The 57,671-nt window shown below is 44.4% G+C and carries 58 protein-coding genes and 1 other annotated feature (1 of these 59 running past the window's edge); of the genes, 3 read left to right on the forward strand and 55 right to left on the reverse strand.

Annotated features, from left to right (window positions below):
* The 13 genes from DFR60_RS31445 to DFR60_RS10560 form a co-directional block, all read right to left on the reverse strand.
* On the reverse strand, positions 1–281 hold a 281-nt coding region (locus DFR60_RS31445), incomplete at its 3' end, for a transposase (protein ID WP_146218592.1).
* Positions 282–432: 151 nt separating this feature from the next.
* On the reverse strand, positions 433–1,509 hold the full coding sequence (gene prfA / locus DFR60_RS10500) for a peptide chain release factor 1 (protein ID WP_110322870.1): 1,077 nt from the start codon (positions 1,507–1,509) through the stop codon (positions 433–435).
* Between the two features lie 172 nt (positions 1,510–1,681).
* Positions 1,682–2,662 (reverse strand): N5-glutamine methyltransferase family protein, encoded by a 981-nt coding sequence (locus DFR60_RS10505; protein ID WP_110322871.1) that lies wholly within the window; start codon positions 2,660–2,662, stop codon positions 1,682–1,684.
* Complete coding sequence (locus tag DFR60_RS10510) at positions 2,659–3,603, reverse strand: DUF1385 domain-containing protein (protein WP_110322872.1); 945 nt, start codon at positions 3,601–3,603, stop codon at positions 2,659–2,661. Before DFR60_RS10510 ends, DFR60_RS10505 begins: the two co-directional genes overlap by 4 nt.
* Positions 3,604–3,682: 79 nt before the next feature.
* Positions 3,683–3,892 (reverse strand): 50S ribosomal protein L31, encoded by a 210-nt coding sequence (rpmE, locus tag DFR60_RS10515; protein ID WP_002601704.1) that lies wholly within the window; start codon positions 3,890–3,892, stop codon positions 3,683–3,685.
* Positions 3,893–4,131: 239 nt separating this feature from the next.
* Positions 4,132–5,778: a transcription termination factor Rho gene (rho, locus tag DFR60_RS10520; RefSeq protein WP_110322873.1), complete on the reverse strand. Its 1,647-nt coding sequence runs from the start codon at positions 5,776–5,778 to the stop codon at positions 4,132–4,134.
* A 240-nt stretch (positions 5,779–6,018) separates the two neighbouring features.
* On the reverse strand, positions 6,019–7,320 hold the full coding sequence (locus DFR60_RS10525; RefSeq protein WP_110322874.1) for an alkaline phosphatase family protein: 1,302 nt from the start codon (positions 7,318–7,320) through the stop codon (positions 6,019–6,021).
* Positions 7,321–7,342: 22 nt separating this feature from the next.
* Positions 7,343–8,674: a replication-associated recombination protein A gene (locus DFR60_RS10530; protein ID WP_110322875.1), complete on the reverse strand. Its 1,332-nt coding sequence runs from the start codon at positions 8,672–8,674 to the stop codon at positions 7,343–7,345.
* Positions 8,675–8,911: 237 nt separating this feature from the next.
* Complete coding sequence (gene ucpA, locus DFR60_RS10540; RefSeq protein ID WP_110322877.1) at positions 8,912–9,709, reverse strand: SDR family oxidoreductase UcpA; 798 nt, start codon at positions 9,707–9,709, stop codon at positions 8,912–8,914.
* A 67-nt stretch (positions 9,710–9,776) separates the two neighbouring features.
* On the reverse strand, positions 9,777–11,183 hold the full coding sequence (locus DFR60_RS10545) for an APC family permease (RefSeq protein ID WP_110322878.1): 1,407 nt from the start codon (positions 11,181–11,183) through the stop codon (positions 9,777–9,779).
* Positions 11,184–11,424: 241 nt separating this feature from the next.
* Positions 11,425–12,846, reverse strand: coding sequence for a sensor histidine kinase (locus DFR60_RS10550; protein ID WP_110322879.1), 1,422 nt, complete (start codon positions 12,844–12,846; stop codon positions 11,425–11,427).
* 57 nt (positions 12,847–12,903) lie between these two features.
* The gene (locus DFR60_RS10555; protein ID WP_110322880.1) at positions 12,904–13,479 is read right to left on the reverse strand and encodes an ANTAR domain-containing response regulator; all 576 of its coding nucleotides are present in this window, start codon (positions 13,477–13,479) and stop codon (positions 12,904–12,906) included.
* A 96-nt stretch (positions 13,480–13,575) separates the two neighbouring features.
* The gene (locus DFR60_RS10560; protein WP_110322881.1) at positions 13,576–14,295 is read right to left on the reverse strand and encodes a polysaccharide deacetylase family protein; all 720 of its coding nucleotides are present in this window, start codon (positions 14,293–14,295) and stop codon (positions 13,576–13,578) included.
* Between the two features lie 183 nt (positions 14,296–14,478).
* On the opposite strand from DFR60_RS10560, the gene DFR60_RS10565 reads away from it, so the two are divergent.
* Positions 14,479–15,084 (forward strand): cytidylate kinase-like family protein, encoded by a 606-nt coding sequence (locus DFR60_RS10565; RefSeq protein WP_002601715.1) that lies wholly within the window; start codon positions 14,479–14,481, stop codon positions 15,082–15,084.
* 103 nt (positions 15,085–15,187) lie between these two features.
* Here DFR60_RS10565 and DFR60_RS10570 read toward each other — a convergent pair whose 3' ends face one another.
* A complete protein-coding gene (locus DFR60_RS10570) occupies positions 15,188–15,382 on the reverse strand; it encodes a hypothetical protein (protein WP_110322882.1) in 195 nt (64 codons plus the stop codon).
* Positions 15,383–15,542: 160 nt separating this feature from the next.
* Here DFR60_RS10570 and DFR60_RS10575 point away from each other — a divergent pair, with 160 nt between their 5' ends.
* The gene (locus tag DFR60_RS10575) at positions 15,543–16,739 is read left to right on the forward strand and encodes an acyltransferase (protein WP_110322883.1); all 1,197 of its coding nucleotides are present in this window, start codon (positions 15,543–15,545) and stop codon (positions 16,737–16,739) included.
* A 10-nt stretch (positions 16,740–16,749) separates the two neighbouring features.
* On the opposite strand, the gene DFR60_RS10580 is transcribed toward DFR60_RS10575, so the two are convergent.
* The 17 genes from DFR60_RS10580 to DFR60_RS10665 all read right to left on the reverse strand — a co-directional run bounded on the left by DFR60_RS10580 (position 16,750) and on the right by DFR60_RS10665 (position 31,628).
* Positions 16,750–17,436, reverse strand: a complete 687-nt coding sequence (locus tag DFR60_RS10580) for a response regulator (RefSeq protein WP_110322884.1) — start codon at positions 17,434–17,436, stop codon at positions 16,750–16,752.
* Entirely contained in the window at positions 17,429–18,919 is a 1,491-nt protein-coding gene (locus tag DFR60_RS10585) for a sensor histidine kinase (RefSeq protein WP_110322885.1), read from the reverse strand. Before DFR60_RS10585 ends, DFR60_RS10580 begins: the two co-directional genes overlap by 8 nt.
* Positions 18,916–20,490, reverse strand: coding sequence for a TrkH family potassium uptake protein (locus DFR60_RS10590; RefSeq protein ID WP_110322886.1), 1,575 nt, complete (start codon positions 20,488–20,490; stop codon positions 18,916–18,918). Before DFR60_RS10590 ends, DFR60_RS10585 begins: the two co-directional genes overlap by 4 nt.
* On the reverse strand, positions 20,480–21,157 hold the full coding sequence (locus DFR60_RS10595) for a potassium channel family protein (protein WP_110322887.1): 678 nt from the start codon (positions 21,155–21,157) through the stop codon (positions 20,480–20,482). Before DFR60_RS10595 ends, DFR60_RS10590 begins: the two co-directional genes overlap by 11 nt.
* Complete coding sequence (locus tag DFR60_RS10600; RefSeq protein WP_002601722.1) at positions 21,154–21,594, reverse strand: potassium channel family protein; 441 nt, start codon at positions 21,592–21,594, stop codon at positions 21,154–21,156. Before DFR60_RS10600 ends, DFR60_RS10595 begins: the two co-directional genes overlap by 4 nt.
* Before the next feature lie 381 nt (positions 21,595–21,975).
* Positions 21,976–22,179: a cold-shock protein gene (locus DFR60_RS10610; protein WP_002601723.1), complete on the reverse strand. Its 204-nt coding sequence runs from the start codon at positions 22,177–22,179 to the stop codon at positions 21,976–21,978.
* A 242-nt stretch (positions 22,180–22,421) separates the two neighbouring features.
* Positions 22,422–22,796 (reverse strand): 50S ribosomal protein L7/L12, encoded by a 375-nt coding sequence (rplL, locus tag DFR60_RS10615; RefSeq protein WP_002601724.1) that lies wholly within the window; start codon positions 22,794–22,796, stop codon positions 22,422–22,424.
* Between the two features lie 120 nt (positions 22,797–22,916).
* The gene (gene rplJ / locus DFR60_RS10620) at positions 22,917–23,420 is read right to left on the reverse strand and encodes a 50S ribosomal protein L10 (RefSeq protein WP_006773123.1); all 504 of its coding nucleotides are present in this window, start codon (positions 23,418–23,420) and stop codon (positions 22,917–22,919) included.
* Positions 23,421–23,539: 119 nt separating this feature from the next.
* Positions 23,540–23,682 (reverse strand) — a sequence feature (ribosomal protein L10 leader region).
* A gap of 41 nt (positions 23,683–23,723) precedes the next feature.
* A complete protein-coding gene (gene rplA / locus DFR60_RS10625; protein ID WP_002601726.1) occupies positions 23,724–24,419 on the reverse strand; it encodes a 50S ribosomal protein L1 in 696 nt (231 codons plus the stop codon).
* Positions 24,420–24,605: 186 nt separating this feature from the next.
* A complete protein-coding gene (gene rplK / locus DFR60_RS10630; RefSeq protein ID WP_002601727.1) occupies positions 24,606–25,031 on the reverse strand; it encodes a 50S ribosomal protein L11 in 426 nt (141 codons plus the stop codon).
* Positions 25,032–25,115: 84 nt separating this feature from the next.
* A complete protein-coding gene (gene nusG / locus DFR60_RS10635; RefSeq protein WP_110322889.1) occupies positions 25,116–25,631 on the reverse strand; it encodes a transcription termination/antitermination protein NusG in 516 nt (171 codons plus the stop codon).
* 23 nt (positions 25,632–25,654) lie between these two features.
* Positions 25,655–25,858 carry a preprotein translocase subunit SecE gene (gene secE / locus DFR60_RS10640; RefSeq protein WP_002601729.1) on the reverse strand — a complete coding sequence of 68 codons (204 nt, stop codon included), beginning with the start codon at positions 25,856–25,858 and terminating at the stop codon, positions 25,655–25,657.
* Between the two features lie 27 nt (positions 25,859–25,885).
* On the reverse strand, positions 25,886–26,035 hold the full coding sequence (gene rpmG, locus DFR60_RS10645) for a 50S ribosomal protein L33 (protein ID WP_080552267.1): 150 nt from the start codon (positions 26,033–26,035) through the stop codon (positions 25,886–25,888).
* Positions 26,036–26,380: 345 nt separating this feature from the next.
* Positions 26,381–28,279 (reverse strand): DUF5107 domain-containing protein, encoded by a 1,899-nt coding sequence (locus DFR60_RS10650; protein WP_243005040.1) that lies wholly within the window; start codon positions 28,277–28,279, stop codon positions 26,381–26,383.
* A gap of 69 nt (positions 28,280–28,348) precedes the next feature.
* Positions 28,349–29,218, reverse strand: a complete 870-nt coding sequence (locus tag DFR60_RS10655) for a carbohydrate ABC transporter permease (protein WP_002601731.1) — start codon at positions 29,216–29,218, stop codon at positions 28,349–28,351.
* A 13-nt stretch (positions 29,219–29,231) separates the two neighbouring features.
* Positions 29,232–30,176: a carbohydrate ABC transporter permease gene (locus DFR60_RS10660; RefSeq protein ID WP_207659521.1), complete on the reverse strand. Its 945-nt coding sequence runs from the start codon at positions 30,174–30,176 to the stop codon at positions 29,232–29,234.
* 108 nt (positions 30,177–30,284) lie between these two features.
* Positions 30,285–31,628: an ABC transporter substrate-binding protein gene (locus DFR60_RS10665; protein WP_110322891.1), complete on the reverse strand. Its 1,344-nt coding sequence runs from the start codon at positions 31,626–31,628 to the stop codon at positions 30,285–30,287.
* Positions 31,629–31,900: 272 nt separating this feature from the next.
* Between DFR60_RS10665 and DFR60_RS30370 the strand changes: the two genes are divergently transcribed.
* Entirely contained in the window at positions 31,901–32,071 is a 171-nt protein-coding gene (locus DFR60_RS30370) for a hypothetical protein (protein WP_167437573.1), read from the forward strand.
* Between the two features lie 15 nt (positions 32,072–32,086).
* Here DFR60_RS30370 and DFR60_RS10670 read toward each other — a convergent pair whose 3' ends face one another.
* From DFR60_RS10670 to DFR60_RS10785, 24 genes are all read right to left on the reverse strand, one after another.
* Entirely contained in the window at positions 32,087–32,428 is a 342-nt protein-coding gene (locus tag DFR60_RS10670; RefSeq protein ID WP_110322892.1) for a helix-turn-helix domain-containing protein, read from the reverse strand.
* A 120-nt stretch (positions 32,429–32,548) separates the two neighbouring features.
* The gene (gene glmM, locus DFR60_RS10675) at positions 32,549–33,904 is read right to left on the reverse strand and encodes a phosphoglucosamine mutase (protein ID WP_110322893.1); all 1,356 of its coding nucleotides are present in this window, start codon (positions 33,902–33,904) and stop codon (positions 32,549–32,551) included.
* 46 nt (positions 33,905–33,950) lie between these two features.
* Entirely contained in the window at positions 33,951–36,206 is a 2,256-nt protein-coding gene (locus DFR60_RS10680) for an N-acetylmuramoyl-L-alanine amidase family protein (RefSeq protein ID WP_110322894.1), read from the reverse strand.
* Positions 36,207–36,233: 27 nt separating this feature from the next.
* Positions 36,234–37,475 carry a nucleotide sugar dehydrogenase gene (locus DFR60_RS10685; protein WP_432764109.1) on the reverse strand — a complete coding sequence of 414 codons (1,242 nt, stop codon included), beginning with the start codon at positions 37,473–37,475 and terminating at the stop codon, positions 36,234–36,236.
* A 46-nt stretch (positions 37,476–37,521) separates the two neighbouring features.
* Positions 37,522–38,607, reverse strand: a complete 1,086-nt coding sequence (locus tag DFR60_RS10690) for an NAD-dependent epimerase/dehydratase family protein (protein ID WP_110322895.1) — start codon at positions 38,605–38,607, stop codon at positions 37,522–37,524.
* Between the two features lie 14 nt (positions 38,608–38,621).
* Positions 38,622–39,665 (reverse strand): glycosyltransferase family 2 protein, encoded by a 1,044-nt coding sequence (locus DFR60_RS10695; RefSeq protein ID WP_110322896.1) that lies wholly within the window; start codon positions 39,663–39,665, stop codon positions 38,622–38,624.
* Positions 39,666–39,681: 16 nt separating this feature from the next.
* On the reverse strand, positions 39,682–40,221 hold the full coding sequence (locus tag DFR60_RS10700; protein WP_002601741.1) for a serine O-acetyltransferase: 540 nt from the start codon (positions 40,219–40,221) through the stop codon (positions 39,682–39,684).
* Positions 40,222–40,228: 7 nt separating this feature from the next.
* Complete coding sequence (locus tag DFR60_RS10705) at positions 40,229–41,266, reverse strand: acyltransferase family protein (RefSeq protein WP_167437574.1); 1,038 nt, start codon at positions 41,264–41,266, stop codon at positions 40,229–40,231.
* Between the two features lie 8 nt (positions 41,267–41,274).
* Entirely contained in the window at positions 41,275–42,243 is a 969-nt protein-coding gene (locus tag DFR60_RS10710; RefSeq protein ID WP_110322898.1) for a WaaS/CpsH family glycosyltransferase, read from the reverse strand.
* Between the two features lies 1 nt (position 42,244).
* Positions 42,245–43,768, reverse strand: coding sequence for a lipopolysaccharide biosynthesis protein (locus DFR60_RS10715; protein WP_110322899.1), 1,524 nt, complete (start codon positions 43,766–43,768; stop codon positions 42,245–42,247).
* 9 nt (positions 43,769–43,777) lie between these two features.
* Positions 43,778–44,671 (reverse strand): ATP-grasp fold amidoligase family protein, encoded by an 894-nt coding sequence (locus tag DFR60_RS10720; RefSeq protein WP_110322900.1) that lies wholly within the window; start codon positions 44,669–44,671, stop codon positions 43,778–43,780.
* 16 nt (positions 44,672–44,687) lie between these two features.
* Positions 44,688–45,815: an EpsG family protein gene (locus DFR60_RS10725; RefSeq protein WP_167437575.1), complete on the reverse strand. Its 1,128-nt coding sequence runs from the start codon at positions 45,813–45,815 to the stop codon at positions 44,688–44,690.
* Positions 45,816–45,865: 50 nt separating this feature from the next.
* A complete protein-coding gene (locus DFR60_RS10730; RefSeq protein WP_110322902.1) occupies positions 45,866–47,038 on the reverse strand; it encodes a glycosyltransferase family 4 protein in 1,173 nt (390 codons plus the stop codon).
* Positions 47,039–47,061: 23 nt separating this feature from the next.
* On the reverse strand, positions 47,062–48,210 hold the full coding sequence (locus DFR60_RS10735) for a glycosyltransferase (RefSeq protein ID WP_110322903.1): 1,149 nt from the start codon (positions 48,208–48,210) through the stop codon (positions 47,062–47,064).
* Positions 48,207–48,812 (reverse strand): acetyltransferase, encoded by a 606-nt coding sequence (locus DFR60_RS10740; protein ID WP_110322904.1) that lies wholly within the window; start codon positions 48,810–48,812, stop codon positions 48,207–48,209. The genes DFR60_RS10735 and DFR60_RS10740 overlap by 4 nt, the downstream gene beginning before the upstream one ends.
* Entirely contained in the window at positions 48,809–49,459 is a 651-nt protein-coding gene (locus DFR60_RS10745) for a sugar transferase (RefSeq protein WP_110322905.1), read from the reverse strand. The genes DFR60_RS10740 and DFR60_RS10745 overlap by 4 nt, the downstream gene beginning before the upstream one ends.
* A 27-nt stretch (positions 49,460–49,486) precedes the next feature.
* The gene (locus DFR60_RS10750; protein WP_243005041.1) at positions 49,487–50,773 is read right to left on the reverse strand and encodes a DegT/DnrJ/EryC1/StrS family aminotransferase; all 1,287 of its coding nucleotides are present in this window, start codon (positions 50,771–50,773) and stop codon (positions 49,487–49,489) included.
* 30 nt (positions 50,774–50,803) lie between these two features.
* On the reverse strand, positions 50,804–51,328 hold the full coding sequence (loaP, locus tag DFR60_RS10755) for an antiterminator LoaP (RefSeq protein ID WP_110322906.1): 525 nt from the start codon (positions 51,326–51,328) through the stop codon (positions 50,804–50,806).
* A gap of 221 nt (positions 51,329–51,549) precedes the next feature.
* On the reverse strand, positions 51,550–53,469 hold the full coding sequence (locus tag DFR60_RS10760; RefSeq protein ID WP_110322907.1) for a nucleoside-diphosphate sugar epimerase/dehydratase: 1,920 nt from the start codon (positions 53,467–53,469) through the stop codon (positions 51,550–51,552).
* Positions 53,470–53,486: 17 nt separating this feature from the next.
* Positions 53,487–54,287 carry a CpsD/CapB family tyrosine-protein kinase gene (locus DFR60_RS10765; protein WP_110322908.1) on the reverse strand — a complete coding sequence of 267 codons (801 nt, stop codon included), beginning with the start codon at positions 54,285–54,287 and terminating at the stop codon, positions 53,487–53,489.
* Complete coding sequence (locus DFR60_RS10770; protein WP_110322909.1) at positions 54,288–55,022, reverse strand: YveK family protein; 735 nt, start codon at positions 55,020–55,022, stop codon at positions 54,288–54,290. It abuts the gene before it with no gap.
* A 19-nt stretch (positions 55,023–55,041) separates the two neighbouring features.
* Positions 55,042–55,773, reverse strand: coding sequence for a CpsB/CapC family capsule biosynthesis tyrosine phosphatase (locus tag DFR60_RS10775; protein ID WP_110323164.1), 732 nt, complete (start codon positions 55,771–55,773; stop codon positions 55,042–55,044).
* Between the two features lie 91 nt (positions 55,774–55,864).
* Complete coding sequence (locus tag DFR60_RS10780) at positions 55,865–57,409, reverse strand: hypothetical protein (protein WP_110322910.1); 1,545 nt, start codon at positions 57,407–57,409, stop codon at positions 55,865–55,867.
* Positions 57,410–57,425: 16 nt separating this feature from the next.
* Positions 57,426–57,671 carry the 3' end of a PspC-like choline-binding domain-containing protein gene (locus DFR60_RS10785; protein WP_110322911.1) on the reverse strand. It continues 696 nt past the right edge of the window, so 246 of the gene's 942 nt are visible here — the last part of the coding sequence; its start codon lies beyond the right edge, outside the window; it ends in the stop codon at positions 57,426–57,428.

Raw genomic sequence — 57,671 nt, forward strand, 5'->3', positions numbered from 1 at the left:
ATGTAACGAATGTTAACTTTACATCGGTCTTCCAATTCCCGAAGGGAAGCGTATCCAGTGTCCATAAAGCCGGACAGGACTGTCTTTAGCATGTTGACTCGATTATATCCGGGCCGGCCCATCTTGTGTAAGGGCTCCGGCTTAAGATACTTTTCAATTCCAATCTCCTCCATGATTTTGTCAAATGCTAATACCGGATCACAGATATCCAGACAATCTGAAAGAAACAGTGGTAATCTTCCCTGTTTTAGGCTATAATATTTCTCGGTAATGTTATTCATGGTAGCTTAATTTTACCACAAAAAGAAGAACGCCTCCAGGTTTCATACCTGAAAGCGTTCTTTTTTTGGACTTTTTTCACAGCCCCGCCATTCTCTATTTATTTCCTATCTCAACCTGAAACAGTAAAAAACATAATATCAAACAATCCGTTTACACGTTCTCATTCACCTTCGCCAGCTTCGCCGCCTGATCAGCCGCAATCAGACTGTCCAGCAGCTCCGTGATATCTCCGTTCATAATTGAATCAATCTTATAAAGTGTAAGCTTAATTCGATGATCGGTCACACGTCCCTGGGGGAAATTGTACGTACGGATCTTCTCGGAACGGTCTCCCGTACCGATCTGGCTCCGGCGCTCTTCCGCCTCAGAATTCTGTCTTTTCTCCAGCTCCATGTCATACAGCTTGGAACGGAGCAGGCGGAACGCCTTTTCCTTGTTCTGAAGCTGGGATTTCTCGGTCTGGCTGTAGATAACAATACCTGTCGGAATATGGGTCAGACGAACCGCGGAGTCCGTCGTATTGACACACTGGCCTCCGTTACCGGAAGCACGCATGACATCGATCCTGCAGTCCTTATCCTCAATTACAACGTCCACATCCTCCGCCTCTGGCATAACCGCCACAGTCGCTGTGGAAGTGTGGATACGTCCGCCGCTCTCCGTCTCCGGAACACGCTGAACACGGTGAACACCACTCTCGTATTTCAACTTGGAATAGGCTCCTTTTCCTGTGACCATGGCCACGACTTCCTTGAAACCGCCGATTCCGTTTTCATTGACACTGATCAGCTCCACTTTCCAGTGCTGGCTCTCAGAATAGTTTACATACATACGGTATAGCTCAGCCGCAAACAGAGCGGCCTCATCTCCGCCCGCGCCGGCACGGATTTCCAGAATGATGTTCTTGTCATCATTGGGATCCTTGGGAAGAAGAAGAATCTTAAGTTCCTGCTCCAGCGCTTCGATCTGCTTCTTTGCATCAGATAATTCTTCCTTTGCCATCTCACGCATCTCTTCGTCATTTTCTTCGTCCAGAATGGTAAGGCTGTCTTCCACAGCCATCTTCGCCTTCTTATATTCCGTATAAGTCTCTACCAGCGGCGCTAAATCTGCCTGCTCCTTCATCAGCCTGCGGAAACGGTTCTGATCCTCCGTAACGGAAGGATTGCCTAATTCCAGCATCAGCTCTTCATAGTGAATCAATATATCGTCTAATTTATCAAACATGGGAAATTAACCTCCAAAATCTTACATTACAGGTAACTTTGCATTATTTCACTCCACATTATGAGCCCGTATATCGCTCATAATGACACGGCTGCGTTGCTGCCTTTTATCCGGTGCCGGATAGTCTTGCCTCATGTCAGCGGGGGACAGCCTCGCTTATTTTGTTGAAACTTTATAAAACCATAGTCCCCCTGACCACGCGGTCAAGCCCCGGCGCATCCTGATACACACAAACGCCCCGGAAACCGTCCTCCTGGAGAAGTCCGCTCACCGCCTGCCCCTGGTCGTATCCGATTTCAAAATAAACGGTTCCTCCCGGATTTAAGTATCTGCCGCATTCCGCAGCAAGCAGCCTGTAGAAATACAGTCCATCAGACCTTCCGTCAAGCGCCAGACGCGGTTCGTGATCCCTGACCTCCGGTTCCAGCTCTTCGATCACACTCGAAGGTATATAAGGCGGATTTGACACAATCACATCAAACCTCCGCTCCCTGCCGCCGGCAAAAGCTGAGAACAAATCGCTCTCTGCAAGCGTAATTTTCTGCACGCCAGCCTTCTTCTCAGTTCCATCCGCCAATCCGGCGGAAAGCTCCAGTCTCCAGGGCTTTTCTTCTGAACGCTCCGCTGTAACTCTGACGGGATTCCATCTCGCCTGCATCAATTCCCGGGCGTTCTTTTCCGCCACCTGAAGTGCTTCCAAAGAAATGTCAGCCAGCGTCACATCAGAAAAACCACCGAGAATGGACAGGCTTACACCGATACATCCGCTTCCGGTGCAAAGATCCAGAACGACAGGGTTCCTCCCCTTATAATCCTTTAAGACCTGCTCCACCAGAGTCTCCGTATCCTGGCGCGGAATCAGCACATGTTCATTGACTGAAAATTCCAGTCCCATAAATTCACGGCTGCCCGTAATATGCTGAATAGGAACCCGCTCCGACCGTTTTTCTATCATCGCGCGGTAATCCGCTACGGCTCTTTTAACCGAATCCTCATCCTTCACCTCATCGTTTCTGTGCATGAGGAAATGCACCATATCTGTATGGAACGCCTCGAAAAGCAAATACTTTGCATCAAGCTCCGCCTCTCCGATTCCGGACAGTGTCAGTCTCTCCGTTCCTTCGTTCCATAATGCCTGTAATGTCAGTTTCATCCCTGCTTCTCCGGAAAATTCTTATTTAAAAACTCCCGCCAGTCGAAGACCGCCTCCACGGACGCGATGCCGACCTCAATCATGCTGTCATCCGGCTCTGTCGTGGTTAGTCCCTGCATCCACATACCAGGACGGCTTAAAATGTCCATGATCTTCGAATTGCTTCTGCCGGCCAGACGCAGGAATTCATAGGATACCCCCGCGATAACCGGAATCAGAACGATTCTGCTGACTACACGCAGCCAGACCGTGTCTACCCGCACCACCATAAAAAACAGGATACTGATCACCATTACGATGAGCAGAAAACTGGTTCCGCAGCGCTTATGCTCCTTAGAGCTTTCTCTGACGTTCTCCACAGTCAGATCCAGACCGTGCTCCAGACAGTTAATACACTTATGTTCTGCTCCGTGGTACATAAATGTCCTGCGTATATCCTCCATATTGGAAATAATCTTGATATAAGCGATAAAAATTACAATTCTGATGATTCCCTCGATCACCGCCATCACGGTCTGCGATGCGATAAAACGATGGAATATGTTCGCCAGAAATAATGGCAGAACCATGAAAATAGCAATCGCCATGATCACAGAAAACACCATGACCACTGCCATCAAGGCCTTCTCCAGCTTCTCGCCGAATACGCGGTCTAAAAACTGTTCAAACTTTCCGGGTTCTCCCGCATCCTCATCGTCCTCAAAAAAACTGGCAGAAAACGTGAGGGACCTCATCCCCAGCACCATGGAATCGACAAAGCTGAATATTCCGCGCACAAACGGCAGGGAAAAAAACTTTACCTTCTCACCCATGCTGATATACGTATCCTTTTTAACTTCAATCTCTCCGTCCGGCTTACGGACTGCGGTGGCATACTCATCCCCGTTTTTCATCATAACGCCTTCAATCACGGCCTGTCCGCCGATGCCTGAATACTTCATATGTTCCACCTCTCTATAAATCCCAAAAAAGGTTGAGCTAAAGTGTTTCCACCAAACTCAACCTTTTCTTTGCTCTAATTTATTCAGCGGCCTTAACGCCATATTTACGATTGAATTTATCAATACGTCCACGTGCTGCAGCAGCTTTCTGCTGGCCGGTATAGAATGAATGGCACTTAGAACAAACTTCTACGTGGATATCTTCCTTTGTAGAACCGGTTACAAATTCATTACCGCAGTTGCAAACAACTTTGGCCTGGTAGTAATTTGGATGGATTCCTTCTTTCATGATTTTCACCTCACCTGATTTCTATTTTATTTCAATAAGCACGCTGAGTCTCTATAACTCAATTTCAATCCGCACTCTGGATTTAAAATCCGAAATGACATAGCAGCTATGCTGTTGCATCCGAATATTCGGATGGTATTGACTTTAATATAATCCATTTTCTCTAATAAACAGCTTATACAGTATAGCACAGAATATTTTCTAATGCAAGCATAATTTTTACAAAGACCGACAAAACATTAATATCGGAAAATCTTCTTCGACATCTCCACAAACTCCCGATTTGTACGGGTTCTGGTGAACAGATCCAGGATTTTCTCCACCGCCTCCTCAGGCTTTAAGGTGTTGGTCGCCTTGCGAATGAGATCCACGGCCTCGGACTCTTCCCTCGTAAGGAGCAGATCGTCTCTTCGTGTACCGGATTTCAGGATATCGATGGCCGGGAAGATCCGCTTCTCAGACAGCTTCCGGTCAAGCACCAGCTCCATGTTGCCGGTTCCCTTAAATTCCTCATAGATAACGTCGTCCATACGGCTTCCCGTGTCTACCAGGGCAGTCGCAAGAATCGTCAGGCTTCCGCCCTCTCTCATATTTCTGGCGGCACCGAAGAATCGTTTCGGCATGTGTAAGGCCGCCGGATCGAGACCGCCGGATAATGTACGGCCGCTGGGGGCTACCGTCAGGTTATACGCCCTTGCCAGACGCGTAATGCTGTCCAGCAAAATGATCACATCGCGTCCGTGCTCCACGAGACGCTTTGCCCTCTCGATTACCATCTCGGAAACTCTCTTATGGCGCTCTGGAAGCTCATCGAAGGTGGAATACAGAACTTCTACATTATTGCCGGTTATAGACTCCTTAATGTCCGTAACCTCCTCGGGACGTTCATCGATCAGCAGGATGATGACATGCATATCCGGATGATTGACGGTTACTGCCTTGGCCACCTGCTTTAACAGAGTCGTCTTACCTGCCTTCGGCGGGGATACGATCATACCTCTCTGTCCCTTACCGATCGGGGACAACAGATCGAGAACTCTCATTGCCATAATATTGCGTCCCGTTGTCTCCATGTGGAGTCTCTTATCCGGGAAAATAGGCGTCATATTTTCAAAGTTCGGTCTGTGCTCAGCCGCACTCGCCGGATAACCGTTGATGTATTTTACAAACAGAAGGGCTGCAAACTTCTCCGCAGCGGTCTTCACCCTGCGGCTGCCCTGTATGATATCCCCCGTCTTCATATTGAACCGGCGGATCTGGGACGGCGCCACATAGACGTCATTCTCACCCGGTAAGTAGTTCTCACAGCGGATGAAGCCGAATCCATCCGGCATCACTTCTAAGATACCGTACGCGTCGACGCCGCTGTCCAGTTCCTGAAGCTCCGGACTCGGCTGAAATTCCGGGCGCGCCTCCTCGGCCGTTTCCCTTACGGATTCCATCCGGTTCATCTCCTGACGCTGGTCCTGTCTGTCCTGGCGGTCGTTTCGTTCCATGGAATCTCCCTGGGACTGCCTGTAATTACTGGTTCTCTGTGGTCCTTCCTGCCTGTAGGAACGGACCACCGTTCTCTTTTTATCATTCGGATTCGTTCTGTTTACGGAGGACGCCTGTGTCTGAGCAGGAGCCTTCTCCTCCTTAGCCGGCTCTGCGGTTCTCCTCGCTGGTTCCTCGGCCTGCTTCACCGCTTCCCCGGCACTCACAGAAGGTTCTTCATTCCCGGTTGAAACTTCTGCCGGAGCACTTTTTCCTTCCTTTTCACCTGCCTTCTCACAGAGAATATCAATCAGCTCCGCCTTTCTCATGGAACCGTAGCCCTTGATCTCCTGTTCTTTGGCAAACTCCTTTAATTTAGCCAATGATAATGTCTCTAATTTTTCACGCATAACTTTCTCCTTATTTTAACTACTCCATATGACAGTTCTTTCATATTCATGGGAATTATCTACGATAGAATATCGTAAACAGATGTAAATAAAATCTGACGTCAGGTCGTACGATAATTTCATTATATACCCTGATTGTCAAAAAGGAAAGATTTTTTTATCTCCATATATTGCGCGGCCCTTTACCGTCACTGTACACGGCCTGTCCGCAGGGCCTCCGGCCGGGAGGGCGCAAAGCGGTCAGCGAATCAGTTCCTTCATCGTCCGCCCGTCCACCCGGCCCAGATCCAGTCCCAGAATTTCGGCCAGTGTAGGTCCTTCATCGACCAGTGACATTTTCTCCACCCGGGCCCCCGCTGTGAAATGCGGGCCTGCAGCCATAAAAAATGTCCGGTATCCATCCCGGTCGGGAAGATACCCGTGGGTTGCCGCCTGGATATGGAAATCCGTATGATGGTCGGAGGCCCCGGCCTTTCTCCTGTATTCTTCCCAGCCATTCTGGAAGTAATACCCCTCCGCAGCCTCCAGCACAAACGCACATTCCGGATCCGCCCCCAGTGCTGCGGCTTCGTCCCGGGTAAAGATGCGGGCAATTCCGCTGTTTTCCCGCTCCATCATGCGATTTAAGAGTTTTTCCGTCCGCCCGAGACAGTTTCTATCCTTCACATAGATATAACAGCATCCGTCACAGTCTCTGGCGATCGCCTTCCACTCACGGATTCTGCCGTTTTTCACCTCTGCCAGCCCAGCCTTTACAAAATAGTAATTCGGGTAAATCGCTTCCTTCACATCCAACTGGCAGTGGTCTCCCAGTATCACCACATCCGTCTCGTCCTCCAGCCCCATTTTACGGAGCAGTCCAAGAAGTTCCCCGAGCCTTTCGTCATGGCGCCTGATGGCCGCCATAGCCTCCGGGCTGTCCAGTCCGTACAAATGGCGGTTCGTGTCAACATCGGTCAAATGAACCAGCATCAGATCAGGCTGGTATTTCTCCAGGGTATGAAGCATGGACGCATGGACGAAATGATCCAGCTGCGGCTGCCTGATGCCTTCCCGCATAGCTCCGAACTTCATCTGAAGCTCCAGCTCATAAAGAGGCGTCCCATTCATCATGCACACGCCCAGCTGATTCTGCCACGGACGGTTTGGAAGCACCTCCGGCAGGTTGTAATGCACTCTGGCCTTCCCCATCACCGGCCACAGAAGGGAAGCCACCCGGCAGCCGTTCTTGACCGCTTCATCATACAGGGTCGTCCCCTGTACGTATTTCCGCTGCCAGAACCAGTCCGATGGTTCCCGCTCCGGCTGTACCTGTAAATTGTTGACGATTCCATGGTTTTTCGGATAACGTCCGGTCACAATACTCACATGAGCCGGATAGGTCAGGCTGGGATATACGCTCACCACTTCGCCGCATCCGGCCGCCCGCTTAAAGAACGGACCGAAATTAGGCAGCGTCTCCATATAAGCCAGGTCCCTTCCGCCCACGGCGTCGAGGGACAGAATCATCATACGGCGTTTTTTTCTGTCTTGTCTGCTCATTTCACCAATTCCGCCTTTCTCCCTACTCCTCTGCCTCGTTTCGGATAAACTCCATGTGTTCCTTTATTTTTCTTTCGTATCCGTTCTCCGACGGCTGGTAGAACACGCTCCCCTCCATGCCGTCGGGCAGATACTGCTGTTTCACATAGTGATTCGGGAAATCATGGGCATATAAGTATCCCTGGCCGTGTCCCAGCTTCGCCGCGCCCTTGTAATGGGCATCCTGTAAATGTACCGGAACCGGCATGGTCTTTCTCGACTTCACTGCCTCCAGTGCGTCAAAGACTGCATTGCAGGCCGCGTTGCTCTTGGGAGCAGTGGCCACATAGGTGACGGCCTGGGAAAGAATAATCTGAGCCTCCGGCAGGCCGATCCGTTCCGCCGCCTGGGCAGCCGCCACGGCTACGACCAGCGCCTGCGGGTCCGCATTTCCCACATCCTCCGCCGCGCAGATCATGATTCGCCTGGCTATGAATTTCATATCTTCTCCCGCGTACAGCATACGGGCCAGATAGTAGACGGCCGCGTCCGGATCGGATCCCCGCATGCTCTTAATGAATGCGGATATCGTGTCGTAATGGTTGTCCCCGTCCTTGTCGTAACGCACCACCCGCTTCTGAATACACTCCTGAGCCACGTCAATGTCGATATGGATCTTTCCGTCGGCCGGGTCCCGCTCTGTCGTCATGACACCCAGTTCTACGGCGTTCAATGCGGCTCTGGCGTCTCCATTCGCCACATCTGCCAGGAAGTTCATGGCCTCCTCGTCGATCACCGCATTGTAGACCCCCATGCCCTTATCCTTGTCGTAGACGGCCCTGCGGATCAGTTCTCTGATGTCCTCCCGCTCCAGCGGCTTCAGTTCGAACACCCTGGAACGGGAAAGAAGCGCTCCGTTCACTTCGAAGTACGGATTCTCTGTAGTCGCGCCGATCAGAGTCAGCGTCCCATCCTCCACAAACGGAAGTAAATAGTCCTGCTGTCCCTTATTGAAACGATGGATCTCGTCTACGAACAGGATCGTCTTTTTCCCAAACATCCCCAGGGAATCCTTGGCCTCCTTCACGATCTCCTCCATGTCCTTTTTACCGGCTACCGTGGCATTGATCTGTTTAAAATCAGCGCTGGTGGTATTGGCGATCACCTTTGCCAGCGTCGTCTTTCCAGTCCCCGGAGGCCCGTAAAAGATCACGGAGCCCAGCTTATCCGCCTTAATTGCCCGGTACAGCAGCTTGTCTTTTCCGATAATGTGCTGCTGTCCCACCACCTCGTCAAGAGTCACCGGTCGGAGCCGGGACGCCAGGGGAGATTCTTTATCCATGGTATTTTCTCTCATAAAATCAAATAAATCCATTTTCCTTCTCCTGCATTGTATACAATATCACTTCCCGGCAGACCCGCGTGAGCTGGATTCCGGAAAAACATCAGTCGTACCAAAAGTATAGCCCCGGTTTCCAAAAGTGTCAATGATTTCCGGGAACATGTATTTGGAAGAGGTATTTCAAAAGCCTGGCTGCGCCAGAGAATATAGAAAAAGCCTGCCGGAGCGCTCCGGCAGGCAGACTTGATCTGCATAAGATTCATTCTTACATTAATTCACTCCGATTGACATCGTCTCCGGCAGAGTGCTTCCGCCGTCGATCACGATCTGAGATCCGGTTAAGTAGCTGGACTCATCACTTCCCAAAAATGCAAACAGTTCGCCCACTTCAATCGGTTTAGCCAAACGCTTCATCGGAACACCTACTGCGATGTCTGCAATTGCTGCCTCCGGATTCTCCGGATTGGATTCCAGAGCCATCTTTTCAACCATCGGTGTGCGGGCATAGCCTAACTGGGAGCAGTTTACGCGGATATTGCGGGCTGCGTATTCTACGGCAAGGCACTTGGTCAGGCCGACGAGAGCTGCCTTTGTCATGGCATAGGCAGCCTCGCCCGCATCGGCAACAATGTCACCGGTTACGGAAGACGCGATCACGATGTTTCCGCCGCCCTGCTTTAACATATATGGAACCACGGCTTTGCAGGTGTTCCATACGCCCTTGATATTCACATCAATGTGGAAGTCACGAGTCTCGTCATCCATTTCCTCGAAAGGTGCTAAACGGCATACACCCGCGTTACAGCATGCAACATTGATCTCTCCGAAGGTGTCAGCGCCCTTCTTAGCCGCAGCGTCCATCTGCTCACGGTCGGCTACATTGGCAATAACCGTAATAATTTCCGCATTATATTCCCTGCGCAGCTTCTCAGCAGTCTCCTCTACAGAAGGGGATAAATCTACCATAATTAATTTTGCGCCGTATTTTGCGTAAGCAGTGGATATTCCCTCTCCAAGACCTGCAGCAGCGCCGGTAATCAATGCAACTTTTCCATCTAATTTAGCCATTTTTACATATCTCCTTTGTTATTTTTTATATTCCAGGCGGAATGACCGCATGGTTTGCTCTAATCATTTAAAACTTCCGGATACCGTCCGGCGTCTCAATTTCTACCGGATGCTTCTTCCAGTTTACCAGGTTCATCCACAGCCAGATGATGCCGCCGATTAAAAGATAGACAAAGAAGCAGATCCAGGAATCCACGCCCTGTCCCAACGTGCAGAAAAATGCAATCGTTATCGCTATCACCATGGCGAAGATCCGGAATGCGTCGCCGCCCTTCACCGTATTGGAACTCTTCCAATCCGGATGCTTGTGGTGAATGCAGACCGCCGAAATCATCGTCAGCGCATACGCGCAGGCACAGCCAAAACTCATCAGATTGAAGAATGCACTCATAAAATCAGAGGAGTTCTGTAAAACTATGAAAATTAAAGACAGTATCAGCAGGAAAATATTCGGCAGCAGAGGCTGCTTATTTTTGTTCACTTTTGCAAATATTTTAGGCAAAAAGTTTTTGTTCGCCATGGAGTACAGCATACGGACTGTGGACATCCAGAAGCCCAGCAGAGAAGCGCCCATGCCCAGGAGGCAGGAGATAAGTCCCACAACGATAGGCCAGAAAACCCAGCCAAGTTCATTCTGCATCGTAGCAATCGTCAGGAAACCATCCTGCGCAAATCCCGCGTATACGTCCTTTAAGCCGTCCAGCCCCGCAACACAGAAATAATAGAATACGTAGATACAGCCGCATGTCAGGATCGAACCGCAGATCGCTTTTTTAGAGCTTTTAATGGGGAAATCACCCTCTTCCACCATCTGGGGAACTGTCTCAAAACCAAAATACGGAGTAATCAAAAGCGCCATACCGATAATCCATCCCGGAATTCCATGGACAGAATCCAATGTGGAGGTGAAAATATTTCCAAAGTTCGCAAGATGCCAGTGACCGGAAAACAGCAGAATAAATCCAGTCAGTATGGTAACCGCAATATTACAGAACAGCATGCCTGCCTGGGCCTTAACGAGAAACTGCACATTCTGAATACTCATCAGGAAGTACAGAATTAAGAGAATCGCCGCACAGCCTACCATGGGCCAGGTGCCCAGATTCAAATGCATCGTCTTATTCACCCATGTCATGATTGCCATAACAACGGCCGGCGGAACGGATATCCAGGCCGCCATAATCAGCCATGAGGCCAAAAAGCCCACGTGTTTGTTAATCCCGACCGTGTTATAGATCAGCTCTCCGCCTGAAGTATGAAACAGAGAAGCAAGTTCGCTGTATACCAGTGCAATCGGAAGGATCGCAACCGTCATCAGGGCAAAAGCAAGAAATGTACCAGTGCCGCAATAACCGTAGAAAACAGAATCCCAGTAGTTTACAAAGGTAAAAATAGAGCCTGTCGCTACCGTGTAAACAAAAATTAATTTCAAACTTTTGTTCAGACCGCCATTTTTATTTTGATTATCTTCCATTCCTAAAACTCCTTTACATAATTAAACTTTTCAGCAGTCCCACCGCCGCAGATCATGAGGCGTTAAGCCCACAGAAATAAAAAGGTCCAAAAACCCCTTACAAAGTTTTTGGACCACAATGCCACTCTACTGATATACGCCGTTGCATATCATCTTATATTAAATTTTACCGCTAAAGTGATATCCCTTTAACTGAATTAGATCATAGCACTTTGTGATTAATTTGTCAAGAAAATACCAGCTAATGGAAAACAGAAAATCTGACGGCGGTCCCCTCCCCGCTTTCAATCGTCAGCTTGCCCTTAAGGCTCGATTTCACAAGGCTGTCCACAAGCTTTAATCCAAGGCCCTTGCCGGATAGGTCACCGCCCTTTTCATCAATTCCGCAGCCGTCATCTCTGACCGTAACCCAGGAGTATTCCTCTCCCTTTTCTATCGTCAGGAAAATGCTGCCTTCCTCACGGTCACAAAAGGCATATTTGATGCTGTTTGTCACCAGTTCATTTACAATCAGCGCAACGGTGGATGCCACGTGCTCCGGAAGCTCCAGATCATCTCCCGTGATATCCACATGAATCCGGCATCCGCGGACGCTCCAGCTCTCCAGCACACAATCGATAATCTGAGCCAGCATGGTCTTTAAATCGACCGCTTCCGCCCCGGTATGAGCGAGAAGATCATAGGTCATGCTCATGCTGCGGATATAGCCGGTAATGGTTTTGGCAAACGCCTTCACCTCTGCGTCTTTTTTCTGTGCCGCCTCCAGCCCGACGAGGCTGATGATCGTCTGAAGGTTATTTTTCACGCGGTGATGAACCTCATGGATTAAGGCTGCCCGGTAAGCGATCTCGTCCTCCATCTGCCGGATCTTCGTCTTATCCCGCAGGATAACGAGAATCCCCTGATACACTCCATCTTCCCGAATCACACTGATATTCTCCTCCAATACGTACCGGTCAGTCTGAACTTCCTGCTTCCAGGTACCGCCAGACATAATCTCTTCCTGACTGTAATTTCCCGTCAGATCCAGTTCTTCATATCTGCGGCCGATGAGGCTCTCCGGATGTCCGGCCTTCTGATACAGCTCCTCCGCCCGAGCGTTCGCAAAGGTGCAGATTCCCGCCTCATCGCAGATCAGGAACCCCTCCTGCAGATTGCTGATCAGCTGATTGATCTTACTGTCAAAGAAAGCCGCTTTTCCCTCTTTATTTACAATGCGTATAGGCTCCGTATCTGCCCCGGAATTCAGATATTCATAAGTCAAAGAGCCGATGACCTTCTGCTGGTCATTAAAAATAGGACTGACCGTATGGCGGACCACAATCTTTCTGTTGTCAATGATACCGATCAGCCCTCTGCCTGGAATCCCGTATTCCAGCGCCCGATATACCGCCGGTTCATCTTCCTTTTTTTCAATCTCCCCGATCACATCCCGCTTATAGAGATCACAGTCCGGATGGCGGTACTGGGCCGCAACCATGGATTCCCCGTTTCGTGTCAGTATATTGATATAGGTATCCCCGCTTTCCAGATTACCGATAGAGGGCAGCGCATGGGATACATCCAGAAGAATCTGGATATCCGCTTCTGTCAAATCGGTATAAGAATGAGCAATCTGGATCAGCTTCCTGTCCCGTTCTTCTTTTGTCAGACAATCAGGCATTTTCCCCTCCCGTCCCCGGTTTTTGCAGTCTGTTTTGCACCCTGTTTTTCAGTCTCTCTACTCTCCATACGCTTTTAGAAGCATTTTTGCTATCTCCGCCATGGGCTTTCCCTTGTCCATGGCCAGCCTGCGAATATAGGAAAATGCTTCCTTCTCTGTCATATTTCTGCGCTCCATAATAATTCCCTTGGCACGGTCCACATACTTTCTGTCATTGAGCGTTTCCTTCGTTCTGCTGAACTCCCGCTCCATTTCCTCAATCTGCCTATATTTATTCTGAGCAATCTTAATAGCCGGAATCAGAGTATCTTCATCCACCGGCTTCACAATATAGCCCATGATATCCATATTCACTGCTTTTTCGGCAATCTCCCTGTCCCGGTAAGCGGTCAGCACAATGATAAATCCGGCCAGCTTCTCCTCGTTGATCACCCTGGCCGCTTCCAAACCGGTCATAACAGGCATATTGATGTCCATGATTATAAAATCCGGTTTCGTCTCCCTGCACAGAGTAACGGCATCCATGCCATCCTCGGCCTCTCCTGCCACTTCGTAACCGTTATTCTCCAGGATTTCGCGAATATACATACGGATCAGAACTTCGTCATCTGCAATTACACCTCGTAACCCCATTAATCTCCCCCCAGCCATATACTCCCTGTTTGTATATGAAATATATATTTATTCAGCTTTTTATTATACCATGAAATCAGGGGGAAACGCAACTGATCAATCCACCAGAAGTTCCTCCACTGTGACGAATGTATACCCCTGCTTCTCCAGAGTATCGACAACCTCCAGCGCCGCCTGCACCGAAGTCGGGAATACGTCGTGCATAAGTATGATATCCCCGGGTTCTACATTCTTCACGATTTTCCTCACAACTTTGTTTGTATTCTGCAGCTTCCAGTCAAGAGGATCCACCGACCACAGCACCACCGTCATATCGGTTGCGCACTCCAGCTCCTCATTCCACGATCCGTACGGAGGCCGCAGATATTCCGGCCTCTGGCCTGTGATCTCTTCGATTTTCCGGTTGGTCTCCCCGATCTGCCCGCAGGCATTTTCCAGCGTCTCCTTGCTCATCTGTACATGGGTAAACCCATGGTTTCCGATCAGATGGCCGTCCTCTTTCATTTGACGGATTACCCCTTCTTTTCCGTCAATATTTTCTCCCAGAAGAAAAAACGTGGCATGTACGCCCCGCTCTCTGAGTCCATCCAGCAGCTGACTGGTATAGACGGAATGAGGGCCGTCGTCGAAGGTAAGCGCGATCTGTTTCTCTCCGGAAAACTGGCGCCGCACCTCACTCTGCGCCGAATCTCCGGCGTCAGCCGGAAGAAACAGAGTACTCTTTGTTTCCTGATAAAAGCCATACATGCTTCTTCCCAGCGCGATATCCAGTGCAAGGACAGCAAACAGGCATAAAATTTTCCATCTCAGTTTCATTTCGATCTCTGGCTTTCTCACTATTATTAAACAATCTATGCACAGACGAAAGAAAATAAAACCGGATTGTTTTCGTGATTTTTCTATCTTTTTCCCCTTAAATACGATATAATAGGGATATAAACCTGTTATTGTCGCATAATTTCATACGCATATGAAATTCTTTTGAAAGGAGAGGATGTTATGGGGCATAAAATTATTACCATTGGCCGTCAGTTTGGCAGCGGCGGACACGAAATCGGCGACAGGCTGTCCAAATCTCTTGGCATTCCGCTGTATGACCGGAATTTAGTGGAGATGGCAGCCGATAAAATGGGGCTTTCAGAAATCAGTGTCGAAGAAGTGGATGAATCCGTTTTAAACACATTTTTGTCAGCCTACCGCTATCCGGACCATGTCAATTCTTTCACCGGCTATGGCCTTCCTTTAAATGACAGCACCTATTTAACGCAGTCATCTATCATCGAAAGCCTGGCAAAGCGCGGGCCCTGTATCATTGTCGGCCGGTGCGCGGACTACGTTCTCCGTCAGAATTCCGGCTGTCTGAATATCTTCATCAGCGCATCCATGGAGGACCGAGTCAAACGGATTATGGACCGCTACAACCTGACGGAAAAGGAGGCGGCCACCGCAATCAAGCGGACGGACCGGAGAAGAAAGAATTACTACGAGACGTATACCGATCAGAACTGGGGCAGCACCGATTCCCACCAGCTGCTGATCAACGTCAGCAAGCTCGGTATGGAACGTACACTGGGACTGATTGAATACCTTTATAAACAGCCATAATAACCTTATAATAAAATTCAGGAGCGATATGCATTCTCGTAGGAGAAACGGCATATCGCTCCTGAATTTTGTTCTTCCTGCCGTTCCGGCATCCATACTGCCTCTATATCATACCAACAAAATGGTAAAACAGCCATATCACGCCCCCGCCAATCAAGGCGATTCCGCCAACCGCCGCAATGAGAAACAACGCAACCGCCGTCTGAAAAATCAACAGGCAGAGCAGCGGATGCTTCTTTTCCAGTTTATCCGCCATTTTCTTCACAAGGTTCCCATTTATTAAAAGGACTTCCATCATCGCAATCCCCTCCTCTTCTGCTTTCATTATAATGCAGGGCGATTTAAAGATTCTACGGTTGAGATTGCGGCTTTCATAAACATTCTATAAACGATTGACTTGTTCCGCTTTCCTGGGATATGATTAGAGTAATAACTTTTTACAGTGGAGGTCTTGACTGTTGCAGACGAAATATCTGATTTTGATTCTGGGGCTTTTAATTGTTATTCTGGCTCATGGTGACCGCGGCAGAAAGGCCGGCGGATCCGGCCGCTATATAAAGAGTATTCTGGGGATTGAAAACGGGAGCGGGAGACGTATCAAGGGATACGATTACATTCGTGTTCTGGCCGTTATAGCCGTCATCGGGACCCATGTCGTTCAGTCCGATACACAGCTTTCTGCAGGCAGTCCGGGTTGGATCGGCCTGCGCATCGCGGAGACCGCATTTCTGACCTGCAACGTGCTGTTTGTCATGCTCAGCGGAGCGCTGCTGCTGAACCGCGGGGAAGAACCTGTCGCGTCCTTTTATAGGAAACGGGTCTTTCGGGTCGTCATTCCCATGGCGGTCTACTATATGTTCTACCTCTATATGGGACTCTATCATTCCGGGCTGTTTAATCCGGCAAACTGGCTTGATGCGGGAAGGCGTTTCCTTTCCGGCCCCTCGGACTGGAACCCGCATTTCTGGCTGATGTATGTTATTATTTCCTTCTATCTCACCGCGCCGTTTTTCAGAGTCATGGTGCAGAACATGTCCGACCGCCTTCTGACGTCATTTATCTTCCTGACCTTTGTCATGAACGGCGCGCTTTCCTGGCTTCCCCTGGCCGGAATCCAGTTCAGTTTCGTAACCGTCCTATGCGGCTGGGAATCCGTGTTTGTATTCGGATATTTCTGGACAAGACCAGTCTCTAAACGCTTTTTTAAGCCTTTTATGGCTCTCGGAGCAGCGTCCTTTGTCTTCACCGCAGCCGTCTCCTGCATCGCTCCTGACGGGGCTTTAATGCTGTTTAACAAGGCTCCTACGATGCTCTTCATGGCAGGCGGCATCTTCGCATGGTTTTCCGAAAGGGAAGACCGGTTGAAAATGCCGGGTATAGCCGCCAGAGTAATCGGAAAGTATGGATTTTCCATTCTACTGATTCACTGGTACATTCTGCATTACGTCACCGAGGAACGGCTCGGCCTCTTCGCCTCCTCCTTTGGGGTTATCGGCGGCACCGTGCTCGCCATGGCTGTGACGCTGATCCTTTCCCTTTTGGCTGCTTTGGTGTTTGACAATACCATTGTCATTGCCGTGGAATACGTCTGCGAAACTGCGCTCAAATGGTTAGAAAAGCTATGGAAAAGGCTGACCCGTCAGTCAGCCTCATAGTTTATTCTTTTTACGACTCCACAAACCGGTATCCCACCCCGACTTCCGTCAGGATAAACCGCGGCTTCGTGGAATCTTCCTCTATTTTTCGCCGTATATTCGCCATGAATACTCGGAGGGACTGGTAATCATCCGTCGTGTCATAGCCCCATACCTCCTGCTGTATGAAATGGTGAGTCAGCACTTTCCCGGAATTGTTTACCAGAAGCGTCAGCATCTTATATTCGATCGGGGTCAAATGCACCTCGCCGCCTCTGACAAAGACTTTTCTCTTCTCGAAATCCATCTTGAAGGTATCCAGCTGGAAGACCGGCTCCTGCTTGGGGGCGCTGCTGCGGTGGCGCAGTGCGACCCGGATTCTGGCAAGAAGTTCACCGGCGTTAAACGGCTTGGTGATATAATCGTCGGCTCCGGCGTCCAGCGCGCCTACCTTCTCCTGCTCCATGCCCCTGGCGGAGACTACGATGACCGGCACATCGGATTCCTGACGAATCTGGTCCAGCACCTCCATCCCGTCCAGGTCCGGAAGCCCTAGATCCAGCAGGATCAAGTCCGGATTATTGGCATAAAAGCAGGAAATACCAGTCAGGCCGTCGTCGGCCAGATCACACCGGTATCCCTTCGTCTTCAGTGTTATTCTTATAAAGTTCTGAATTGTCTTGTCGTCTTCTATTACCAGGATATCTGCATCATTCATTCTGTCTTACCTCCATCGGCATGTCAATCTGGAACGTGGCTCCCCCCCTGTCGTTGTTAAACGCTGTGATACGGCCTCCGTGGGCTTCCACGATGGCCTTGCAGATAGTGAGTCCCAAACCGACTCCCCGCTGCTTATCTCCGTTCTCATACGCAGTTGTAAAAAAATTATCAAAAATCTGGTCCAGCCGTTCCTCCGGCACCCCGATCCCATTGTCGGATACCTTAAAAACAAGGAAACTTCCGTTCACTTTGGCGGATACGGTAATGGTGGTATCCTTTCCGGAGTGACGGATCGCATTGTCGATTAAATTCACCAGGACCTGGGTGAAGAGTCTGGCATCTACCGGCAGCAGCACGATGTCGTGGGGGGTGGACGTCTTTAAATGGTGATCCCCCAGCCGCTTGGATACCAGCGTGACCGCGCCCGATATCAGGTCATCGACCACCTCTTTTTTCTTCTGTATCTCCAGGCGCCCTTCCTGAATTCTCGTCATATTAAGCAGATTCTCCACCATGGAGTTCAGCCATTCCGCGTCGGTGCAGATGTCGTTTAGCATGCTCTTTGCCGTCTCCTCATCGAGCCCGTTGTAATTGTCATACAGGAAATTGGAGATCCCGGCGATTCCGGTCAGCGGAGTCCTTAAATCATGGGAAATACTGCGCAGCAGAGTACTCTTCAGCCTTTCCTTCTCAATCTGAATCTTGGTATCCTCCTTCTCCTCATTCAGTCTCTCCCGCTCCATCACCAGCGTGATCTGGGAAATGACGGTGTCCACATAAATCCGCTCTTCCGCCTCCAGCTCACTCTCGCTGCAGTCGAAGATCACGACGCCGTACGTTTTATTGCTGCTGCGGATCGGCACGTATAGACAGGGATTTTCACCGAACTGGGACTCCCCGTGGCCGCAGACCATGGAATTGCGGTAGCACCACTCCGCTATGGTATCGGCAAACTCTTCGTTATCCCGGTTTCTTATCAGAATATCCACGTGCCTGGCCGTCAGCTTCTTCAAACTTTCACTGCTGTATCTGGCTACGGCCGGAAGACCGGACAGATTTAAGAATCCGCTTCCGATGGCATTCAGCTTGGTGGTAATCTCCGTTCTGGTGTTAGCGATGTCCATCTGCTTCTGCAGTTTAACCGTCAGCGACGCCACGATAAACGCAACGATAATAAAGATCAGCAGCGAGATCACGTAGTTGGGATCATCCACCTGAAAGGTGAATTTCGGGGCGGTGAACAGGAAGTTAAAGGTAAACACAAATACCACCGCCGAACCGATTCCCCAGCACATGCTGCTGGTCTCCACACTGCAGATCACGACGCCTACCACATAGAGCAGAAGCAGGTTCTCAATCCGGACCCCCATATGGTTGAGCACGATGGCAAACATGGTGGACAGCACCCATATGACGGCTACTTTTGAAGCATTTTTTAATATTTTCAAGACATATCCCGCATCTGAGGCTTCCTTTCTCATGATTCAATCCTTTTCCCGTTTCTTTTTCCGCTTGTAACTGCCTGAAAGCGTTTTTCACGCAAGAACTTCTTTCCGTCTGATACCATTCTGACTACAGCGATAAGAACCACGTAGATCTCCAACCGCCCCATGAACATACCGATAATGGCGGTCCAGTGGATCACCGGACTGGCTCCATACGCCGTAATTCCCACGGACAGCCCTACCGTTCCCAGCGATGACGCAAACTCAAACATGGAATCCTGCAGGGAGTAACCGTAACAGCAGAATATAAATGTCCCCGCGCCAAACAGCAGGAGGTAGAAAAATACAAACGCGTTGATCTGTTTTCTCTCCCGGTCCGAGACCGTATCCTTCCGCCCGCCCCGGTTAATCTGCTCTGTAAATACCACCCGGTCCGGATAAGTATCCCGCACCAGCTTCCACCAGATTTCCTTCAGCATAACATAAACACGGTAAATCTTCAAGCCGCCCGCCGTGGAGCCGGCTCCGCCTCCTATAAGCATCAGAAGGATCATAAGAAACATCATGGCCGGCGTCCAGGAGGCGAAGGAGTCCACCGTCTGAAATCCGGTCGTCGTCAGTGCGGAAACCGCCTGAAATAAAGCCGTCTGAATGCTTTCCGACACATTGCCGTACGCGCTGTTCGTCAAGAGAATCGTCAGAAGAGGCACAAAGAAAGCCAGCAAAAACAGCATGAACCTTGTCTCGCAGTGTGAAAAGAACGCCCTCCATTTTCCCTTCAGCAGAAGCAGATGAACGAAAAAATTCGTGCCTCCCAGCAGCATAAGCACGATTGTGACCATCTCGATCGCGGGGCTGTGATAATATCCGATGCTCTCCGGCCTCGTGGAAAAACCGCCGGTAGAAAGCGCTGCCACGGCGTGATTTACCGCGTCGAAGAGGCTCATTCCAAACAGCACATACAGTAGTGTTCCAGCCAGAATATAACCGCTGTAAATCCCTATGACCAGCCTGGCGGATTCGATTAAATTGGGGAGCAGACGGTCTGAATGGCCTTCCGCGTGATACAGACGCATCCCATAGACATCGGACAGAACCGACGTCATGACCAACACCAGCCCGATCCCTCCGAAGAACAGCAGAACCGTCCGGTGAATCAGAAAAATATGCGGCGCCGTACCCGTATTGACCACAGTCAGACCCGTGGTGCTGAGTCCGCTGGTGGTCTCAAACACAGCCTGCGTCACCGTGTAATTTCCCGTAAGAACGAAAGGCATGGCCGTCACAAAGATAACGATGATCCAGGTTCCCAGCACCACGATCATCTCCTGATTCTTTTCCAGCCTTCCGGCTTTTCTGCCCCGCAGGACAAGGCTCATTAAGTATCCGGCCAGAATGGCGGAGACTCCGGGCGCCACAAAGTACTGCGCCTGCCCAATTTCCTCCGGATAAAAGAATAGGGTAAACAAAGGCAGCATCGTGATGATCCCCGCCAGAATCATCACGATTCCCATATAACCGGCAATGAGGCGGCCGCCTTTCAGCGTGCGCCGGTCGTCCTGGTATTTTGCACCCAATGTTTCCCATATCATCTTGTCACTTTTCATTTTCTTCACTGCCTATGATCGCTTTTACCGCCTCTTTCTGGCTCTCAGGCGTCGTCATGACGACCAGACGGTCCCCCGCCATGATCTTGCTCTGCCCGTTAGGCACCGTCACCTCGGCGTCCCTGATGATGCAGCTGATAATGGTGTTAAAAGGCAGCCGCATATCGGCGATCTTCTGTCCCACCGCCGGACAGTCGGACATCACTCTGATCTCATTCACCAGAACCCTCTGATTCTCCAGCGGCATAACCTTGACCAGGTCTTCCACCACAGAAGCCTGCTCAATATAATGGGCCAGCATGTAGGTAGCACTGATAGCCCGGTCCACGCCCAGCAGCTCAAAGATTTCCACATTTTTCGGATTTCTTACAGTACAGACGGTCTTTTTCACGGCAAACAGGCGCTTTGCCATCTGGCATATCTCCAGGTTATCCGCGTCCTTCTCCCGCAGCGCAATCACAATATCACATCCGCGGATTCCCGCGTCTTCCATCACATACTCCTTGCAGGGATCGCCGTAGATCACAGATATATCATCGTGAACCGCTGCGAGATGCTCACAGTAATTCATATCCTCGTTGACTGTAATCAGTTTATGTTTTCCCATTAATAAAAGTCCGATCAGAAAATCAGCCTCGTCCCTGCCTCCTGCCACTACGATTTTCATGAGACCACCGCCTCCTGATACTCGCCTTCTGTCAGACGGTCAAACTCATTGACCGACAGGACAAACGGGCAGATTGGCTTCACATTAAAACCACTCAGCAGCTTTTCTTTATTCTTATCATTGAGCCGTGAAAATACCTCCGGCACCTTAAATATCCGGCATGCAATCTGGGACGCCAGAATATTTATATTATCATCATCCGTAGCCGCGATAAATACCTCCGCGCTCTCAATTCCAGCCTGTTTTAATAAATCCACGTCGGTTCCGTCGCCTACAATCTGATAACCTCCAAAATCATCCGGTAATTTCCGGAATGCATCTTCATTTAGATCAATAACCACAATTCTCGTATTACGCCCCGAAAGTTTTCCTGCCAATCCCGCGCCAAATCTACTCGCCCCTGCGATAATGATTGTTTTCGTTTTATGAAAAAACATTCTGGCACCTCCTTTTTCTATCTAGAGTACTCTCGGAAACTCCTTGTGCTCAGATTTGTGAGACGATTTTTCGTCAGATGTGCACAAATTTACGAGGCGTACACGGCGTGTACGTTGAATAAATTTGTGTGCATATGGCGGAAAATCAGCCACAAAGATGAGTGCAAAGGAGTTTCCGAGAGTGCTCATCTAAAACATAAAACAGCGTATTCTTACAGTTTTATTGTAGCGGAAGGAATCATAAAAATGATAGTGGGAATCAATGCAGGCATATAAAGATTCTATAAAGATGGGATCCGGGAATAAAGAGTCAAAAAAAGACCACTGTCCCGCAAGGGACAGCAGCCTTTTCATTCTGGTTTTATTCAGCAAAAACAGTGATTATGCTAAGCAAACGTTAACTGCCTGCAGACCACGGTTTCCTTCGGTTGTATCATAAGTTACCTTCTGGCCCTCTTCAAGAGTCTTGTAGCCATCAGCCATGATTCCGGAAAAGTGTACGAATACTTCTTCGCCAGTCTCGTCGTTTGTGATAAAACCATAACCCTTTGCTCCATTAAACCATTTTACTGTACCGTTGTTCATAACGCGTACCTCCTATAAAAATAAAAAAATTATTTGATTTATCTCATGAAACAAAAATCACATATTTTTGTAAAGCATCATCCGAAAATAATGACTTACAAAAATATGTGAAATCATAACCTCATTCGATAATACGGGTGTAGTTTACACCTTTTTTCATAAATTGTCAAGACTATTACAGCATTTTTCCTAAAAAAACCCCCGAGTCTGCAAAACAGATTCGGGGGAAAGAAGAGTCTAAATTACTTTAATGTAACTTTTGCACCCTCAGCCTCTAAGGAAGCCTTGATCTGCTCAGCTTCTTCCTTGGAAGCGCCAGCCTTAACTACCTTCGGAGCGCTGTCAACTACGTCTTTAGCTTCTTTTAAGCCTAAGCCTGTAGCTTCACGAACAACCTTGATAACTTTAACCTTGTTAGGACCAACTTCAGTTAATTCAACGTCGAACTCTGTCTTCTCTTCTTCAGCTGCTGCGCCAGCACCTGCTGCTGCTACAACAACACCTGCTGCTGCGGATACACCGAATTCTTCTTCACAAGCTTTTACTAAATCATTTAATTCTAATACGGATAATTCTTTGATAGCTTCAATAAACTCAGCTGTTGTTAACTTTGCCATGATAATATACCTCCATTTAATATATGTTTGATTTTTTGTAAGGAAGTTCAGCTTCCTGTAGTCGCTGAACGGCTGATTTTCTAAATTCAGCCTGCGCGTCGCTTGTCTTCGTTAAGAAAATTATGCCTCTGCGCTTTCGCCGCCCTGTGCTTCTGCGATCTGCTTGAGCACGCGAGCAAAGTTGGTGATCGGAGACTGGATGCTTCCAAGTAACTTTCCAAGAAGAACTTCTCTGGAAGGAATGCTGGAAATCTGAGCCATGCCCTTTTCATCGTAATATACGCCTTCAACAACGCCGCCCTTAATCTCTAATGCCGGAGCTGTCTTGGCAAACTCAGCAAGGATTCTTGCCGGAGCTGTCGCGTCTGTCTTGGATACAGCTAATGCTGTAGGTCCTTCCAGATTCGGCTCCAGAGCCTCGAATGCTGTGCCTTTTCCTGCAAAACGGATCATGGTATTCTTGTATACTTTGTATACAACGCCTGCTTCTCTTAACTTCTTACGCAGTTCAGTATCCTGAGCTACAGTTAAGCCACGGTAGTCAACGACTACTGCAGTCTCGGCGCCGTCAAATAATTCCTTGATCTCGTCTACAACTGGCTGTTTTAATTCAACTTTTGCCATTATGGTTTACCTCCTGTTTAGTCTAAACCTGGCCGATTATCCGGCCGGTCCGCCCGTATAAACCGCAAAAAGAATATCTCTGTCCTGACGGAGCGCTTTTATCTCACCGGACTTTCGTCCCCGGAAAACAAAAACCTCTCTGCCATAAGGACAGAGAGGTCTACAGATCATTCGTTAAAACGATACTTGTACGTTCCTCGGCAGGCGTTTACACCTTATGCCTTGCGGCACCTGCTGTCTTCGGCAGTCAATACTTTGCGTATTGTAACATGATTTATGATTAATGTCAACCACAAAACAAAATTAGTTCATTAATTTTGCTACGTTCAGCTTTACGCCAGGCCCCATGGTAGAAGTCAGAGTAACGCTCTTTAAGTAAGCACCCTTAACAGCACTTGGTTTTGCTTTCATGATTGCATCGATAAGCGTCTGGAAGTTGTCCGCTAATTTATCTTCTTCGAAAGAAGCTTTTCCAACTGGCACGTGGATAATGTTTGTTTTATCAAGTCTATACTCAACTTTACCGGCTTTGATATCGTTGATAGCCTTCGTTACGTCCATGGTAACTGTACCAGCTTTTGGGTTTGGCATTAAGCCCTTCGGTCCGAGTACACGTCCCAGACGTCCAACAACACCCATCATATCTGGTGTAGCAACAACTACATCAAAGTCTAACCAGCCTTCGTTCTGGATCTTCGGAATTAATTCCTCTGCTCCAACGAAATCAGCGCCTGCAGCTAAAGCCTCGTCAGCCTTAGGTCCCTTAGCGAATACTAAGATTCTTACAGTCTTACCTGTACCATGAGGCAGTACAACTGCACCACGGATCTGCTGATCTGCGTGACGTCCGTCACAACCGGTTCTGATATGAGCTTCAATTGTTTCATCAAATTTAGCACTTGCAGCTTTCTTAACTAATGAGATTGCTTCCGGTGCATCGTAGAGAACAGAACGATCGATCGTCTTCGCTGCCTCTGCGTATCTTTTTCCTCTTTTCATTATAAATAACCTCCTAGTGGTATTGTCGGGGATGTCCCTCCCACGTTTTTAATTCCTGCTGATTCACGGGTATGTTCACTGGGCTAAGCGCGAAAGAACCTGGCTATGCCCGATAAAGCGGGGCACGCTGTGCTTCGTGAACGGCCTCGCACTAAACTCGAAAAGACCTCGTTAAGTGCTTCCGGCCTATTCAGCTACCTGAATTCCCATGCTTCTTGCCGTACCAGCAATCATGCTCATGGCTGCTTCCAGAGATGCTGCGTTTAAGTCAGGCATCTTTGTCTCGGCAATCTTCTGTAAATCTTCTTTGGAGATAGTTGCTACTTTTGTCTTGTTCGGAGCTGCAGATCCGGATTTAAGCTTGCATGCTTTCTTTAATAATACAGCTGCAGGCGGAGTCTTTGTGATGAAGCTGAAGCTTCTGTCAGCATAAACAGTGATAACAACCGGGATGATTAAGTCGCCCTGGTCAGCTGTTCTTGCGTTGAACTCCTTTGTAAACTGTACAATGTTAACACCATGCTGTCCGAGTGCCGGTCCGACAGGAGGAGCTGGTGTAGCCTTTCCCGCTGGAATCTGCAGTTTGATATATCCTGTTACTTTCTTTGCCATAATTAGGCACCTCCTAATAAATGTGGTATTGTCGGGGATTTCCCTCCCACGAGCCCTTAAAAACCAAAAGGCCGCTTTTACTTGTTACATCTTTTTAATTTCGTTGAAATTCAGTTCAACCGGGGTCTCTCGGCCAAACATCTCAACATTGATCGTGATGGATTTCTTACCTTCGTTGATGGACTTGATAGCACCAACAGTATCCTTCCATGCACCGGAAATTACCACAACGGTATCTCCAACCTCAAAATCAACAATGACTTCCTCATTTCTGAATCCTAAGTTCGCCATCTCATCTTCTGTCAGAGGAACCGGTTTCGATCCAGGACCAACAAAGCCTGTCACACCGCGGGTATTACGCACCACATACCATGTATCATCATTCATGATCATATGGATCAGTACGTAGCCGGGGAACATCTTCTTATCGGCCTTTTTCTCCACACCATTCTTCAGTTCGATAACGGATTCCAGCGGAACCGAGACTTCCAGGATCTGATCCTGTAAGTTTCTGTTTTCAATGGTTTTCTCAATGTCGACTTTTACTTTGTTCTCATAGCCTGAGTAGGTATGGACTACATACCAATGTGCTTCTGACATACACTCACCTTAACCCTTAATCATTATAAGATAAAACTGAGACCGAACTTGATGATTAAATCAAGAATGGCAATAATCAGTCCTAAAGCAATCGATACAGCCAGTACTGCAATTGTCTGCTTCGTTACGGTTTCTTGGTCAGGCCAGACGATTTTCTTGAACTCAGTCTTCAAACCCTGGAAGAAATTCTTCTTCTGAGCTCCCTCGTTGTTCACTGTATCTCCCATAATTTCACGTCCTTTACGTCAAACCGATTACTTAGTTTCCTTGTGCAAAGTATGTGTCTTACAGAATCTACAATACTTTTTGGTTTCCATTCTGTCAGGATGAGTCTTCTTATCCTTGGTCATGTTATAGTTACGCTGCTTGCATTCTGTACATGCCAGTGTGATCTTTGTGCGCACGACTTCCACCTCCACTTAAATTTTCGTTGTTTTTATTCGGCCATTCTTCTATTATCAGGTTCTCACGCCCTGCGCTGCCGCAAAACGTAATTTTGAGCATAAAAAAAAGACCTAAGCTCTTCCATTCGCCCAATTACTATATCATATGGGTCAGGATTCGTCAATCTTTTTTTGCGAAAAACTATTGATTTATAAAGTTTTTTAAGTATACCACGAAGAGAAAAAAATTGCAAGCAGGAAAAACAGCTTTGCCGGGAAACGACAAAAGGAGCCGCTGATTTCGACTCCTTCCGCACTTTCCACCAGACTGTAACTGTTTGCGCTCTCTTTCCTGCAAATCACTGCTCAGCTGTGCCGGCCTTCAGCGTTAAAATCAAATACGTGAGGCACTTCTTCCTCCGGCATATGTAAAGCCCTTCGCAGATCCCGCCACAGGCATACGATAGAGTTCTCGCCTTCACGCAAGTCGGCCACCACCAGGCCGCCATCCGCTGTCAGGAGCTCATACGCCTCTTTATATCTGCCCGTCTGATAGAGCGCCGTAATATATTCCAGCACGACACGGGACTCGGCTGCCACGTTCTTCGGAAGCTGTTCATAGACCCGGATTAGCGCATCATACCCGCCGCATCTGGCCAGAACCCGGAAACCTTCCTTAACATAGGAAAGGTCTCCCGCCCGCTCCGTCAGTCCCATTTCCATCCCGGACACGGCTCTTTCGTACTCCCGGCCTTCCAGACAGAGCAGCGAGGCCAGACCGTAACGGCTCCAGGCATTTTCCTTCTGTCGGATGCTTTCACAAAAACACGATTCCGCCTCCCTGCTTTTCCCACGGGCCATGTGATTTAATGCAAGGTGGTACAGCAGGTGCCAATCCGGCGAAACTGTACTTTGGGTTTGATCTGCCTGCTCTTTCAGCATCTCGTACCAGAAGTCATCCGCCATGCAGTCGGCAGGCATGTCAGCCGGATCCGCTGACGGGAAATGACCGGTTTCCAGAAAAATCCTCCATGGAGTCTGACGCTCGTCCTCACTGGAAAAATCCAGATGAGGAGAAAGCGGTTCTTCCCCTCTGCGTACGCGGCAGGCATTTTCCAAGTCTGCGTAACCGCTGCCGCGGTAAATCACCTCACCTGGCTTCGTAGCCCATCCATGGCTGTCCTTCAGCGTTTTTTCCAGAGTCTCCCCTGCTTCGTCACGCACCATAGCCGTCAGGCGTTCCCGTTCTTCTTCAAAAGAGTCACTGCGTCCGCTTAAGGTCACGGCGCCATATCGTTCCAGCCACTCCCACGCGGTGTGGGGCGCCATTGGAATACAGCCGTACTGTGTCTTTCCAAGTCCGGCCTGAATCTCCACATAACGGCCGGCTTCCTCCGTGAGATATTCCTGCCAGCGCGCGGAAGCGCTGTTATTGCCCCAGGTAAACAGCTTACGCCCACGCAGGCGGCGGGTGGAGTACTGAAGAAGCCCATAGCCGTCTGGAGCCACATTTGCAATATAGCGCGGTGCGTCCTCCGGGATATTAAAGAAATAATCCACCTGTCCGGGAATATTCCGGTAACAGGAGATATCGATGCCGTCTACCACTGGAACCGGCACTTTATAGACGCTTCCCCCACCGCTGCTGTAGGCGCTCTCCGCCGGCACAATCACACGGCCGCCTTCGTATTCCGGAACCGCCATGTTGCTCCACCAATACATGGGCGTCACTTCCGGATTATGATTCACCACACGCATACGGCAGTTTAGGAAGGCGCCGCCCTCATCCAGCCAGAAATCCATCTGATAGACCATTCTGCACACCCGCTCGTATTCATACATACGCAGTACCGGCATACCGCTGTCATTCTCCAGCCTCGCGGTAAAGAGCGGTTCCATGGTCAGAGGCGTGTGGCCGATGAGACCAATGTTCCATTCCACGCCGCCCGAGAACCAGGCGTCACGCAGCGCCAGATTGCTGGGGCGTATCACATCATTGGTATAAAGCAGCTCACGCCCCGCCTTTAAATCGGTAAGCCGCCACAGGCGTCCGCCGAATTCAGGCAGAAACACGGCCCTTAAAAATTCATTCTCAAGGACCGCGGTCTTCACCGGATGAATGCCGCATTCCCGCGTATAGCAGGTATAATCCCGGTACGGATAACTGTTCGTAAGCTTCCCGTAGGCTTCGTATATCTCATCGTCCTCATCTAAGTAAAACGCTGTCTTGTTCTGCATATTTTCCATGCCTGTCAAGTTGGGCACCGAGGCCTCCGGCCCTTTGGGCGCAGTTTTCATATATGCAGTTTCAAATGTCAATGTCGGATGCATAGGCTACCCCTTAATCGCTCCGCCGGTTACGCCTGCGATGATCTTGTCTGACAGGAACAAGTAGAGCAGGAAGGTCGGCGCAAATACGATGACAACGGCCGCAAACATTCCGCCGTAATCATTTGTATACTGCATACCTTTTACCATATTATAAAGACCTACGGCAATCGGGCGTACGTTCTGCTTGCTTGCAAACAGCATGGACATGAAAAATTCATTCCAGATGGCGATAAAATTGAAAATCGTCACAGTAATAATACCGGGCTGCGCCAGCGGAAACATGATCTTCCAGAAAGTCTGGATGGGGGAACAGCCGTCGATGGCCGCGGCTTCCTCAAAGGTGTAGGACAGATTTGAGAAAAACGCCAGCAGGAAGAAAATGCTGAATGGCACATTCATGGCGATATAGAGGAACATAATGAGTCCCCGTGTGTTCGTAAGCTTTAATGATGTAATAATGGAAAACAGAGGCATTACAATCATGATAACCGGAATGCCTAACGCTGTCGCAAAAAGATTCTGCAGAATCATGTTGCCTCTGAATTTAAAACGCGACAGAGCGTACGCGGCGGGCGCCGCTACCAGGATAATCATGGTACAGGAAATCGCCGTATAGATCAGGGAGTTTACGAAGAACACGCTTATCTTCTGTGATTTCCATGCATTGGTATAGTTTTCAAAATGAAATCCGCTGGCGAATTTAAATAATTCTCCGCTTAAAATCTCACGGCTGGTGGAAAAGGAAGCAAGAATAACCCAGCCTATTAACAGGATCGTAAATATAAGCCAGACCACGCACATGATATATCCGGGCAGTTTGGGAACTTCTCTCTTAATACTCACTCTCGGCTTTATTTCTTTTTGTTTTGCCATGCTATCTACCTCCCTACAGATCCGCGTCATCATTTTTAATGATGAGTGTGGTCAAGCTGAATACCGCAACTACAATGACCGCCATCATAACACCGATTGCGGCGCCCACGCCGGAATCACGTGCTGCCTGGACCGCATTGGATGCGCCAAAAACAAGCTCATACATATAGTTCAGCGGCATAACCGTCTGCTCGGATAGGTTTACCGGATCGAATACCTGGCCCCAGATAAAGAAGCCTACACTCGATACTGTCCACATAACGAGATTGGTTCGAATGGAACCGCGGAGCAGAGGAAGCGTAATATACCAGAATTTTTTAAATACGTTGGCACCCTCTATGGAAGCGGCCTCATAATAATCGGCGCTGATCCGCTCGATGCCGCTCATAAAAATCAGCATATGGTATCCTACCATACCGAAGCAGTAAGCAATCAGCATGCTCCAGAATTTGTGATGTGGATCCGTCCACATGACATTGCTGCCGCCAAACCATCCGATGATGGTGTTGAGCAGGCCGTAGCTCTCCTTACTGAGCGCATAATACAGCCACATGGTACCCATAGCAACCGCGGAAACCAGGTTTGGCAGATAAATCACGCTTCGGAAAAACTTTTTACCTTTCATACCGTTTGTGAGGGCTACCGCAAACACCAGCGCCAGAGCCATAACGGCGATACCGCCGACCAGCCACAGCCTCCCCAGGTTCGCCATAGCCGTCTGGAACATATTATTGTTAAAAGATTTCACATAGTTGGTAAAACCGCTGAACTGCCATGTGGAAACCGGATCTGTCACACCTTCTACCTTGCAGAAGCTCATGATAAAGGTTCGGACCGTCGGATACAGAAATACAATTAAGTACAGCAGCACAGCAGGTGTCAGGAACATTACCAGCATGGGAGTGGTGTTCCGGCGCAACGGGCTGCCGCCTTTTGTTGCCGTTTTTTGCTTTGCCATAAGAGTCGCCCTCCATTTTCCATAGAACACATTTTTCAATTGAAATAAAAAGGGGGCGGCGGCAGTGGCGCCACCGCCCCTTTGTCTATCATCAGTCTGTTAAAGCGATCATGAACCCTTCTGAATCTTAGCAAATGCATCCGCAAACTGTTGTGCGTTAACACTGCCGCTGATCATCATAGCCATGTTAGTCTTAATAGCCGCGTTGACATTGGTATCATTTTCCATTCCTACCGCCCAGTTCAGCCTGTGTGTTGTAGAATCCAGAACTGCCTTGGCATCTGCAAGTGCTGCCGGCCATGTAGCGTCGTTGTCCATCGGAACACCCATACTGGCATCAGCAAGCTTCTGATCCCATTCGCCGCTTGTCAGCCACTGAATCAGGGCAAATGCAGCGTTCGGATACTTCGTATCTTTGTTGATTGCGAAACACTGTGCACCGTACTGGTTGGATTCTGCTCCGTCACCGCCTTCAGCGATCTGCGGAAGTGAGAATGCGCCCCACTTGAAGTCTTCCGGTGTCTGGTTCTTTACTTCATTTGGAAGCCAGCTTCCGTTTAAGTACATGGCAACACTGCCGTCAGCGATATTGCTCTGGCCCTGCGGATATACGTTGCCTGCTGCACGTGGATCTATGTAGCCCTTTGTTGTCAGTTCTTCCAGAACCTGTGCTGTCTTTAACACTGCTTCGTTACCGAAGTCGCCTGCGGCAACTGCCTCGGTTGTATCAGAACCGGCGACACGGTCCATAAGGAAACCGAACAGGCATGCCATATAAGCGTCGTCAACAGTCATCGGAATCACCCCTGCACCTTTAAGCGCTTCACAGTCGGCAAGGAATTCATCCCAGGTAGTCGGAACCGCGGTGATACCGGCTTTTGTAAAGGCATCCTTATTATAGAACATAATAAATGTGGATGGCTGATAAGGAACACTCTTTAAGGTGCCGCCGCCCTGCTGCTTGGCTAATTCGATCAGGGTGGCATTCTGTGCGCCGTTTAACGGAGAAGCATCATACATACTCTGAATATCCAGAAGATATTTTCCCCAGGTGCCGTTTACACGTTCGATATCTTCGTCAAAGACATCAACGGTCTCTCCTGCGGACAGTGCCGGCTCCAGAGTCTTACGTGTGTCACGGGAGCCTGCCCAGTTAACCTCTACTTCTACACCAGTAGAATCGGTAAATGCCTCAATAGCCTCGGAAATAGCCTGGCCCTGCGGCTCAGTCTCTGCCCACATCGGCCAGTAAACCAGTTTGGCGCCATCCTCAATTGTACCTGCTGCAGCTGCTGTCTCCGCCGGAGCAGCCTCTGATCCTTCCGGAGCTTTGGTCTCTGCCGGAGCCTGTGTGGTGGGTGCCTGTGTCTCTGCCGTCTTGGTGCTTCCACAGCCTGCAAGAGTAGATGCAACCATCGCAGACGCCAGAACTAAACTCAGTATTTTTTTCATGTAAAAAACCCTCCTTTTTCAAATATGTTTATAGTATACACCATTTTTTTGTATATTTCAACGAAAAAAGAAATTTTTTCCACAAATATTCCACAACGGATTTCATTTTTACATATTCTATTTTATGCAGCTTTACCATAGTGTTTTATTACTCCTTATTACCGCCTTTTTTCCTATATATGAATGTTCCGGCCTTTTATGCATAAATAAGGTAGGGCTGGAGTACACTGGTATTAGATATGGAATGGAAAGAATAAAAGGAGGAAAAAAACATGGTAGACCGTTGTGTATGCTGCGGCGCAATCGTTCCCGAAGGTACGGAGGTCTGTATCAACTGCCGTCACCAATATTTGGATTCTGAGAATGGACAGACTGCGTCATGTCCGGATCACTCCATTTCCCGGGCGCAAAATATGAAGAAGCAGGAAGCTCCCGGCCATTAGCGATAGGATACGATTTTATTTTTTCCCCGACTCCCTGAGGCAAAGGTAAAATTTCATCATTTCAATAGCCTCCTTCTGCGTCTTTTCATCGTATTTTTTCAGAATTCGGTAGGCCAAATCCGGATTATCTATCCGCTCTTCTCCCGCCTGACCGAATAAAATATAATCAACCGAGAGGTCGAGATAATGTGATAAATCCAAAAGTGTCTCTATGGACATGCCGCAGGTTCCCCGTTCAATATCGCCGTAATAGTGAACGGCCCTGCCTATTTTTCCGGCCACCTCTGCACTCGACATCCCCAGTTCCTTCCGCCTTTGTCTGATTCTTTTTGCAACTCCGGCGCGGTCGTATACCATTTCAACTCCTCCTTTGTTTCCCCCAATAAAAAATGATCCGGCGGTAGAAACCGCCGGTGTTTTTGATTATGTTTTTGATTATGTTTTTGATTATATGCTTGATATAAATTTGTACTTTTGTTATTCAGCCTGATACCCTCTGTCAATAATGGTCTGCAGTATGGTATCCACATAAGCTTCACACGTCTCTTTCTGATCCGCCTCAACCATGATCCGGAGTACTGGCTCTGTTCCGCTTTCGCGTACCAGAATGCGTCCTTCCGCGCCCAGTTTCTCTTCCACTATGGCAATCGCGTTTTTAACTGCCTCGTCATTTCTGGCGGCAGCCTTGTCCCTGACACGGATATTTTTCAATACCTGGGGATAAATCGTAAACGGTTCGGCCAGTTTGCTGAGCGTCATTTTCTTCTCCAGCATCACTTCCATCATCTTTATGGCGGTCAGGATTCCGTCTCCTGTGGCGGCATATTTCCGGAAAATAATGTGACCGGACTGTTCCCCGCCGAGCCGGTATCCGTTCGCTTCCATATTTTCATATACGTACTTGTCTCCGACCGCGGTCTTTTCATATTCGATTCCAGCTGCGTCAAACGCCTTGTAGAGGCCGAAGTTGGACATAATGGTGGTGACCACCTTGTTTCCCGCCAGCTTGCCCCGCTCCTTCATGTAGCAGCCATAGATGTATAATATTGCGTCTCCATCTACAACATTTCCATGTTCATCGACACAGAGGCAGCGGTCGGCGTCCCCATCAAAGGCAAATCCCACATCCAGTCCGTTTTCCATGACATGCTTTTGCAGGGCCTCAATATGGGTGGAACCGCAGTCCTGATTGATATTAATGCCATCGGGATTGTTATGTATTACATATGTCCGGGCCCCCAATGTGTCAAAGACATTCTTGGCAATCATCCATGCGCTGCCGTTGGCGCAGTCCAGTCCGACCTTTAATCCCTCATAAGAGCGGGTGGCCAGCGATATCAGATAGCCGATATAGCGGTTCCGCCCGATGGCGTAATCGACAGTTCTGCCGATCTTCTCTCCTTTTGCAAACTGGATCTCTCCAGTAATGCCATCCAGATACGCTTCTACCTTCAGAATTGTATCTTCCTCCATCTTTTCGCCGTAGTAATTGATCAATTTGATACCATTATCATAATACGGGTTGTGGCTTGCTGAAATCATGATGCCGCAGTCGAAGTCCTCCGTTCTCACTACGTACGATACGCTGGGTGTTGTCGTGACATGAAGAAGACAGGCGTCCGCCCCCGAGGCCGTAAGCCCCGCAGCCAGGGCGTACTCAAACATATAGGAGGAACGCCTCGTATCCTTGCCTATTACAACCTTTGCGCGTCCGTCCGCGCGTTTTAATCCATAGTACCAGCCGATAAAACGACCTGTTTTGTATGCGTGTTCTGCGGTCAGAGTTTCGTTGGCTTCGCCGCGGAAGCCGTCGGTGCCGAAGTATTTTGACATGAGTTGTTCTCCTTTAATTCTAAATTTCATATATATTTGCTGCTGCTTAATCCGGAGCAATTGCTGTTGCCTCTGGTTCCACAACTTGTGTAACACAGTCAGATCCAAACTGTGTGATTATACCAGAAGTATTTGTCTTCCATTCCCCTCCATCTCCGTCTTTCACCTTTGCCTGCTTCATTACTTTACCTGACGAATTAATTAAACGCAGTCCCGTTTCCGGAACGTCAAATACTTCATATCTGGCAGCCGGATCTGCCTTCTGGAGTTTCCCGTTATAATAGAAATACCCGTCTTTAATTCCAGTAAACCCTTTCCCCGAACTATCAAAACGGTAATTAGATTTTCTGTTGTCTGTACCATCTGCTAATGAATATCTACCGGTTACACCTGCACAGTTTTTGTCAGAATCTCCAAAATAATAAAACGCATTATCTATCTCCAGAAGTCCCCAGGCTGCATTTCCATAAACATCAAATGCGTACTGCATGCCGTTAATCTTTTTAATTTTATATTTTCCTGAGACTCCACAAACTGGTTCTCCGCCTGACGCAAAATAATATTTTCCCTTGTCAGAGCCACCATCAATATTCTCAGGGCTCTCCAACATCATCCAAGTATTTTCTAACCTCTCGCCCGCTTTCTCTAAAGAAACAGGTTCTGCACTAGAAACATAATATCGGTATCCCTTTATCGCAGGACTTGCAGTTTTTACCAGTACCCAGCCCATCTGCATGATCCCCTTAGAATCAAAACAGTACACTTTATCATCGACCTTAAGCTCCCGATATGTTCCTGAGGTGCTATACTTCTTCTTGCCACTTTGCGGATCGAAATAAAAATATGCATATTCCCCATAATTACTGATATACTCGGATACTGCCTCGTTATCATCTGACCAGTCATCCGGAATTTTCAGCCATTGCCAGCCATAAACTCTGGCCCCATCTTCTCCGCAGTAATAAAGATTACTTTCATCATCGTTGCCATTCCAACCGGTCACTAACTCGCCGCCGCTCTTAAATCTGTATTTTTTTTCGTTTATAGTATACCAACCATCCTGATAAATTTTTCCGTCATGACCTGAGTAGTACCATCGTGTATATGAAGCACCGTTGCCATCTACTCCACTTATACTAAACCACTCATTTTCATATAACGCGCCATTATCACCAACGTATCTTTTTTCGCCGCTTGGCCTATTTCTCCACCAGTTCCGCATCATATTTCCATTGACATCAAAATAATACATTTTTCCGGCGATCTCATAAAATCCATCCTGGCATATCGCGCCATTTTCATCTGCATAGTACCATGTTGTTTTCAAATTATTGGTTGCAGCATTTCCGGTTGTTACGGAAAACCACCCATTTGCTTTAAGCATTCCATCTACATCTAAATAATATCGTTTCTTTTTGGCATCTACATACCATCGGCTGCGATAAGATATACCATTATTATCAAAATAATACCAGTTTTCTCCAATTTGATTCCAGCCCCATCGTTTTATGAGGCCATCAGAATCTGCATAATACCAGTTTTCAAACTTTTGACCATATCCATTTACACATTCAATGCTAAACCAGCCATTCTGCATACGCACACCATCTGCGTCCACGTAATATCGGTTTAAATCTATATTTACCCAATTATTCCGTGGAGAGTTTCCATTTATATCAAAATAGTAAGACTTTCCTTGCAATTCGTGCCAGCCATTTCGAAGCAGCACTCCATCTGAATCAGCATAGTACCAATTTGTGTAGGATATGCCCGCTGAATTTACTGAAGTGACAGAAAACCAACAGTCCTGTCTTCTGGCTCCATTTTCATCCACGTAATAACGCTTGTCCCCAATGTTAAAAAATACATTCCTCGGAGAATTTCCTCCCGGATAAAAATAATACCAGCTTTTATCAAGCAAATACCAGCCATTTTTCAGTATTATTCCATCTGAACCGGCGTAATACCAGGTGATGGTCTGCTTTCTGCCAGGCTGGGAAGGATTAGTTGTAATACTGAACCATGAATCTTCATAACGCTTTCCTTCGTTATTTACGTAATACCGGTTACTCTGGTAATTAATCCAGTTAGAAGTGACCATGATTCCCTCCTTGTCCACAAAACGTAAGGAGTTATCTGACCACTTCACCCATTGACCAGTCACCTTTTCATTATTCTCAATATACGTCCAATGCCCTTCCTCATTCTGCTGCCATCCCTCTGCTGCAAAGGCAGAAAACGGTGAGACAGCTAGCAGGAACAATACCAACATTACCAGACCTAAATATTTTAGTTTCTTCATTAAGTGCCTTTCTTCCAATAACCTCATCTAGTCACGGTAGAAGATATCTCTCGTATAAACCTTCTCTTTCACGTCCTCCAGACATCTATCATAACGATTTGCAATAATAGCATTTGACTTCCTTTTAAATTCATCTAAATTATTCACAATTATACTTCCAAAGAATGTATCACCATCTTTCAAAGATGGTTCATAAATAATTACAGATGCCCCCTTTGCCTTGATTCGCTTCATAACCCCCTGAATACTGCTCTGACGAAAATTATCTGAATTACTCTTCATTGTCAGTCGATACACGCCCACTACCACTAGATGTTCCTCTGCTTCACTCCAGTTACTATTTGCTGTATAATAGCCAGCCTTTTCTAAGACACGGTCAGCAATAAAGTCTTTTCTGGTCCTATTACTTTCTACAATTGCTTCAATCAAGTTTTCTGGTACATCATCATAGTTGGCAAGCAGTTGTTTCGTATCCTTTGGTAAGCAATAGCCACCGTAGCCAAAAGATGGGTTATTGTAGTGAGTTCCTATTCGCGGATCAAGACATACACCGTTAATAATCTGTCGTGTATCTAATCCTTTTAGCTCAGCATAAGTATCCAGTTCATTAAAATAAGAAACTCTTAATGCTAAATATGTATTTGCAAATAACTTCACTGCTTCCGCCTCTGTAAAGCCCATAAAAAGAGTTTCAATATCTGATTTAATCGCACCTTCCTTAAGAAGCTCAGAAAATATTTGAGCAGCCTGTATAAGTCTTTCATCTTTCATACAAGTTCCCACAATAATGCGGGAGGGATACAAATTATCATAAAGAGCTTTTGATTCTCTTAGAAATTCCGGACTAAAAAGAATATTTTTGCTGCCCATTTTTTCTCTTATCGCCGCAGTATAACCAACTGGTACTGTTGATTTTATTATCATTACTGCACTCGGATTATATTTCATGACTAAATCAATTACTGCCTCTACCGCTGAAGTATCAAAATAATTTTTCTTACTATCGTAATTTGTTGGTGCCGCAATGACTACAAAATCAGCATCGCTATAAGCTGATTCCGCATCCAATGTTGCCGTTAGATTAAGTTCTTTATCTGATAAATATTTCTCAATGTATTCATCTTGAATTGGTGACCTTTTCTTATTAATTAGTTCCACCTTTTCGGCTACAATATCCACAGCTGTCACCTGATTATGCTGTGCCAATAATGTAGCAATTGAAAGCCCTACATATCCCGTCCCCGCCACTGCAATTTTCAAACCACTCATTTTCTTCTGTCTCCTTCTACTGCTTATGCCAAAGCAGATCTTTATACTATATTTTGTAAAATTCCTTATACCACTGTGCAAACTTCCGAAGTCCCTCTCTTAAGCCAGTTCTCGGTTTAAAGTTAAATTCTTGCATCAATGGACTTATATCTGCATAAGTAATAGGAACATCACCAGGCTGCATGGCAACTAATTTTTTATGTCCATCAAAATCATAGTCTTGCGGAATTACTTTTGCTCTGATTAATTCTTGTTGCAGAATATCCACAAAATCCAATAAATTCTCAGGCTTATTATTACCTATGTTATAAACAGCATACGGAGGCACAGGAAGGCCATCCTCGCCAATCACCCTCTCTGGGGGTGCCTGCATTACTAACTTTACGCCCTCAACAATATCATCAATATATGTAAAATCTCTCTCACAATTACCATAGTTAAATATTTGAATCGTATCACCGCTCAGAAGTTTATTTGTAAAACCGAAATATGCCATATCCGGTCGTCCAGCCGGACCATAAACTGTAAAAAAACGCAAACCGGTGGACGGAATATTATAAAGCTTACTATATGCATGAGCCATTAATTCATTTGACTTCTTTGTGGCTGCGTAAAGTGATACCGGATTATCTACCTTATCCTCAATAGAATACGGCACCTTTTTATTTGCACCATAAACAGAACTTGAAGACGCATACACAAAATGTTCAACTCCTTTTTCACCATTATCATAGGAATGGCGGCAAGCTTCCAGAAGGTTATAAAAACCTATCAGGTTAGACTCAATGTATGCATCCGGGTTGGTAATTGAATAGCGTACACCTGCTTGGGCAGCAAAATTGATCACAAGATCTGGTTTGTAGTTTTTAAAAACAAAATCAATAATACTTCGATCAGCAATATTTCCTCTTATAAATGTCCAGTTTGATTCCGGATAAATCTTTATTGCTTCCTCTATTTGTTTTAATCGATATTCTTTTAGAGATACATCATAATATTCATTCAGATTATCTATTCCAATGATGTTTATTGGAATAGCACAGCGAAAAAGTTGCAAGATCTGATTAGATCCAATAAAACCGGCAGCCCCTGTTACCAAAATCGTTTTTGAATTTAAACATATTGTTTGCATTTAATTACTCTCTCCTATCTTCTAATCATTCTGGCAATTTTTCTTACAGTCCAATAAAGGGACAATATGTCATATTGTCCCTTTGCAATCATATGTGATTCTATGTGATCCCGTTCTTCATTATCTCTTATATTTACCATTGAAAAAGCGGTTTTATATGGTTCTTGAATTAATCCTTCTTTAAATCTCCTTTTTTTAATTCCTCGCTTCTGTGGATTTGATTTATCCATATAATCCTGCAGTATAATATTTCTGAAACACCTTCTACAAAATACGAAAGCGGCTATTTTATATTCTGGTGTATCTGAATGTTTTTCTGCAAATTCCAGACATGCATTTGCAGTCTTAGTCATTCGTTCAAATGTTTTAATATTATACCCTCTTGAAAGTGAATCATTATCAAGCCGATAATTATATGAGGCTGTCGGCAGGTATAAAACCTCTTCTGCACAGTCAAACGCATAAAGATTATAAATAACATCCTGAGAACGTTTTAAATCTGGATTAAATTTTAAGTTATTCTGTTTAACGTATTTCGTTCTAAATGCTTTTCCCCAAGTAGTATTCAATGCAACATCATTAAATTTCTTACTTGCAAACATAATGGCTTTAATCATTTCATGCTTGCGAATCTCATATATATCTTCCATAATAGATTCATTTTTCAACAAATACTCTACTTTCTTATTTCCGATACATGCACGATAGCCCCAAAAAACAATATCACAAATGTTATTTTCTATTGCACACGATAATTTTTGAAGTAAATCAGCATCAATCCAATCATCAGCATCAATATGTACAATCCAATCTCCTGATACGTGATCAATGCCTGTATTACGAGCTCCTGCTAATCCCATATTATCTTGATGAATTACTTTGATATTTAAGTATTGATCTGCATAACAATCACAAATAAATGCCGTTTTCCGATTTGATCCATCATCCACCAGAATAATTTCATAATCCTTAAAAGTCTGATTGAGCACAGAACTTATACATTGGTGCAAAGCCTCTTTTTCAGTATTGTATACAGGTAAAACACATGAAAATTTCATTATATCCTCCAGGCAATTACACACTAAGCCTATTTCTATATCCGTTATCAGAAATTTTTTTTGCAGGTATCCCTGCCACTACAATATTTGGTGTTTCTACGCTTTTTGTTACAACAGCGTTAGCACCTACAATCACGTCATCCGCGAGACATACACCGATTAAAATTTTCGCACCTGTTCCAAGATATATATGATTTCCCCCATTAACTTTTTCTGAAATATTAACACCATTCTGAATCACACAATTATCTCCGAAACGAGCAGTCGGATTAACAATTACTGCCCCATGATGGGCAATATATAAACCTTTGCCAAAAGTATTGACTGGGATCGTTAAACCAGATTTTACACTAAGCTTATACAATCTAAATTTTAACCAGGTTTTCAAGATCTTTGCTAAAAATCCATGTTTACAATTAACCACATATTCCAGTCTTCTCATACATTTTAAATATTTCCATGTGATCATCAATCTATTATGATAAAAGTCATTTATATGATTGGCCTTTTTATCGGCTAATATATAATTTTTATAATCTTGTTTGCTTGAAATCATATATCTCCTATCTTTTTATATTTATTTCAGGTAACTTATACAGATACTTCAGAGGTGTTTTTGTAATGATCAAGATTAAAATAAGCTCAATCGTCACGATTAAAACTAATGACAGAAGTCCAAATAGCAACTGGCCGCATGAACCGCCAAATGTTTTTAATAAAAACAGATAGACTGCATAAGTAATATAATATTCCTTATGAGTTGTCATAATTATTAACGAATTCTTTCCCAAAAATGAGAAAAGAGAATCCAACCATTTAACGTAACTAAAAATGCAGGATAAGGCTAAGGCAAATACTACACCCGACATGGAACACACAAAATATATTGCCGGATCCCCTATTTTCAGTATGTGAATATCTGCTTCATAAAAACGGACAAAATATTTATTTATAAAAAACATAGATAAAGAACCAACTATCACAGTAAACAAATGTTTTCTACTCTTAACCGACAGCTTATAAAAGAACGGTGAAATATCATATCCAATTGCTATAAACCCTGCTGCGATAGAAGAAGACAACATGAGCATTATCCCTTCAGGTAATTCACATTTTTCAAAAAGCCAGCTAATATATACAGCAATAACCCCCATACAAATTGCCCACTGAATGCCTCCAAAACGCCTAAAAATTTTTGAATAAGCAAAAGCAATCAATTCAGCAAAAAACAATACTGGCAGAAACCAAAGAGTACCTACCCCTTGAAAAGTAACTGCTTCTATTACCGCACTAGAAACCCTGTCCGAAAATAGTGAATTATCTTTCAAAAGTGAAATAAATACCATAAAAAGAATAAATAAAATACTCATAGTGCCATATGGATAGATAAGACTTTTAATTTTTTTAACAGCAAAACTATAAATAGTTTCTTTTTCATATTTTTTCTTATCACTCCCAATAATAATTCCAGATATCACAAAGAACGTTACAACATGAAAAGTTTCTCCGACCAAAAAGACAGCCCCGCTTTGAAGATGCACATCTATAATCATTAATATAGCAATGCCTTTTGCAACATCGATTGTTCTATTTCTATCCATACATTTCCTCATAATGAATCTATAAAGTTCAAAAATGTTATATTAGAGAAATCATTTTTATATCCGTAATCTATTTCTTTATGATTTCGCACAAAATCTATACTAATTTGATTTATATTATTAAAAAAATGGATCCTATTTTCATTGTAATAAGGAAGCCTCACTATCTCTTCACAATTAGTAATTAGTTTTTTATTATAAATAATTGCATCCATCATTCGATAGGTCCTTCCTTTCGATCCTCCCTGGAGTATTTCAAGCAGACAATTTGAAGCCGCCTCACGTGCTAAACACTCCGAATAAGGAAGAAACTTATCGCCATAAATAATACCATCAGCCCTTCTTTGATCATTAGGTACCTCTGTTACATAAAAATCACAAATAAGCCCTGCTGCAGTCATTCTTTTATATATGTTCCTTATATCATCCAATCTGTCTTTAGCCGCTCCAATAAACACTAAATCACTGTAAGGGTATTTTTTTAGTTCTTCTTTAGACGGGGGCGCATATCCGACCGGGTGATAAACAAATCCATACGTCTCAGCATCTGCCTGGTTATAAACAATGATTTGATCAAAATCTTTTTTTATTCGTTCTATCTTTAATTGTTTATTGTATTTTAGGTCTTTTGCCACAATATCATGGAAGTGCAGAATCAATTTACAATTAAAATAATTTTTTCTAAGAAATTTTATAAGCTGCCTGTCAGACCATGGAGGTGACATAATCACAACAACTTTTTTATCACTTTTATATCGCAATAATTTTTTATACCAAATATTTTTTAAGGGCAAACTTATAAATTTGTTTGCTTTTAAAGATAAATGGCCTTTGGAAAGAATATTTAACACTTTGTTTTTAAAAAGCTTATGTTTATTCACTAACTTCACATTATTCAGCATTTGAAGATCCAGCATTGTAAACTGCGACATTGGATCGCTAAGAAGATATATGTAAGTTGTTTCTCCATTAATCATTTTATCTTCCACCTGTCCTGATCAATTTATTGATAAATAAATTAATACTACTAATGGCATATTTTTTATAGAATATTATATTAATTCCAATGCATTCAATGCCACATATAAAAGTGATCACAATTGCCACGCCTATCCACTTAATATAACTGTCAACATTAATATTAATGAAAGAAACTGAAAAGACCATAATAAAAGCAGACATACTGTCTGCTAATAATTGTTTAAAAAAGCTGCCTGCTTTAATATATATAATATTTTTCATTAAATAAAATGCCAGGTATAAGACACGATAAATCATTGAAACCAGTGTACCAATTGCTACTCCTACCAAGCCAAATTTGAACACCATAATCACAGAAATCATGATATTAACAACCGGCTCAATGATAGCGCTTGCTTGAGTCTCTTTAAAATGCCCCGCTGCCTGAACAACAACATTATATGGCATCTGGATGCATCGCGCTGCAATAGCAATAGACATGATGAGAGCAAAACCAGGAACTATATAATCATTAGCATCTGAGATCCCATTTGTATACACTTGAATAAATGGTACAACGAGCAAACCAGTAATCGTAAAGATCAACGTTGTTAACGTATGCATTACCCACTCAAACTTTTCAAAAACAGCCACTAACTCTTTTTTTTCATTTCTAGCCAACATATTGCCAATCAACGCGGACATACCGGCAGTCAGAGAATATACGAGGCCCCTCATCCCGTTTATCACCATAAAATAAACACCATACACACTAACATTTAATAGTGTAGAGAATAACGTCAAAATTATAGTATCTGTTTTTTCCTGCACTGTACTAGCCAGATGCTGAGCAATTCCATTCCACTTTTGTTTAATAGGCTCATCCTTATATTTAATTTCTAAATTAAGAGCATAATGCTTTTTCACATAAATCGTCAAAAAGAACGGTCTTGCAACAAATATAATTGCAGAAACTAATTTTACGGTATGAATACTATATCCCCACTTGATAAGAGCCACCGAAATTAACGTATTCAAAACTAGTGTTACACTATTAACAATAAATGATATGTATTGCTTTTGATCTGCTTTTAGTAAAAGCGAATATGTAATTCCAAAAAAGTATTGGGCAAATATACTAATAGATACAATGCCTATTAATGATGCAGTAAATGTAAAGTTAAAAGAATCCTTGACTAAGTTGGGATAAAAAGCAATTAATGCTGCTATGTAAATCAGCATTAGAATTCCAATAAATCTATAAAATCTTTGCGCAGATACTACAATACTGCTAATTTTGTTTTGATTATTTTCGGCCAGGGGTTTATATAAACTTGCTGGAACAACAGCTCCCATTCCTAATTCACATAAAGAAATAAACCCTAAAAATTGTGAAATGGAAGATACCAGCCCATTTGTATCAGATCCAAAATATAGTAATATGTATCGCGGTAAGATAAAACCACATATTATAGTTAATATCTCAAATACTATAGACATTAATGTATTTCGTCTAAGGTATATTTTTCTCATTTCGTTCATAATATTCCTCTATTGCTTCTTTAAAATTATCCAATCACCAAGTTTTTTATCCCATGATTCTGGATGAAATGCCTCAAATCCACACCCCGGAAAAAACGTCAACTCACCAAAATATATTCTCCCATTAATCTCATAAAAATCAACTCTGATAAATGGTATATTCCGGGATAATTGTTCTGCCAATTCTAACATCTGATTATAATTGGCCGGTTTAGGTATCTCTTTTTCGCTGACTTGATAGGTTCGTGAGAATGGCATAACATTCCAATCTCTATCAAAAAATGTAACACGCAAATTACCAGAAAATCTTTCTGTACATACAAAACTACATTTTACAACTCCGTTAAAGCACATAAATTTGTAGTCTTTTAAGTCGGAATCTCCACAGTCATCAACCATAAATTTTTCTGCTATAATTTTAGGTTTAACATTTTTATATGGCCATTCTCTTCCATACCAATAGAAATTATACTTTAATGCTGCGTTAATTTTCTGCCTGGCCTTTTCCTTATCAAAATTATATTTATCTTTACAAATCACAACACTTGCACTATCATGTGTACATTTCAGTACAAACTGATCCGGTAGCTGCTCAAATTCAATATCATCAAATTTGTCCCAAGGGCCTCCTGCCAAAGGAATTAAATACTCTTTACCTATTGTTTTAGAGATATACTGCCGAACCGCATATTTATCTACCATTATTGTATACTCTGGTTTATGATTATAAATTTTTAACCATTGCAGCTTCTCATTAAATGTAACCGGATTTTTTAAATTTAATTTTTTTTCTAAATGTTCATAATATCGAATAGATAAATACCAACTAGCCGGAGTAATGCTACGTATAACAGGTTTATTCAGAAACCAGGCTAAGTAATGCTTTAATCTTGTTTTTATCATTTTTTTCCTTCCTAATTTATAGGTGGAAAAGTGGAACTACTGCTGTTTCCCACCAATGCCCTAATACTAATTGTCTAAACAGGGAGGCTGCAACAATAAGAACTGAAGCTCCAGTTATTTTGAATCGCTTCCGCTGCTTCAATTCAAATTTATTATATCCGCCCGCAGCAATTGTTACCATCGATGTGGCTGTAATTAATCTCATGAATGTTGTAGATATCATAAATAGCGGGTAAAATATCACCTGCAGAAGATTAAAATAATACAGAACATCTGTATATTGTTGATTTAATAAACTTGTTTTTTTAGACTGTTTTTTTATTATAAAAGCTAGATATAACGATAGTAACTGCATAATTACCGGAATATAAAATCCTCCCTTCGTGCTTAATGACAAATAGTCATCCATTTTATCAGAATCTATAAAAGAAAATATTCTGCTTAAAAATTCATTAGCACTTCCACTAAGTCTCAAAACAAAACTTAATATCAGGGAAGCAATTACCAGAACTGGAATTATTCTATGACGTCGTATATGTGAATATATATTTAAGCTGCATTCTTCCATAGAAGCAGGCACATCTGTATTAATAAGTGCAAATAAAATAAATGCATAATACATAACATGCATTCCCCCTGCAATAGCCGTTAAAAATATATATAATAGTTTATTCTTTCTTCCTCCGCGCAATAAAAAACCTGACGCTAATAAGTAGATGCAAAATCCGTAAAAAAACTTTAAACCAGTATACAAATTTACAATATAATACATCATAAAAAAAACAAGAAAATGATGAGGATTAAATTGATGAATTTTTATAGCAATTATTATTATTAAAAATGCTCCCGCTAAGGTAATCCACCACCAGTTAACAAAACTAATTTCCGCAATCTGACCTAATCGCATCATAGTTAAAAATAAATAATAGAGAGTAAAAGATTTATCCCACATAGGATTATAATAAGCGTATTGAGCATTATAATTTGATAAATCATATGTATTTAAATATTCACAATGGCTGCATAAATAAAACAGAAAGCCAAATGTTATATATACCATTGCCCATTTTACTTCTCCGTTAATATCCTTTACAAGATGATATAATACTAATAATACATAGATTCCTATAAGGATATATCCCATCCACCTACCTCCCATATATAATCATGAAACTTAATTAAACAGGTATGCATCTATTCTGCAAAGCTCATAAAAAACCTTGTTCGTCGTTCAACTAATGTACTTCTCTGATATTTCAAAGCCTCATGAAAATTTTCGAAAGCCAGTCTTTCCATAATACAGCATTCCGATCTCATATCTAACAGCAGGTTACTAATTTCCTCCACTTCTGTCTTAGAGTTAGTAAAAATATACTTATTATCTATCAATTCTGGTATACCAGCTGTCTTAGCACCTATACAAGGTATTCCTCTGCTCATTGCTTCAATCATTGCTCTTGGCAGCCCCTCCTGTCTGCTCGGTTGTGCATATATATCTATGGAATCGAGCCAAGTAAAGACTTCATCATGAGGCATTTGCCCTATGATCTTAATTTGATCCGCTACGTTATTCATCTCCGCAACTTTTTTTAAGTAAGTTCCTTTTCCTCCCCCGATGAGTTGATACTCAAAGCAATCAATTCCCTGTTTTTTTAGCTGCCCCAGAGCCTGAATTATATATTGCTGGCCTTTATACAAAACATCTAACCCCGCAGCCGTACCTATAATTAACTTTGTATTCTTCTTATATTCCGAAATTTTCTTCAGTCTGCTTATAAGAACGTCTGTAGTTGCTGGTTGAAGTTCAACATTAGAACAGCCAATACTTTTTCCTTTCGTAGGATATCTTTTTTGAAGAAAATTATTTGTTACATATAAAACATAAGGAGCATTCCTTATCTGCCTGCGCATCATTACTGCCGAAAAAGGGGCTACTAATTTACCTTTAATACTGTAATTCCAATAGGAGTCCCACGGACAGCCGACGACTTCAACTAAATACTTTTTTTTCAAACTTTTACACAAACCAATGCTGTAATTTCCTATTACACTCGGCAGCCGAATAAACACTAAATCGGCATTTAGAATTCTTTCCTTTAGTATTTTTTTTACCTTGTCAGTATTTATAATCATTCCGCTAAATGATGAAAGATTAGGACACTCTATTATGGATATCATTGGATTAGTCAGTTGGCTCATTTTTTTAATTGCTTGTTCTCTTGAAATGGGTCTTGTTCTTATGATAACCTCAAGTTCATCTGCAACGGCAAAATATCTTTGAAACATCTGGTCATTTAAAATACTATCAAAATAATCCCCATTTTCATCTTTATATAAAGGACCATCATAGCAAAATAATGCTTTCATTTAGTTAACTCCTTTACGATCTATTAAGTGTCTTTTAAGAGCCGTTTACGATCTTCCAGTATATATTGAAACAACTGTTCCTGGTTGAATTCTGTCATAGCAAATATGTAACCGTTTTGCCCCATTTTTTTTGCTTTTTCCGAATTTACATATAAAACATCCATAGCATTTTCCAGCGAATCAATATCTGCCTTTTTTACGATTATGCCAGTCTCCTGATCTTTCATTGCATCTATGGGACCTGGAATATCAGTAACAATAACAGGAACGCCCATAGCCTCTGCCTCAATGACACTCATTCCAAATCCTTCCCTATAACTTGGAAGAATATAAGTATCCATTGCTGCCAAATACTGTTCAACGACACTTGTATATCCTATATATCTAATTTGCGCGGAATTCTTTGACCACTGATACAATTCAGAATTAACATTTTCACCTATCTCACTTGGTCCAACCATCAACAAGTAAGTACAGCGATTTCTGCTGCTTATTCTTCTAAATGCTTCTAATAACTCGTTAATTCCTTTGTCACTGGTTATTCTGCCTACAAAACCAAAAACAAATGCATTTAAAGGAATATTCAATCCACTACGAATAGCAATTCGATACCTCTCTTTATAAGCAATATTAAACTTCTTTAAATCAACACCGCAGGCGCTTCCATTCCAGATCACAGCACCTTTATGTTTCGGGTATAATCCTATTTCATGTGCATATGTTAAGTTGCTACTACTGTCTGGTTCAATCCATGTAGAAAGTGAGCATACAAATTTTTCTTCTATTTCGAATATTTTTCGCTTCAGTCCATGAAATCCAATAAAGGCCATCCCCCACTGACAATATAATCTAACAGGTACTCCTGCCACTTTTCCAGATATTGCAGCATATAAAGAGGCATTAGGCGTTGAGTACTGAATCAGATCAAATTTTTCCCTTTTAAAAATTTTACACATCTCAATTATTGATTTAATACCTGAAAAACTGATTCCACGTTTCATAGTAACCGGGAAATAATGAATATAATCTGGTAAATTCCTTGCAAAATCAACATCATAACTGCAAATAAAACTAATATCCCAGTCTGTATTTTGATGAATGTATATCGCCGTGTTTATAACAAAAGATTTTAGAGTCAATGGTATGGTTGTTATAAAACAAATTTTTTTCATCTAATTCTCCTTGCAGGATTTCCAACATACGTCCCCCGCTCATTTATATCTCTAATAACGACAGCGCCAGCACCAATCATACAATCGCTGCATATATACAAATTATTAATAACACAACTTCCTATGCCTAACCAAGTCCTGCTTCCTACAATTACACTTCCTGCAATATGTGCGCCAACTGAAATATGTACATAATCACCGATCTTATCATCATGGTCAATAGATGCGCCAGTATTTACTATACAGCCCCTTCCAACCACTGAATTGGAATTAATCACTGCACCAGCCATAACTACTGTTCCTTTACCAATTTCAACATTTCGGCTAACCGAAGCATTTGGATGCACCAAAACAGCAAATTTATATCCTTTAAGACTTTCCTGAATTTTTTGTCTGATGTTTGCCTTTCCTATGGCAATTATAAATTCTGAAGTTTCTTTATATAACCAGGCATCAGTGCTCCTTCCTACGACTGGAAATCCAGCACATTCAGTCAACTCGCTATCATCCAAAAAGACAATATTTTTATATTCATTCTTTTCTGCAATATCTGCAATTACTTTACCGTGCCCTGATGCTCCAATAATTACAAGTTTTCTCATATTCTTGATGTTCCCTTAAACTCCTCCATCGTAACAGATGTTTGAGAAGAAATACCTTCTCTCTTTATGAAAGCCTTTATAACTGTGCTGAAAATGATTTTCAAATCACCTAGAAAAGTAATGTTATGCACATACTCAACATCTAATTTAAATTTTTCTTCCCAGGATACTGAATTACGTCCGTTCACCTGGGCATGTCCTGACAGCCCTGGGCGAACATCATGTCTGTGTTTTTGCTCTTCGCTGTAAAGCGGCAGATATTTTACTAATAAGGGGCGTGGTCCGACCACGCTCATATCTCCTTTAATAATGTTAAATACTTCTGGAATTTCATCAAGAGAAGTCGCTCTCAGCATTTTTCCAAATCTTGTTAATCTCATTTCATCTGGCAGAAGTTTTCCATTCTCATCTTTTTCATCAGTCATTGTACGAAATTTATATAATTTAAAGATTTTCTCGTCTTTGCCTGGCCTTTCTTGAGTAAATAAGATTGGACTACCTAATTTAATACGTATTATAATAGCTAAAATAATATATAACCAACAGAAAACCGTAAGTGCTGCAAATCCGCACAAAAGATCAAATGGTCGTTTAAAATACTTTTCATATGGCCTATGTAATTTTTTTACTTCATATCCTGTCCTCATATTTACTACCCTTCAGTTTTACAAAAATTACTGAAAACAACTGCGAATAATAGTTATAATTACATCTTGTTGTTCTGGTGTTATCTTGTTATCCGAAGGTAAGCACACTCCTCTATTAAATATATCCATGCCAACATCCATACTACTGCCTTCGGCATATGCGTTTGTTCTTGCCCTCCCATTTCCTTCTTGAGTTATGAAACCGTTCATACGGTAAAGCGGCTGCATATGCATAGGTTTCCAAATTGGCCGGCCTTCTATATTATACTCCATCAGTTTCTCCAAAATTTCTGTAGGACAGCTCTTACCATTTTCTCTAACATACAAAGCCTCTGTTTCACCTCTCACCTGCTTACTCATTGCACATTCATTGATAAGGATACAAGACAACCAGAAATTTGGCTCAGAATTTTCACTGTCATAGGGATTCATTGATACTGGAATATCTTTAAAACCTTCTTTATACCGCATATAAATAGCCTTTTTCTGTGCAATATGTTCCTCAAGATATGGCAGCTGTCCCCTGACAACTCCCGCTATAACATTACTCATACGATAATTGTATCCCAACTCCTCGTGTTGATACCAAGGCGCTTTTTCACGGCTTTGTGTCGACCACTTTCTTACTTTATTTGCTGCTTCCAAGTCATCAGTAAGAAGCATGCCTCCACAAGATCCAGTAATTATTTTATTTCCATTATAGCTAATACAGCTAAACTGGCCAAAGGTACCAGTCTGTTTTCCTTTATATGTAGCTCCAAATGATTCTGCTGCGTCTTCTAAAATTAACGCATGATGCGTTTTACATATTTTCTTTATTTCATCAATTTTGCCTGGAGTACCATAAAGATGTGCAACCACAACAACCTTGACGTCCGGATAAAGATCAAATGCTCTTTCTAAAGCTACCGGATCCATATTCCAGGTATCACGTTCCGTATCAATAAATACAGGATCCCCCATTTCATATACAACAGGATTAACTGTCGCATCAAATGTTAAATCGGAACAAAACACTTTTTCTCCTGGTTTTACTCCTGCGAGTTTTACTGCCAGATGGAGTGCCGCTGTACCAGTCGATAGTGCAACAGCATATTTGCAGCCGGTTTTTTCCTTAACAATGCGTTCTACTTCATTAATATTTTCACCAATAGTAGACATCCAATTTGTTTCATAGGCTTCCTGCACATATTTTATTTCTTCTCCATGCATAGTCGGAGATGAAAGCCATATTTTGTTTTCAAATGGTTTTATATTTATTAATCTTTCACTATTCGTCGTACACTGAAAATCTGCATTACATTTTTTCATCATTTGTTTACCTTTATTTTTTATTGTTCAGACTTATTTTTCTACCTTTGTTACTATTTCCACCCCTAACCTTATATCCATAATTCGTCCAAACATCTCCGTCTGAATAATCGCCATACGCTTATGTCTATCAATAAATTTTATTTCTCCTACCAGTTTAGTCATCGGACCAGAGGTAATAATCACTTGTTTTCCTGTTATATATCCTTCCGATACTTTCAACAAATGATTATCACCGCCGGTATCTCTTAAAAACTTCACTTCTGAATCTTCCAGTGGTACAAATTCGCTTCCCATGCCAAGTATCTTTGTAAGTTCTGGAATCTTTTTCAAATTTTTAAATAATTCATGAATCTGCTCCGTAACCATAAAAATATAGCCTGGAAATAACCGCAGCTCTTCTTTATGCCACATTCCCTCATAGCGGCGTTTTCTCTCATACATGGGAACAAAACACTCTTTTAATATGTCATTCCCTATTTGTTTACGGCAAAGTTCAGCTACTATATGTTCTTTCCCTGCACGAACCTGAACTGCATACCATTTCTGCTTTTCCATAAAATAACCCTTATATGTTTACATCTCTACACTTTTTAAAGCCAGAAAAAGGCAGGCTTCGCCATCTCATAGAAACTGCGTATTAGTATACACTCTCTATGAGTAATTATTTTATATAACAGGTATTGGCAAAAATGCGCAAAGGCGACAACTTCTTCCCAATATCTTTTGTAATTACCTTTTATTACTTTATATAAAGCATAGATATTTCCAGAGCACCATTAACCTTCTGATTCTGTTTTTTCTGCTGCAGCAACTTGTTTTTTTACAACAGTGCCTTCTAATTTGTAATTATACTCAGGCACCAGCTTATGAACCATTGCTCTCATATCTTTTGTTTCCATCCAGGCAGCTTCATCGAGTTTCTTTAACTCGTCTTCAAACCAGGGATAATCAATATCCATCGGATGTCCGATAAAAATCCTTTTATTTTTGGTATCCTGAAGCCCTTCCTCTTCCATTAATAGTTCCTCAAAAAGCTTTTCACCTGGTCTTAAGCCAGTAAACTGAATTTGAATATCTTTATAAGGTTCATATCCAGATAAGCGGATCAAATTTTCAGCCATGTCCAATATCTTCACTGGTTCCCCCATATTAAGGATAAAAATTTCTCCCCCTCTGGCATAGGCACCCGCCTGCAATACCAGGCTCACGGCTTCTGGGATTGTCATAAAGTAACGAATTATATCTCTATGTGTTACTGTGACAGGTCCCCCTGCCGCAATTTGCTGTTTAAATAGCGGAATTACGCTTCCATTACTACCTAAAACATTACCAAATCGGACTGCCACAAACTCAGTATCGCTTTTCTGATTACACATTTGAATTACCATTTCACATAACCGTTTACTCGCTCCCATGATATTTGTAGGATTTACCGCCTTATCCGTTGAAATTAAAATAAAACGTTTTGTCCCATATTTAATTGCGGCCATCGCAGTTTTATAAGTGCCAATCACATTATTTTTAATCGCTTCATTTGGACTGTCCTCCATTAGCGGAACATGCTTATGGGCTGCTGCATGATATACTACGTCTGGTCGATACGTACGAAATAAGAAATCCAGACGATTTGTATTTCGTACCGAACCAATTAATACAGTCAGATTCAGCTCCGGATAGTTCCGTTTTAACTCCTGTTGAATCTCATAAGCATTATTTTCATACATATCAAATATAATCAGGTGCCCCACTCCATGCCCAGCCAACTGTCGGCATAATTCGCTTCCAATTGATCCGCCGCCTCCTGTAACCATGACAACTTTGCCTTTTACATACCCCATAATCTCGTCTAAATTAACTTTGATAGGCTCTCTCCCTAAGAGATCATCAATCTCAACATCTCGAAGTTTCGCAATACTAACCTCACCACTCATTAATTGGTATAGACCTGGAAGTATTTTCAATATACATTTTGTTTTCTGGCAAATTTCCAGTATTTTTTTTCTTTCCACACCTGTTGCTGTGGGAAGAGCAATATATATTTCATCTATTTTATACTTCTCTGCCAGTTCGGGAATTTCTTCCCTCGTTCCGCGAATAGGAACTCCATTAATATATTTACCTATTTTATTATGGTCATCATCAATAATGCATACTGGTATTCCTGATGCCCTCTCACTGCTGTTTAATTCTTTTATTAAAAGGGTACCCGCTTGCCCTGCACCTACAATCATTACCCGTTTTTGCACTGCAGCATCTCGTTTTCGCCCTATATGCCTGCCAGCCAACTGCAAAGCCCTGTAACTCATACGGCTTATACCAATAAATGCTGTCATGAATAACAGCCACAATATATGGTAGCTTCTAGGAACCACAATATTAAGAATATTCATACCTGCAATCTGCAAAACACAAGTCACACTGCAAGCCGCCACAATATATTCCATTTCTATAATTCCGGCACTGCTCCATACTATGGAATATAAGTGAAACAATGAAAAAACTATAGCAGTTGTCACTGTTAAAATACCTGCATATGACATCATTGCGTCAACGTACTGTAAAGGAATGGATTTTGTGGACAAATCAAACCGGATCCAAAGAGCTAAAAATGAGCAGATCTGAATCATACAGATATCGTAGATAAGAAATAATACCGATCGGAACCATTTATTTGCTATAATACGTGTCTTTATCATTTTATCCCCTTCGTATCCTACTTGCGCCGTCTGGAACGCTTTGCCTGTTTTTCTTCGCTGCTGACAGACGCCGTGTTCACTTCCGTATTTTTTCCACTCTTTTCTGCCTTATCACTGCTGCCGCTGGCCCCATAACCGTAATACTTCCCATAGTACTTACTGTAATACCCACTGTAATAGCCTTTATTCTCCTGGTCCACCTTGTTAAGAACCGCGCCCAGGATCCGGCATCCGCTCTTCTCCAGCTGGCCTTTTACCTTTTGAACCATCTTATAGCTGATGACTCCGCTCTCCACCACGATAACGGCTCCATCCACATTTCGCGCAATGATCGCCGCGTCAATGACACTGCCCAGAGGCGGGGTGTCGATCAGTATGTAATCATAGTTTCCCCGCTGTTCGCTGAGCATCTCCTCAAACCTGGCATTTCCCAGAAGCTCCGCCGGATTTGGCGTGGATGGGCCGGCGAAAATCACTTCCATGTTTTCTATGTTTGTGCTGTAAGTGACATTTTCGGCGGATTCCTGGCCTACGAGATAATGGCTCAGTCCTCTCGTCTCCCGGTCGACGCGGTAATGGCCCATCAGGACGGATTTGCGCATATCTGCGTCCAGCAGAAGCACCCGTTTCCCATCCTCGGCAAATGATCTCGCCAGCTGGAATACGACTGAGGTTTTTCCCTCGTTGGGAATGGTGCTGGTAAACAGGATCACCCTCTGGTCATCGCCGCAGAATGTGATATTGGTTCTCAGCGTTTTGAACGCTTCGTTTGTCCGGAAATCCAGCTGCGGTATTTTCTTAAATTCTACCTTCTGCATTTACTCCACCGCCCTTCTTCCCCATTTGCTTTTCTTCTTTTTTCTTCTCTCATTTTCTTCAAATTCCGGTATCTGCCCCAGCGTGTTGAGGTCAAGATAGCGCTCAATATCTCCTGCATTTCGGATGCTGTCGTTCATCAGATACAACAGAATGATAATGCCTGCCGCCGCGATTCCTGCCGCCAGCCCGCCGAGTACCGTATTCTTTCTTACATTGGGACTGGAAGGCACTGTGGGGAGATTTCCCTCTTCTACGATTTTTGGCGGCGCCGAGTCCATGATCTCGGCAATGCGCGCTACCGACACCGATGCCATCTCATCGGCAATGGCCCGTGCTGTCTCTGGATTTGTATCCCTGGCTGAAATAGTCAGAATTCTCGTATCGGCCGGATTGTTGACCGTAATTTTCCCATTTAACTGCTGATAACTCATGTTTAATCCCAGATTCTTTGTCACCTGCTCAAGAACCGGGCGGCTGGTCACCAGCACCTTATAATCCTTTGTCAGCTGTGTTCCCAACTGAAGATCTGACAGCGATGTAATATTGTTTGTCTTGTTTAATATGTAAATCATGGTGGAAGAAGTGTAAACCGGTTCCACCAGGGTTGTGGTGTACAGCATGGCCGCCGCCGCCCCCACGACAACTGCCAGAATCATAATCCACAGTCTTCTTTTCATCACCCAGAAAAGCTGCAGCAAATCAATCTCTATCTCATCGTCTCTTGTATCTTTCATCGTTCTCCCTCTGAAATTCTTATAGTATCCGGCCCTCCAGCAGCCTCGCAGGATTTTCGTAGAGCACACGCTCCACAAGCCCGTGATCACAGTGGCGTTCCAGCCATTCCACCGCCTTTCTCATCCGCGGCGGTTTCCTGTCAGCACCATGTGCATCCGTGGAAATCAGCTGGACATAACCGGCTTTCATCAATTTCCTGTACCAGACCATCCGCACGTCCGGAATCCGCTGAAAAAAGCACTCCGTGTTCATCTGAATCACAATTCCCAAATCCCGCAGTTCCTCTATTCTCTCCACGCTCTGATACAGGCAGACATATCGCTCCACATGTGCCAAAACCGGGATATATCCCTTTCTCACCACGCGAGAAAGCCCCTGAAACATATCCTGGTATCTTACCCCCTGATAGAATTCCAGAAGCACGTACTTGGTATCTGCAATTGTAAATATCTCGCCCCGTTTTAACAGTTCCTCCACGCCGGAAACGTAGAGCACTTCGTTGCCGCAGTAATACTTTATGCCGTGAATCCCTGCATTTTCGGCGGCCTCTCTGACCTCATTTATTCGTTTTAGAATGACTTCCTTCTCTGCAGAAACCTTCCCCGGTGTATAATGAGGCGTAAATACGATATGGCTGATTCCTTCATCCCACGCCATCTGAACAGCACACAGAGACTCCTCCAGAGAAACGGCACCGTCATCTATTCCATAAAGCAGATGGCAGTGGAGATCAAATAGACCGAGCGGCATTTTGTACCCCCCCCCCCACGAAATGATTCCGATAATCATTACTATCTTTCTCTCTTCCTTTTCTCATTCCTCTCATGCCATCCTCCCGACTTCATCTTTCGTACTTCATACATTTTGATATATAGAATGCCATTGCTGACAAACAGCAGCCCATGCCTCCGAGTGAAAGCGCGCTGTATCCGGCTGAGATTGACAGATACCGTGCAAATTCATTCATATAGACCGGTTCTGTCCACACGGTTCCAGCCCCTCCGAATCGCCAGAGCAGAAGACCGCAGATGGCAAGGCCTAAAAATCCCACAAACAGGCTGGTTCCGATTCTCTTGACCGCCCGGCAACGGGAACGGCTCAGACAGATCAGTTCTGCGGTCCCCAGTGAAAAGACCAGAACAGCGCCTCCCAGTAAAACCGGCATCCAACGCACAAAATCCCTCGTCTTCTGGCGCCACCAGTCCATCCCCGCCCAGTGCACCAGATTCTCACACCGTGCCTCCAGGCCGTTCATCAGGTACTCCACGCCTGCGGCAGCCACTTCAGAATTCGGATATGCACGCCTGTAACCGGCAGTTACAAAAGACCGCAGCGGTTCCATCGCTCCCGATAAATCAGGCTGCGGTGATTCTCCCTCAAGCTCTGCTTTTACCTGCTGCCTGGCAGTCAGTACCACATTGGAATACTTGACCGTGTCCCCGTAATCATATTCAGGCGCCTGGATCAAGGACAGAGTCATGAATGTCTCCCGTTTCATATCGTCATAAACCGTCTGGTACCAGGAAGTCTTTTCTATCTGGTTTAACACCGCCTGTTCTGAAAATGCCCCAATGCGAAGCGATAGAAGCAGTCCTGAAAGGAAACAGGCGCCGGCCGTCATGCCGATTACAATCGTCTGCAGCGCTTTTCTCGCCTTGCTCCGGTGCTTTAAGCTCCGGTTCCCGGCAGTTTGAGCCAATGCCGTTATCAAAATGATGGAACACACGGCTTCGCACACCATGAGCAGGCAGTAAAGAGCCGGATCTAACAGACTATGCCACCCATTTTCTGTTCCAACTCCATTTCCTGCGTCCTCTCCTCCCGCCCGATTCCCTCCGAACCACCAACACCCCGGCAGCCGGAAAATAACGGGAGTACACTTATTGAACTTTTCATCAAGCTTATTGCCGGTCCACTCCTCAAATTGTTCGTCAGACTTCTCCCCAAGTTGTTTGTCAGACCGCTCCTCATCTCCTGGCAAGCCTTCCTGTCCAGAGTCATTTTCTTCCTGGGATCCCGCCTCTGATTCTATCGCTTTTATGGTATCTGCGGCGTTCTCCCCACTGCCTCCGACTTCATAGAGATAGCCTTCCGTCACACCGCGTTCCACATTGCCGTACATTTCTGCGGCCGCGGAGGCGCAGGTATCTGCGTTTAAGTCCACATCATCCCTGCACAGATATGCAGTCAGCTGGTCGATATATGTCTGCTTTGCCCGGTATTCTTTTCCATTCCACTCAAACGTGCCTTTGGCCTTTGCCACCAGCTCCTGCTCGCTGGCATTTAATCCGGATGCGCAGCCGGTCAACGGTGCGATCAAAACAAATATAATGGATAAAAGAAATGTAAAAAGGATTACTGATAAACATTTCGTTCTTTGAATCATCTCAGAGGACCATCACTCAATTAACAGCAACGGAATATACGAGAGTTCCGTCTTCATAACCATAGTCCAGCGTTCCGGAATAGGATACCGTCACCGTATAGGACCCTCTGGCCTGAGAAAAGCTTCCGCTTCCCGAAAAGCCCAGGCTTCTCGCCGCTCCCACCAGGTCGCCTGCCTCATGAACCACTGCGCTTCCTCCTGGACCGCTGATCGTTACTTCATTAATATATCCGGAAGACAGAAATACCTCAAAAACGGACTG

It is taken from the genome of Hungatella effluvii (assembly GCF_003201875.1).
Classification (GTDB): domain Bacteria; phylum Bacillota; class Clostridia; order Lachnospirales; family Lachnospiraceae; genus Hungatella; species Hungatella effluvii.

Excerpts from the sequence above, each read along its gene's own strand:
- DFR60_RS10690 (WP_110322895.1), bottom strand. The coding sequence starts at position 38,607 with ATGCAAACAATATGTTTAAATTCAAAAACGATTTTGGTAACAGGGGCT.
- rpmE (WP_002601704.1), bottom strand. The coding sequence starts at position 3,892 with ATGAAAGAAGGAATCCATCCAAATTACTACCAGGCCAAAGTTGTTTGC.
- rplL (WP_002601724.1), bottom strand. The coding sequence starts at position 22,796 with ATGGCAAAGTTAACAACAGCTGAGTTTATTGAAGCTATCAAAGAATTA.
- DFR60_RS10655 (WP_002601731.1), bottom strand. The coding sequence starts at position 29,218 with ATGGCAAAACAAAAAGAAATAAAGCCGAGAGTGAGTATTAAGAGAGAA.
- DFR60_RS10595 (WP_110322887.1), bottom strand. The coding sequence starts at position 21,157 with ATGAAAATCGTAGTGGCAGGAGGCAGGGACGAGGCTGATTTTCTGATC.
- DFR60_RS10780 (WP_110322910.1), bottom strand. The coding sequence starts at position 57,409 with ATGATTCAAAGAACGAAATGTTTATCAGTAATCCTTTTTACATTTCTT.
- DFR60_RS10730 (WP_110322902.1), bottom strand. The coding sequence starts at position 47,038 with ATGAAAGCATTATTTTGCTATGATGGTCCTTTATATAAAGATGAAAAT.
- DFR60_RS10660 (WP_207659521.1), bottom strand. The coding sequence starts at position 30,176 with ATGGCAAAGCAAAAAACGGCAACAAAAGGCGGCAGCCCGTTGCGCCGG.
- DFR60_RS10715 (WP_110322899.1), bottom strand. The coding sequence starts at position 43,768 with ATGAACGAAATGAGAAAAATATACCTTAGACGAAATACATTAATGTCT.
- loaP (WP_110322906.1), bottom strand. The coding sequence starts at position 51,328 with ATGGAAAAGCAGAAATGGTATGCAGTTCAGGTTCGTGCAGGGAAAGAA.
- DFR60_RS10555 (WP_110322880.1), bottom strand. The coding sequence starts at position 13,479 with ATGGGGTTACGAGGTGTAATTGCAGATGACGAAGTTCTGATCCGTATG.
- secE (WP_002601729.1), bottom strand. The coding sequence starts at position 25,858 with ATGGGAGATACAGTGAACAACGAGGGAGCTCAGAAGAAGAATTTCTTC.
- DFR60_RS10610 (WP_002601723.1), bottom strand. The coding sequence starts at position 22,179 with ATGAACAACGGTACAGTAAAATGGTTTAATGGAGCAAAGGGTTATGGT.
- DFR60_RS10545 (WP_110322878.1), bottom strand. The coding sequence starts at position 11,183 with ATGGAAGATAATCAAAATAAAAATGGCGGTCTGAACAAAAGTTTGAAA.
- DFR60_RS30370 (WP_167437573.1), top strand. The coding sequence starts at position 31,901 with ATGGTAGACCGTTGTGTATGCTGCGGCGCAATCGTTCCCGAAGGTACG.
- glmM (WP_110322893.1), bottom strand. The coding sequence starts at position 33,904 with ATGTCAAAATACTTCGGCACCGACGGCTTCCGCGGCGAAGCCAACGAA.
- DFR60_RS10745 (WP_110322905.1), bottom strand. The coding sequence starts at position 49,459 with ATGAGGACAGGATATGAAGTAAAAAAATTACATAGGCCATATGAAAAG.
- DFR60_RS10565 (WP_002601715.1), top strand. The coding sequence starts at position 14,479 with ATGGGGCATAAAATTATTACCATTGGCCGTCAGTTTGGCAGCGGCGGA.
- DFR60_RS10670 (WP_110322892.1), bottom strand. The coding sequence starts at position 32,428 with ATGGTATACGACCGCGCCGGAGTTGCAAAAAGAATCAGACAAAGGCGG.
- prfA (WP_110322870.1), bottom strand. The coding sequence starts at position 1,509 with ATGTTTGATAAATTAGACGATATATTGATTCACTATGAAGAGCTGATG.
- rplJ (WP_006773123.1), bottom strand. The coding sequence starts at position 23,420 with ATGGCAAAAGTTGAATTAAAACAGCCAGTTGTAGACGAGATCAAGGAA.
- ucpA (WP_110322877.1), bottom strand. The coding sequence starts at position 9,709 with ATGGCTAAATTAGATGGAAAAGTTGCATTGATTACCGGCGCTGCTGCA.
- DFR60_RS10735 (WP_110322903.1), bottom strand. The coding sequence starts at position 48,210 with ATGAAAAAAATTTGTTTTATAACAACCATACCATTGACTCTAAAATCT.
- DFR60_RS10740 (WP_110322904.1), bottom strand. The coding sequence starts at position 48,812 with ATGAGAAAACTTGTAATTATTGGAGCATCAGGGCACGGTAAAGTAATT.
- DFR60_RS10505 (WP_110322871.1), bottom strand. The coding sequence starts at position 2,662 with ATGAAACTGACATTACAGGCATTATGGAACGAAGGAACGGAGAGACTG.
- DFR60_RS10705 (WP_167437574.1), bottom strand. The coding sequence starts at position 41,266 with ATGGATAGAAATAGAACAATCGATGTTGCAAAAGGCATTGCTATATTA.
- DFR60_RS10570 (WP_110322882.1), bottom strand. The coding sequence starts at position 15,382 with ATGATGGAAGTCCTTTTAATAAATGGGAACCTTGTGAAGAAAATGGCG.
- DFR60_RS10775 (WP_110323164.1), bottom strand. The coding sequence starts at position 55,773 with ATGCCGCTCGGTCTATTTGATCTCCACTGCCATCTGCTTTATGGAATA.
- DFR60_RS10560 (WP_110322881.1), bottom strand. The coding sequence starts at position 14,295 with ATGAAACTGAGATGGAAAATTTTATGCCTGTTTGCTGTCCTTGCACTG.
- DFR60_RS10725 (WP_167437575.1), bottom strand. The coding sequence starts at position 45,815 with ATGGGATATATCCTTATAGGAATCTATGTATTATTAGTATTATATCAT.
- DFR60_RS10695 (WP_110322896.1), bottom strand. The coding sequence starts at position 39,665 with ATGAAATTTTCATGTGTTTTACCTGTATACAATACTGAAAAAGAGGCT.
- DFR60_RS10550 (WP_110322879.1), bottom strand. The coding sequence starts at position 12,846 with ATGCCTGATTGTCTGACAAAAGAAGAACGGGACAGGAAGCTGATCCAG.
- DFR60_RS10680 (WP_110322894.1), bottom strand. The coding sequence starts at position 36,206 with ATGAAGAAACTAAAATATTTAGGTCTGGTAATGTTGGTATTGTTCCTG.
- DFR60_RS10765 (WP_110322908.1), bottom strand. The coding sequence starts at position 54,287 with ATGCAGAAGGTAGAATTTAAGAAAATACCGCAGCTGGATTTCCGGACA.
- DFR60_RS10530 (WP_110322875.1), bottom strand. The coding sequence starts at position 8,674 with ATGGATTTATTTGATTTTATGAGAGAAAATACCATGGATAAAGAATCT.
- DFR60_RS10685 (WP_432764109.1), bottom strand. The coding sequence starts at position 37,475 with ATGAGTGGTTTGAAAATTGCAGTGGCGGGGACGGGATATGTAGGGCTT.
- nusG (WP_110322889.1), bottom strand. The coding sequence starts at position 25,631 with ATGTCAGAAGCACATTGGTATGTAGTCCATACCTACTCAGGCTATGAG.
- DFR60_RS10600 (WP_002601722.1), bottom strand. The coding sequence starts at position 21,594 with ATGTTTTTTCATAAAACGAAAACAATCATTATCGCAGGGGCGAGTAGA.
- DFR60_RS10525 (WP_110322874.1), bottom strand. The coding sequence starts at position 7,320 with ATGAGCAGACAAGACAGAAAAAAACGCCGTATGATGATTCTGTCCCTC.
- DFR60_RS10665 (WP_110322891.1), bottom strand. The coding sequence starts at position 31,628 with ATGAAAAAAATACTGAGTTTAGTTCTGGCGTCTGCGATGGTTGCATCT.
- rplK (WP_002601727.1), bottom strand. The coding sequence starts at position 25,031 with ATGGCAAAGAAAGTAACAGGATATATCAAACTGCAGATTCCAGCGGGA.
- DFR60_RS10585 (WP_110322885.1), bottom strand. The coding sequence starts at position 18,919 with ATGAGAAAGGAAGCCTCAGATGCGGGATATGTCTTGAAAATATTAAAA.
- rho (WP_110322873.1), bottom strand. The coding sequence starts at position 5,778 with ATGCGTGAAAAATTAGAGACATTATCATTGGCTAAATTAAAGGAGTTT.
- DFR60_RS10590 (WP_110322886.1), bottom strand. The coding sequence starts at position 20,490 with ATGAAAAGTGACAAGATGATATGGGAAACATTGGGTGCAAAATACCAG.
- rplA (WP_002601726.1), bottom strand. The coding sequence starts at position 24,419 with ATGAAAAGAGGAAAAAGATACGCAGAGGCAGCGAAGACGATCGATCGT.
- DFR60_RS10580 (WP_110322884.1), bottom strand. The coding sequence starts at position 17,436 with ATGAATGATGCAGATATCCTGGTAATAGAAGACGACAAGACAATTCAG.
- DFR60_RS10720 (WP_110322900.1), bottom strand. The coding sequence starts at position 44,671 with ATGATAAAAACAAGATTAAAGCATTACTTAGCCTGGTTTCTGAATAAA.
- DFR60_RS10510 (WP_110322872.1), bottom strand. The coding sequence starts at position 3,603 with ATGAAGTATTCAGGCATCGGCGGACAGGCCGTGATTGAAGGCGTTATG.
- DFR60_RS10750 (WP_243005041.1), bottom strand. The coding sequence starts at position 50,773 with ATGATGAAAAAATGTAATGCAGATTTTCAGTGTACGACGAATAGTGAA.
- DFR60_RS10700 (WP_002601741.1), bottom strand. The coding sequence starts at position 40,221 with ATGATTTCAAGCAAACAAGATTATAAAAATTATATATTAGCCGATAAA.
- DFR60_RS10770 (WP_110322909.1), bottom strand. The coding sequence starts at position 55,022 with ATGAAAGATACAAGAGACGATGAGATAGAGATTGATTTGCTGCAGCTT.
- DFR60_RS10760 (WP_110322907.1), bottom strand. The coding sequence starts at position 53,469 with ATGATAAAGACACGTATTATAGCAAATAAATGGTTCCGATCGGTATTA.
- DFR60_RS10710 (WP_110322898.1), bottom strand. The coding sequence starts at position 42,243 with ATGATTAATGGAGAAACAACTTACATATATCTTCTTAGCGATCCAATG.